A 50111-nucleotide genomic window follows, 5' to 3' on the forward strand; every position below is an offset into this window, starting at 1 on the left:
CCCAGTCCAGCCCCTGTCGCCATCCCGGCCTCCCCGCGTTTCAGACCAGCCCGAGGTCCCGCCCCACGACATAGGCAGCCGCAGCGATGCCGACAAGGACCATCACGGTGAAGGGACCGCGAAGCGCGGGCCGGTCGGCGGTCATCCGGGACAGGCGGACCAGCGAGAAGAGAAGCAGCAGCAGGATCACCCCGTGCAGCCCGATCTGGAAGGTGACATACCAGTCGGGCTCGGCCTCGACGAACTCTCCCGGTGCGGGGCGGTCCAGAAACTCCATCGCCGCGATGAAGATCGACCCCAGCGACATCACCACGGCTGCCATACGTTCCTGCTTTGCCTGCACTTCCGACATTGCCTCAGTCCTTGTGGTCTAGGGGGACAAAGGCCTTTGCATAGGCCTGCGGATCGGTGGTCATGTGATAGGCGTGGTTGACATTGTTGTCGAAACCGTCAGCGCCAAGATCGGCTATGATCAGTTTGGCCTGCTCATGCGGCTGGACTCCCCGTCTTTGCGTGGGCTGACGGTGCCGGGATCGCTCATGGCGAATGATCACGACCAGTCCCGCCGCCACGACGACAACAAAGATCACCCAGAAGCTGAGTGATCCGAAGACGTTCACTCCGGCGCCTTGGTCGTCAGGGCCAGCGCGTGCAGCTCGCCCTGCGCGCCGTCCATCTTGCCCTTCAGCGCCGCATAGACCGCCCGCTGCTGCTGCACCCGGTTCAGGCCCCGGAACGATTCGTCGATCACTTCCGCCGCGAAATGCGCGCCGTCGTCGCCCTGCACGCTGATCTTCGCCTTGGGGAAAGCCTCCCGGAGCAGGGTTTCGATGTCGCGGGCTTCGATGGGCATTGGGGTCTCCTCCTACCGGATCAACCTAGGCCCGGGACCCAAGCGGTTCAAGGGCTTCCCATTCGGCGCGGAGCATCCCGAACAGCATCAGGTCCACCACCCGCCCCAGCGCCGGGCGATACCAGTGCTGCCGGAGCCGCCCCTCCAGCGTGAAGCCCGCGCGCTCATAGACCTTCACCGCCCGCGGGTTCTCGCCCGAGGCATCCAGCCAGACCCGCGCCGCGTCCAGCGCGCCGAACCCATAATCTACCAGCGCCCGGATGAAGACCTGCCCCTGACCGCCGCCCGTCGCCGCCAACGCCAGCCGCCGCAACTCCACCGCGCCCGAGGGCTCGCCCAGCCCGCACCAGAGCACGAAGCCCGCAGGCGCGCCCGCCGGTTCCCAGATCAACAGCCGCGCAGAAGGATCGGAAAGATAGCCCGCCAGCGCCGCCTCGTCCTCGTCGGTGATGAAGGGCGCATTCTCCGGCTGGCTGGCAAGGCCGCGGATGAAGCCGAAATCCGCCGCCGTCGCGGGCCGCAGCATCAGACCCCGACCACCGCCGCGAAGGCCGAACGGTACAGCCCCGACAGCTCTGCCATCGGCGCGCTTTCCATCCCGAACGCCACCTTGTCACCGCCGAATTTGCCGACCTGCGTCACCTTGACCCCGCCCGCCGCCGCCATGAAAGCGGCAAGATCCTCGGCCCGGATCGCCACCAGATAGCGCGCCTGGTCCTCGCCGAAGAGCTGCCCGATGTCCCCGGTCTTCAGCACCAGCCCGACCCCCGCGCCCTCCGCCATGCGGAACGCCGCCAGCGCCAACCCGCCGTCGCCCAGGTCCCGCGCCGCATGCACCCGCTTGCGGTTGGCGAGCAGAGCCTTGGCCGCATTGGCCTCCAGCGTCAGGTCCACCGGCGGCGGCTCGCCCGCCTCGATCCCGAAGGCTTCGGCCAGCAGCGCCGATTGTCCCAGATGCCCCCGAGTCTCGCCGATCACCACCGCGATGTCGCCGTCCTGCGGCTGGCCCGCGATCAGGTCACCCGCCTGCATGATCCCCACTGCGCCGATGGTCGGCGTCGGCAGGATGCCGGAGCCATCCGTCTCGTTGTAAAGGCTGACGTTCCCGGACACGATCGGCATGTCCAGCGCCTTCACCGCCGCCCCGATCCCCTCCAGCGCGCCCACGAACTGCCCCATGATCTCGGGCTTTTCGGGGTTGCCGAAGTTCAGGTTGTCGGTCGTCGCGAGGGGCCGCGCGCCCACCGCCACGAGGTTGCGATAGGCCTCGGCCACCGCCTGCTTGCCGCCCTCGAACGGGTTCGCCTTCACATAGCGCGGCGTCACGTTCGAGGTGAAGGCCAGAAGCTTCCCCGTCCCGTGCACCCGCACTACGCCCGCGCCCGCGCCGGGAGCCACCACGGTATCCGCGCCGACCTGCGCATCGTATTGCTCATAGACCCAGGCCTTGTGGGCATGGGAGGGCGACCCGATCAGCACCTTCAAGGCCGCAATCGGCGTGATCGCCGGCACCTGCGGCAAGGGTGCCGGGGCAGGGGATGCAACCCAGGGCCGGTCATATTCCGGCGCAGAGGACGACAGTTTCGACAGCGGAATGTCCGCCTTCACCTCGTTGCCATGCAGGATCAGGAAGCGGTCCTCCGGGATCGTCTCGCCCACGATGGCGAAGTCGAGGTCCCATTTCACGAAGATCGCCCGCGCCTCCGCCTCCATCTCGGGCTTCAGCACCATCAGCATCCGCTCTTGCGACTCGGACAGCATCATCTCGTAGGCGGTCATCCCGGTCTCGCGCTGCGGCACGTCGTCAAGCTGCAGCCGGATGCCAAGCCCGCCCTTGTCGCCCATCTCGACCGCCGAACAGGTCAGCCCCGCCGCGCCCATGTCCTGAATGGAAATCACCGCGCCCGAGGCCATCAGCTCCAGACAAGCCTCCAGAAGCCGCTTCTCGGTGAAGGGGTCGCCGACCTGCACGGTGGGGCGCTTCTCCTCGATGGTGTCGTCGAACTCGGCCGAAGCCATCGTCGCCCCGCCCACCCCGTCGCGCCCGGTCTTGGCGCCAAGGTAGACCACCGGCATCCCCACGCCCGAGGCCGCCGAATAGAAGATCTTGTCGGTATCCGCCAAGCCCGCCGCGAAGGCGTTCACCAGGCAGTTGCCGTTGTAACTGCGGTGGAAGCGCACCTCGCCGCCCACCGTCGGCACCCCGAAGGCATTGCCGTAGGACCCCACGCCCTCGACCACGCCCTTCACCAGATGCGCGGTCTTCGGATGCGAGGGCAGGCCGAAGGACAGCGCATTCATCGCTGCGATCGGCCGCGCGCCCATCGTGAAGACATCGCGCAGGATGCCGCCCACGCCGGTCGCCGCGCCCTGATGCGGCTCGATATAGGAGGGGTGGTTGTGGCTCTCCATCTTGAAGATCACCGCCTGCCCGTCGCCGATGTCGACCACGCCCGCATTCTCGCCCGGCCCGCAGATCACCTGCGGCCCGGTCGTCGGCAGCTTCTTCAGGTGGATCTTCGACGACTTGTAGGAACAATGCTCGTTCCACATCGCCGAGAAGATGCCGAGTTCGGTGAATGACGGCTGCCGCCCCAGAATGCCCAGCAGACGCTCCCACTCATCGGGCTTGATCCCGTGGCTGGCGACGAGGTCAGGCGTGATGGCGGGCTCTTGCATGGCATCCCCTCTGGCGGTGTTGCGCGCCTCATAAGGGAAAGGCGGCAGAAGGGCAAACCACCGCAACCGGAAGCGCTCTAAAATTTTTCGTCGAAAAATTTTAGAGCCGCGGGTGTCGCGATGTCGAAATCACCCCCGCCCGCGCGTCCTTGGCATACTCTTAATCGGAAACCGGCCTGCAAAGGAGACCGCGATGCAATACATGGCCCTGATCTATACCGACCCCGCCCTGACCCCGCCGATGGGCAAGGCGATGAACGACGACTATTTCGCCTATACCCGCCGGGTGAAGGAAGCCGGGGTGATGAAGGCGGGTGATGCGCTGCAGCCCGTCACGACCGCCACGTCGGTCCGCGTCCGGGACGGCAAGGTGGAAACCATCGACGGCCCCTTCGCCGACACCAAGGAGCATCTGGGCGGCTATTACCTGCTCGACTGCGCCGATCTTGACGAGGCGCTGAAATGGGCGGCGCAAATTCCGGGGGCGAAATACGGCACCATCGAAGTCCGTCCCATCGTGGTCTTCGGGTGAGCCAAGCCGTCCTTGCCAGCACCGCGCTTGACAGGGTGATGCGCGACGACCGGGGGCGGTGTCTTGCCGCCCTCATCGCCCGCTTTCGTGACTTCCAGCTGGCGGAGGACGCCTTGCAGGACGCTCTCGCGGCTGCGGTACAGCACTGGGGTCGCGGCGGAGTACCGGACAGGCCGCAGGGGTGGCTTCTGGCTGTGGCCCGGCGCAAGGTGATCGACCGTTTGCGACGCGGGAAGCGTGATGGGGCAGGGGTGGCGGCCCTTGCCGTCCTGGCCGCCGACCCTGTCGAGGAGGAGGCAGAGATGATCCCCGACCATCGGCTTCGCCTGATCTTCACCTGCTGCCATCCTGCGCTGGAGCCGAAGACCCGCGTGGCGCTGACTCTGCGCACATTGGGGGGGCTGACAACGGCCCAGATCGCCCGCGCCTTCCTCGATACAGAACCCGCGATGGGCCAGCGCCTGTCCCGCGCCAAGGCCAAGATCGCTGCGGCGGGCATTCCGTTCAAGCTGCCCGAATCCGGGGACTTGCCCGAAAGGTTGAACTCCGTCCTGACGGTGGTCTACCTGATCTTCAATGCGGACTACACCGCTGGCCCCGGCCTCGACCGCGATCTTTGCGACGAGGCGATCTTCCTTGCGCGACTGCTGGACCAGTTGCAGCCTGCCACGGCGGAAGTCGAAGGTGCGCTGGCGCTTCTTTTGCTCACCCACGCCCGCCGCGCGGCGCGGGTGGTGGACGGGGTCAGCGTGGCGCTGGCCGAGCAGGATCGTTCGCTCTGGGATCAGCCGATGCGGAGCGAAGGGCAGGAGATTCTGGATCGTGCGGTTGCGCGCCGAAGCCCGGGCCCTTTCCAGATCAAGGCCGCCATCGCCGCACTGCACAGCCAGAATGCGCCGGACTGGCCGCAGATCACCGCTCTTTACGCCGGACTCCTCTGCCACGAACCGACCGCCGTTGTCCGCCTGAACCATGCCGTCGCACTGGCCGAAACCGGCGGGCTTCGCGAGGCCATTGATCGGCTGGAGGCGCTGTCCGAGGCCCTGTCCGGCTATCAGCCGTTCCACGCCGCTCGGGCCGAGCTTCTGGCCCGCAGCGGCCAGACAGGCCCGGCGCTGGAGGCCTACGGCAAGGCCATCGCGCTGGCCTCTTCTCCCGCCGACGCTGCCTTCCTGGCCCGCCGCCGCAACCGGCAACTGTCGTGACGCCAAAAAAAGGCCGAGCTTCCGCTCGGCCAAGTCCAACAGGGAGGTACGAAGGGGCAAGAGCCAGGCTCATCACCGCTTCGAGGGTTCAAATAGTGCCGCCTGCTTGCGCAAACAAGTCTGGAATGCCCGACGTTTGGGCATTGCCGTTATGCAAATGCTGCATAGCAGCATTTCAGGCCGCCGCGTCCTCGGCCTGACGGCGGCGGAAGGCCATGATCTCCTCGGTCACGAAGTCCCGGAAGGCCGCCACCCGCTTGGAGTGCCGCAACTCCTCGGGGTAGGCGAGGAACACCGGCACCTCGCCGCTCTGCACCTCGGGCAACACGCGGACCAGGTTGGGGAAGTCGTCGGTCAGGTAGTCCGGCAGCACCCCGATCCCCAGGTGGTTCAACACCGCCTGCAACACACCGAAGTAGTTGTTCACGGTCAGCGTCGAAGGAATGTCATGCGTCATCAGCTCCGCCACCAGCGAAGCCCCCGCCGCCACCTGCGGCGTGCCCGCGTGCTGGGCGATCAGCCGGTGGCTACTGAAATCATCCATCGTCTGCGGCGTGCCATGCGCCGCCAGGTATTCCGGCGTCGCGAAAAGCTGCATCCGGATGTTCATCAGCCGCTTGCGGATCAGGTCGGCCTGGCTTGGCTCCTTCATCCTTATCGCCACATCCGCCTCGCGCATCGGCAGGTCGAGGACGCGTTCCTCCAGCATCAGGTCGATCTTCAGGGCCGGGTATTTCTCATACAAACGCGCCAGCCGAGGGGCCAGCCACAGCGTCCCGAAGCCCATGGTCGTCGTCACCCGCAACTCGCCGAAGACCTCGTCCTCGCTGTCCCGGATCCGCGCCGCCGTCGCGTCCAGCCGCCGCACCATCTGCTGCGTCGCGTCGAAGAGAAGCTCGCCCTGTTCGGTCAGGATCAGCCCCCGTGCGTGGCGGTGGAAGAGCGTGACCGCGAGGCTCTCCTCCAGCGCCCTGATCTGCCGACTGACCGCCGATTGCGACAGGTGCAGCACATCGCCCGCATGGGTCAGGCTGCCCTTCTCCGCCACCGCGTGAAAGATCCTCAGCTTGTCCCAGTCCATCTGTCACCCTCTTTCAAACCCGAAACACAGTAGCACGAGCCATGCTTCTGGGGAAAACCTGTTCTGATGTAAATGCCGTGGCAGCGCGAAAAAGCCCGCCCCGATGTCGCAGCCCTTCCGAAACCGGGCCGCCCTGCCTATGATGCGACCGGAAAGCGGGCAGGATGACCCGCAGGCAGGCGAAAGGGCAGGACATGGCGGTCGGAATCTTCGATTCGGGTCTGGGCGGTCTGACGGTTCTGGACGCCGTCGCGCGGCGCCTGCCGGACATCCCCTTCGTCTACTACGGCGACAATGCCCATGCCCCCTATGGCGTCCGTGACAGCGACGACATCTTCGCGCTGACCTGCGCGGCCACCGAACGTCTCTGGGCCGAGGGCTGCGATCTGGTGATTCTCGCCTGCAACACCGCCTCTGCCGCCGCCTTGAAGCGGATGCAGGAAACCTGGGTCCCGCCGGAGAAGCGCGTCCTCGGCGTTTTCGTCCCCCTGATCGAGGCCCTCACCGAACGCCAGTGGGGCGACAACTCCCCTCCGCGCGAGGTGGCCGTGAAGCATGTGGCGCTTTTCGCCACGCCCGCCACTGTCGCCTCACGCGCCTTCCAGCGCGAGCTTGCCTTCCGCGCCATCGGCGTCGACGTGGAGGCGCAACCCTGCGGCGGCGTGGTCGACGCCATCGAACAGGGCGATGAAATCCTCGCCGAGGCGCTGGTCCGCTCCCATGTCGAGGCGCTGAAGCGCAGGATGCCGAAGCCCGAGGCGGCGATCCTCGGCTGCACGCATTATCCCCTGATGGAGAAGGTCTTTGCCGAGGCGCTGGGGCCGGGCGTCAAGGTCTATTCGCAAGCCGACCTGGTGGCCGAAAGCCTGGCGGACTACCTGACACGCCGCCCGCAATTCCTCGGGTCCGGCACCCGGTCCCGGTTCCTGACCACCGGCGACCCGGCCTATGTCTCGAACAAGGCGACGCAATTCCTGCGCCGGAAGATCTCGTTCGAGGCGGCATAGTCGTAGGATGCGCTACAGCGCACCGCCCTGTGTGCGGCCTTGACAATTTTCTGTAGTAACATTAAATGGACATAGAATTCGACCCCGCCAAACGACGCGCTACTCTTGCCGACCGTGGGCTGGACATGGCCGATGCGGCGGAAGTCTTTGCAGATGCGATTCTCACCCTTGCCGATACACGGCTGGACTACGGCGAGGATCGCTTCATGACAGTGGGTTATCTGAGGGATCGAATGGTTATTGTAATCTGGACGATGCGGGGCACCAGCCGCAGGATCATCAGTCTGAGGAAGGCCAATGAACGTGAACAAGACGCCTATCGTTCATCCCTATGATCCGGACACCTACGGTGATGCCGCCTTCGATCCGGTGGATGACGCTCCCGACCTCTCCACCCCCTATTGGATCGAGCAGTTCTCCAAGGTGAAGGTTCAACGCGGCCGCCCCCTCGCTGCGGCGACGAAAATCTCCACCACCATCCGCCTCGATCCCGAGGTGATCGCCCATTTCAAGGCCGAAGGCCCCGGCTGGCAGTCGCGGATCAACGAAGCCCTGCGCAAGGCGGCTGGTCTCTGAATGCTGCCGCTTGCCGACTATCGTGCTGCGCGCCTTGCCGCCCTCACCGCCCCTAACGGCTGGCTGAATCTCGTCGCCCGCATCGACCTTGCGCCGGGGCGCCACCTGGTCGGCGCAGCGCAGGAGGTGCAGCTGCCCTCCGGCCCCGATCTCCTCGGCACGCTCGACCTCACGGCAAACGGCGCCACCTTCACGCGGCCCGGTGAGGCTCCGCAACCCTTCCAGCCGGTCCCCGATGCCTTCCCGCAACTGCGCGTCGACTCGTTTCTCTTGGAAATCCACACCGTCGACGGCATTCCGGCGCTCCGCGTCCGCGACCTGACGCAGCAGCCGACCGTGAAGCTGCGCTATTTCCCCGACGATCCGGACTGGACCATCCGCGCGAAGTGGGAGAGCCTCGCCCCGGAAGCCGCTGAGATCACAATGAAAGACGGCTCCACCGCGGCCGTCACCGTGACCCACCGCGCGACGTTCTGGCATGAGGGCAAAACCATCACCCTGACGCCCACGCATGTGAAATCCGGCAAGCCGATGTTCGTCTTCCGCGACAGGACGGCAGGGGAAACCTACCCGGCCTGCCGCTTCCTCTTCGGCGAGGATCCGTCAGGGACCGAAATCACCCTCGACTTCAACCGCGCCATCTCCCCGCCCTGCGCTTTCACCGACTTCGCCATCTGCCCGCTGCCACCGCCCGGCAACATCCTGCCCTTCCGCATCGAGGCGGGCGAACTGGCACCATGAACGCCCCCGTAGGTCGGGGTTCACCCCGACTCTCTTCCCCCCACCCCCGCAGCGCCCAGTAGGCAAAGCGATAGACCTGCGCGACGCCGCAGGAAACACGTTGGAGCGTCACTCTCGGCAGGTGGTCAAACACTTCGGCAATCAGAGCATCCGCGCTGATCGCAGTGAAACACTCCCTTAGCGAGTGTCTTCCGCAATTTGCGCATTGAAATACGGCTGCAGCGCCAACATGGCATCTGTCACAGGGAGAAGCGCCTCATTGTGCAGGCGAGAGGCCCTTTGCAGCTCGCGGTCCAGATCTGCCGTATTGCGGGTCGGCCAGGTGGGCATGCTGTCAAGGAACCCATTCAGGACAAGCGCTTGGCCAAGTTCGGCAAAGTCCGGCAAGACGAAGCTGCTCGACCATCCTTTCACCGTCGCAAGTTGCACCCTAGAGGCCATCGGGCCCGCGAAATTGTAGACGGCTTTCCGCGCATCGATCACTGAGACCTGGCACGCAGCGGCCAATCGCAGTTGGTCGGCAATGGCCCAAGCGAAAAACTCGCGCCGCGCCAGGATGGCGACGCGGGCGTCTTGCGACAATGCCGTAGCCGCAAGATGGAGCGCAGAGCCATCGATCGATACGAGGCGGCGTGCACGGCGGTAAGTGGCGATTTGATCGGACACGGAATGGTGCTGCGGGTGGAAAATGCGGTAGCCCGCAGCCGCCAAGACGGCCTCTAGGTCCGCTTCGAACAGGAACCCGCCTCGGGCGCCGTCCTGGGACCGTGAAACATAGATGTCAACCGGATCTGGGTGCGATCCTACCCGAGCTGCACGGTCGCGGAAAAAGGCCCAATGCTCGCGCGTGCCCACGAACCGCTCGGGTGTAACCGAGATACTGATTTCTGGAACGTAGAGCGTCTCGATCGTCTCTGTGCTGTCGGCGACTGCCACCGGAATGTCGGGTGAGAAGATTGACAGAAAAGCCGCCGACGTGAATGGCAACTTCCCATCGCCAGAAGCCTCGGCCGCCTTTTTGCGTTGAAAGAGGATGCCATCCAGCGGCAGACCTCGGGAGAGAAGCTCGGGGACAGCCCAGAGCCGTGCCCCGGTTTCGATCATGACATGACCAAAATGGTTCAGGAGGATGCCGCCGTAGACCCAGGCGCCCCGACGGAACCCGTCCGTCGGGGGATGCGGGGCGCGGAAGACCGCAGTCGGGTCGGGAGGCGGAAGGGCGGGATCGATGGTCGAGCCGTCAGGCCGGAACAAGCCTGACGGAAGCCGACGCCCGGCACTGTCCCGAAGGCCACGCGGACGCAGCAAGGCGTGCGGCTCGCGCAGAATCTGAAGGGGGCGGAACGAGGTGGGAACGAGTGTCCGCCACGCCTGCATCAATACCCTCCATCAGTCTTCATGCTGCCAGTCGACAGTGGGCCGCCAGTAGCTGCGGATCAGTCCTTCGCGCGCTCGACGTAGCTGTCGTCGTCGGTGTTGATCACGATCCGCGTGCCCGGCCCGATATGGGGGGGAACCATGATCCGCAGCCCGTTCGAGGTCATCGCCGGCTTGTACGAGGACGAGGCCGTCTGCCCCTTCACCACCGGCTCGGTCTCGGTGATCTCGACGGTGATCTTCTGCGGGACTTCGAGGGCGATCGGAACCCCGTCGAAGGTCTTCACATAGCAGCGCATGCCTTCCTGCAGGTAGGGCTTGTTCGCCCCCATGATATCCTCGGTGACGACGACCTGCTCGTAGGTGGTCGGCTCCATGAAGTGGAACCCCTCGCCGTCTTCGTAAAGGTAGTCATATTCCCGCTCGTCGACAGTGGCCTTTTCCACCATCTCGGTCGTCCGCCAGCGTTCGGAGACCTTCACCCCGTCCGAGATCCGCCGCATGTCGACCGAGGTCGTGGGGGTGCCCTTGCCGGGGTGGAAGTTCGAGGCGGTGAGCACGACGTAGAGCCTGCCGTCCATCTCGACGACGTTGCCCTTGCGCAAGCTGGAGGCGATGACTTTCAAAGGTCTGGTCCTTGTTATATCGGGGGCCGGTCCCCTTGGACCGTCCTTTGCCCGCGCGCCCTAACCTATCCAGACCGGAATTTCCAGATGAATCCCTCTTCCACCTGGTGGAGCCCCTCCCGCCACGCCGACCGCCGTCCGCTGCTTTTCACCCGCAACCGCATCCAGGCGGCGATCCGGGGCTGGCTGGCGGGGGAGGGCTTTACCGAGGTTGACCCGGCGGCGCTGGCGATCAGCCCGGGGAACGAGGCACACCTGCACGGGTTCCGGACCGAGGCCATCGGCAACGACGGGGCGGGGCGGCAGATGTATCTCCACACCTCGCCCGAGTTCGCGATGAAGAAGCTGCTGGCGGCGGGGGAAAGCCGGATCCATGCCTTCTCGCATGTCTGGCGGAACCGGGAGCGGGGGGTGCTGCATTCCCCGGAGTTCACGATGCTGGAATGGTATCGGGTGGGTGAGGGCTATGAGGTGCTGATGGCCGACACGATGGCCTTCTTGCGGCTGGCCGCGCGGGGGGCGGGGGCTTCGGTGTTGCGGTTCCGGGAGCGGGTCTGCGATCCTTTCCTGGAGCCCGAGAGGCTGTCGGTGGCGGAGGCTTTCGCGACCCATGCCGGGGTGGATCTGTTGGCGTCGATCCGGGGGGACGGGTCGACGGATGCGGCTCGCCTGGGGGCGGAGCTGGACCGGATCGGGGTCCGGCGGGCTTCGGACGATACCTGGTCGGACATGCTGAGCCGGGTCTTGTCGGAGAAGGTGGAGCCGAAGCTGGGGCAAGGCTGCGTGACGATCCTGGATCATTATCCTGCGGCGGAGGCGGCGCTGGCGCGGCGGGTGCCGGGGGACGCGAGGGTGGCGGAGCGGTTCGAGGTCTATGCGTGCGGGGTGGAACTGGCGAACGGGTTCGGGGAGTTGACCGACGCAGGCGAGCAGCGGCGGCGGTTCGAGGCGGAGATGGCGGAGAAGGCGCGGGTCTATGGCGAGAGCTATCCCCTGGACGAGGATTTCCTGGCGGCGCTGGAGATCATGCCTCCGGCGGCGGGGATCGCGATGGGGTTCGACCGGGTGGTCATGCTGGCCTCCGGCGCGCCCCGGATCGAGGATGTGATGTGGACCCCGGTGCCGTGACCTGTCCACGGTGGACAGAAAATCGGGGCGTTTGAAATCAAGGGCTTGGTCGCGGACGTTAGGGATTTCTTAGGAATTCGAGCGTCGCCCCCCCCACCCCCGGCCCCCCCCACGGAGGGGGAGGGGAGGTGCTTGGCTTCGGCGGTATCGTGTCGACGACAAGGAAGGCTCACGGCCGGGCGGTCGGATGCCTCCGGCGGGGATATTTGCGCCAGTATGAAAGCGCGGGCCCCGGGTCGCGCCGAAGAGCCTCCGGCGGGGATATTTGGGCAAAGATGAACGGGCTTTCGCGGGAATTGTGCCGGTGACATTCGCCGGTCTTGCATTGGGGGCGTGAGGGGCGCAAAGAGGGCGCGTTTCGTTTGCAGGGAAGCCGCGCCATGTCGCATCGCATCGCCATCCTCGGGGCCTCGGGCTATACGGGGGCGGAGCTTGTCCGCCTGATCGCGACGCATCCGTCGATGCAGATCGTCGCGCTGTCCGCCGACCGCAAGGCGGGCATGGCGATGGCGGAGGTCTTCCCCTTCCTGCGGCATCTGGACCTGCCGAGGCTTCAGAAGATCGACGAGATCGATTTTTCCAATGTCGACCTGTGCTTCTGCGCGCTTCCTCATGCGACGACGCAGGAGGTGGTGGCGAAGCTGCCGAAGAGCTTGCGGATCGTCGATCTGTCCGCCGACTTCCGGCTGCGCGACCCGGCGGAATACGAGAAATGGTACGGCCAGCCGCATACGGCGGTGGAGATCCAGAAGGAGGCGGTCTACGGGCTGACCGAGTTCTACCGCGACGAGATCAGGTCCGCGCGGCTGGTGGCGGGGACTGGCTGCAATGCGGCGACCGGGCAGTTCGCGCTGCGGCCCTTGATCGCGGCGGGCGTGATCGACCTGGATGACATCCTGATCGACCTGAAGGCCGGGGTCTCGGGTGCGGGGCGGTCGTTGAAGGAAAACCTGCTTCACGCGGAATTGTCCGGCGGCACGCATACCTATTCGGCGGGCGGCAAGCACCGGCATCTGGGCGAATTCGATCAGGAGTTCTCGAAGATCGCCGGGCGGCCCGTGCGGGTGCAGTTCACGCCCCACCTGCTGCCGATGAACCGGGGCATCCTGGCGACGGTCTATGTGAAGGGCGACGCGAAGACCGTCCATCAGGTGCTTGAAAAGGCTTATGAAAGCGAGCCGTTCCTGCAGGTCCTTCCCTTCGGGGCGCTGCCCTCGACCCGCGACATTGCCGGGAGCAATTTCTGCCATCTGGGGGTGATCGGCGACCGGGTGCCGGGGCGCGCGATGGTGGTGGCGGTCTTGGACAACCTGACCAAGGGAAGCTCGGGCCAGGCGATCCAGAATGCGAACCTGATGCTGGGGCTGCCGGAGACGGAAGGGCTGATGCTGGCGCCGGTCTTTCCGTGAGGGGCGCCGGGCTGAAGCCCGGCCTACGGGTCCTGCACCTTGATTCTGGTCAAGGCGCGCCCACCTTGGACGTGGCATAGGCCGGGCGTCGGCAAGGGATGCAAGCGATGAGTGGCAAGCAGGAATTCCGCGGTCTGAAGGGCCTGAAGAAGCAGCGGCGCATTCAGGTGATCGCGCTGGCGGCGGTTGCGCTTCTGGGGGCAACCGGCCTTGTCGGCTATGCGATGCGCGACGGGATCAACTACTTCCGCTCGCCCAGCCAGGTGATGACCGAGCCGCCGCGCGCGGGCGAGACCTTCCGCATCGGCGGGCTGGTGGTCGAGGGCTCGATCAAGCGGGGTGAGGGCACCGAGGTGGCCTTCGCGGTGACGGATACCAATGCCACGGTGCCGGTGCGCTATACCGGCGTGCTGCCGGACCTCTTCGGCGAGGGGCAGGGGATGATCGCGCTTGGCAAGATGGAGGGTGATACCTTCGTCGCGACCGAAGTTCTGGCCAAGCATGACGAGAAATACATGCCGAAGGAAGTGGTCGACGCGTTGAAGGAGCAGGGCGTCTACGTCGACCCCGGCGCCAAGCCCGCCAGCTGAGCGCACGCTGCGGCAGGGCGGCGTTAAGGCCCTGTCGGCAGGCTTGCCCCCGAGCCGAAGGGGGTGCCGATGCCGAATGTCCGGGAGATTGCCGAAGAGATCGTGGCCCGAGAGGGGGGCTTCGTGAACGACCCGGACGATCCGGGCGGGGCCACGAACCACGGGGTGACGATCGGGACGCTGCGGCGGCTGGGGATCGACGTGAACCGCGACACGCGGATCGACGTGGCCGATGTGAAGGCTTTGTCGCAGAAGCAGGCGGTGGAGATCTACCTCAAGCACTATTTCGAGGCGCCGGGGATCGGGGCCCTGCCGGAGCCGCTGCAGGCGTCGGTCTTCGACATGTATGTCAATGCCGGCGGCAATGCGGTGAAGATCCTGCAGCGGCTCTTGACCGACATGGGGTTCCCTTGCGAGCCGGATGGCGAGATCGGGCCGCAGACTATTCGCGCGGCGCAGGCGGCCTTCGAGGCGGCGCCGTCGCACCTGGTCGATGCCTACGGGATCGCGCGGCGGAACTACTATTACGCTCTGGCGGACAAGCGCCCGGCCAGCCGGAAATATGCGCGCGCCAGGGATGGCGGCAAGGGCGGCTGGATCAAGCGGGCCGAGGCTTTCATCGCGCCGAAGTATCATCTGACGGCGGCGCAGCATCAGGCGCGGGTGGCAGCATGGGGATGATCGGCAAGCTGATCGGCTCGCCCGCAGCGGTGAGCGCGCTGGGGGAGGCGGCGCAGGGGGTGGCGGAGGTGTTCCTGCCCTCGGCGACGAAGAAGATGGAGCTGTCGGCCGAGGCGCAGATGGCGGCGCTGCGGCAGCTGGGGGAGGAGTACCAGCACCCGGCGCTGAGTTGGTTCGACCGGCTGGTGAACGGGCTGAACCGGCTGCCGCGGCCGTTCCTGGCTTTCGGGACGCTGGGGCTGTTCACCTATGCGATGGTGGACCCGGAGGCCTTTGCCAAGCGGATGGTGGGGCTGAACGCGGTGCCGGAGCCGCTCTGGTGGCTGCTGGGGGCGATCGTCGCCTTCTACTTCGGGGCGCGGGAGACGCATTATTTCCGCTCGCGCGGGGTGGTGTCGCCCTTCGCGGCGGGTGGCGCGGCGGAGGAGAATGCGGCGCTGGAGGATTGGCGGCAGGGGTGATCCCCCTGCCTCTTCTTGACCTCTGACCGGGCCTCTGGCATGGCCTTGGGCATCAGAGGATGTGATCAAATGAACCTGTTCGCCGATATCCGTGAGCTTGTGGTGGCCGAGCTTGAGGCGCTGATGTCCTCGGGCGTGCTGCCCGGCGGTCTGGACCTGAGCGCGGTCGCGGTGGAGCCGCCGCGCGATGCGGGGCATGGCGAGATGGCCACGAACGCGGCGATGGTGCTGGCGAAACCGGCGGGGATGCAGCCCCGCGCGATTGCCGATGCGCTGGCGGCGCGGCTGATGGCGGACCCTCGGGTCGCGGGTGCGGATGTGGCGGGGCCGGGGTTCCTGAACCTGCGGCTGGAGCCTGCGGCCTGGCAGGGGCTGGTGCGGGAGGTGCTGGAGAAGGGCACGGGCTATGGCCGGTCCTCGCTGGGGCAGGGGCGCCGCGTGAACGTGGAGTTCGTCAGCGCCAACCCGACGGGGCCGATGCATGTGGCCCATGCGCGGGGCGCGGTGGTGGGGGATGCGCTGGCCTCGCTTCTGGACTTCGCCGGGTATGCGGTCACGCGGGAGTATTACATCAACGACGGGGGCGGGCAGGTCGATGTGCTGGCGCGGTCGGCCTATGAGCGGTATCGCGAGGCGAACGGGTTGTCGCCGGAGATCGCCGAGGGGCTGTATCCGGGCGACTACCTGATCCCGGTGGGCGAGGCCCTGAAGGCGATGCACGGCGACCGGATGCTGGACATGCCCGAAAGCGAGTGGCTGGCGGAAGTGCGGGTCTTTGCCACCGACATGATGATGGCGATGATCCGGCATGACCTTGCGGCATTGGGCGTGACGATGGATGTCTATTCGTCGGAGAAGGCGCTGTACGGGACCGGCCAGATCGAGGCGGCGCTGGAGCGGCTGAAGGGTCTGGGGCTGATCTATACCGGCGTGCTGGAGCCGCCGAAGGGCAAGGCGCCGGAGGACTGGGAGGCGCGGGAGCAGACGCTGTTCCGCTCGACCGCGTTCGGGGACGATCAGGACCGGCCGGTGCAGAAATCGGATGGCAGCTGGACCTATTTCGCGCCGGATATCGCCTATCACTGGAACAAGGTGGAGCGCGGGTTCGACGAGCTGATCAACATCTTCGGGGCGGACCATTCCGGCTATGTGAAACGGCTGAAGGCGGTGGTGGCGGCGCTGTCGGAGAACAGGGTCAGCCTGGATATCAAGCTGATCCAGCTGGTGAAGCTGTTGAAGGGCGGGCAGATCGTCAAGATGTCGAAGCGGGCGGGGACTTTCGTCACGCTGCGCGACCTGATCGACGAGGTGGGGCCGGATGTCGTCCGCTTCGTCATGCTGACGCGGAAGAACGACGTGGCGCTGGACTTCGACTTCGACAAGGTGACCGAGCAGTCGAAGGACAACCCGGTCTTCTATGTGCAATACGCCAATGCCCGCGTGAACAGCATCCTGCGGAAAGCGCGCAGCGAAGCCGGGCTGGACGTGAGCGATGCCTCGCTTTCGGCGGCCCACCTGGCGCATCTGGGGCACGAGGCGGAACTGGACGTGATCCGCAAGCTGGGCGAATGGCCGCGGCTGGTCGAGATCGCCGCCAAGGGGCACGAGCCGCACCGGGTGGCCTTCTACCTCTACGAACTCGCGTCCGACTTCCACGGGTTGTGGAACCGGGGCAACGATGACGACAGCTTGCGGTTCATCCAGGGGGATACCGCAAAATCTCTGGCAAAAATCGCCCTCGCGCGGGCCGTGGGCGTTGTTATTTGCGCAGGCCTTGGTATCCTTGGCGTCACTCCGGTCGAGGAAATGCGCTGACGATACGGCGCCCCTCCGGGCATGAGGCGTGAATGCGAGGGGCGGATCAACCACCCCGCAGGCAGGGGCAGCAGATGGCGGACGCGGATCATGATTTCGGCGGCGGCTACCCGCAAGGGGGCCAGATGCAGCGTCGTGGTGTCCGTGAGGGTCTTGACCCGGCCAAGGTGCAACGCTCTGTCAACCTTGCCGGGGCCGTGACCTCGCTGGCGCTGGTGCTGGGTCTGGGATTCTGGGGCTACAAGCTGGCGGTGCGCGACGTGAATGGCGTGCCGGTCATCCAGGCGCTGGACGGGCCGATGCGGATCGCTCCTGCCGACCCGGGGGGCGAGGTCGCCGACAACCAGGGCCTTGCGGTGAACACCGTGGCCGCCGAGGGTATCGCCGCCCCGCCGCCGGAGAAGCTGGTGCTGGCGCCGCGCCCGGTGGAACTTGCGGCCGAAGATACCGCTGGACTGGGTGGTGAGCCGATGCCGGGCCTGTCCGAAGCCTCGGCTCCTTCGACCGCGTTGACGGCGGATGCCGACCTGGCGCTGGCGGCGGAGCCTGCGACCGAGAGCGCCAACCCGACCGAGGTCGCGGTCGATGCGGCCCTGGCCGAAGCGCTGGGGGAGATTCCCGGCGATGCGGCGGTGGTCGATGACGTTCCCCTGACCGAAGATGCGGAGCCTGCGCCAGAGGGGGCGATCACCGTTTCGCCTCGTCCGAAGGTGCGACCCGCCGCGCGGGAGGCTGTGGCGGCGGCTCCGGCGGAAGCAGTGGCGATGGCAGCGGCGAACGAGATCGACCCCGCGGCCATTCCGCCCGGCACCAGGCTGGTGCAGTTCGGCACCTTCGACACCGCCGAGGAAGCGCGGGCGGAATGGGTGCGGCTGCAGGGCCGGTTCGGCGAGCTGATGGCGGAGAAGGCGATGGTGGTGCAGCCGGCGGAAAGCGGTGGGCGGACCTTCTATCGCCTGCGCGCACATGGGTTCGAGGGCGAGGATGACGCGCGCCGCTTCTGTTCCGCCTTCGTCAGCGAGAACGCGGTCTGCATTCCGGTGCCGCAGAAATGACGGTCGGTCGCGGGGCGGTGATCTTCGGCTGCGCCGGTCCGAAGCTTCTGCCGGAAGAGCGTGCCTTCTACCGCGATGCCGACCCGTTCGGCTTCATCGTCTTTGCCCGCAACATCGAGGACCCGGCGCAGCTGCGGCGGCTGACTTCTGACCTGCGCGAGGCGGTGGGGCGGGATGCGCCGGTGCTGGTCGATCAGGAGGGCGGTCGGGTGCAGCGGCTGCGCGCGCCGCACTGGCGGGAATGGACGCCGCCCCTGGACACGGTCGACGGGGCCGAGTCGCTGGCGGCGGCGGAGCGGGTGATGCGGCTGCGCTCAGCGGTGATGGGGGCGGAACTGGCGGCGGTGGGGATCGACGCCGATTGCATCCCGACGCTGGACGTGGTGCGGCCCGAGACGCATCCCTTCCTGATGAACCGCTGTTATGGTCGCGACCCGGAGACCGTGGCGCGGATCGGGCGGGCGGTGGCGGAGGGGCTGATGGCCGGGGGCGTGCTGCCGGTGATGAAGCACATGCCGGGGCATGGGCTTTCCCATGTGGATACGCACCACGATCTGCCCACCGTGGACGCCTCGCATGAGGAGCTGACGGCGGTGGATTTCGCCCCGTTCCGGGCGCTGAATGACCTGCCGATGGCGATGACCGCGCATCTGGTCTTTGCCGCGCTGGATGGCGCGCGGCCTGCCACCCAGTCCCCGGAGATGATCCGGGTGATCCGGGAGGAGATCGGGTTCGGCGGGCTTCTCATGTCGGATGACCTGAACATGCAGGCCCTGTCAGGGACTTTGGCCGAACGCACGGCGCGGACGATTGCGGCGGGGGTGGATATCGCCCTGCACTGCAAGGGCGACATGGCCGAGATGGTTTCGGTCGCCGGGGCGGCGGGGGTAATGGGGCCGGAGGCGCTCAAGCGGGCCGAGGCGGCTGTCGCGGCGCGGCGGCCCGCGACGGTGGACGTTCAGGCGGCGCTGGCAGAGCTGGCGCATGGCTGAGGAAGACTGGGAGCAGCCCGAGCGCATCCTGACCGAGGACCGGCTGGCCGCCGAGGCCTTGATCGTCGACGTGGACGGGTTCGAGGGGCCGCTGGACCTGCTGTTGACGCTGTCGCGGACGCAGAAGGTGGACCTGCGGAAGATTTCCGTCCTGAAGCTGGCCGAGCAGTATCTGGGCTTTGTGGAAAAGGCGCGGACCCTGCGGATCGAGCTGGCGGCGGATTACCTGGTGATGGCGGCCTGGCTCGCCTTCCTGAAGTCGCGTTTGCTGCTGCCGCCGGAGCCGGGGGACGAGGGACCGTCGGCGGAGGACCTTGCGGCGCATCTGGCCTTCCAGCTGGAACGCTTGCAGGCGATGCGCGATGCGGCGGCGCGGCTGATGGGGCGCGACCAGCTGGGGCGGGATTTCTTCGCACGCGGCGTGCCCGAGGACCTGACGCATCACCGGAAGGTGCAATATACAGCTACGCTTCTGGACCTGATGCGCGCCTATGCGCAGATCAGGACGAAGGATGAGTTCCGGCCCTTTGTGCTGGACCGCGAACATGTCTACACGATGGAGCAGGCGCTGGAGCGGATGCGCGGGCTGATCGGCTATGTCGGCGACTGGGCGGCGCTGGTGAGCTTCCTGCCCGAGGGCTGGGATGCGACGCCGATGGCGCGGCGGTCGTCGCTGGCGGCGCATTTCGCAGCGGTGCTGGAGATGGCCAAGCGGGGCCAGGTGGTGTTGCGGCAGGGCGAGACCTTCGCGCCCATCGAGTTGCGCCGGAAGGAGGGGTGATGGTCGCGGACGAGGACAGCCTGTTCGACGCCCCGCCGATGGGCGAGCAGGAGCGGATGGTGGAGGCGATCCTCTTCGCCAGCGCCGAGCCGGTGACTTTGGCGGAACTGGAAGCCCGGATGCCGCATGGCGCGGACCCGGCCGAGGCGCTGGTGCATCTGAAGAAGCGCTATGAGGGGCGGGGGGTGAACCTGGTCAAGGTGGGCGACGCCTATGTCTTCCGCACCGCTGCCGACCTGGGCTTCCTGATGCGGCGCGAGACGGTGGAGGTGCGGAAGCTGTCGCGCGCCGCCATCGAGACGCTGGCGATCGTGGCCTATCATCAGCCGGTGACGCGGGCGGAGATCGAGGAAATCCGGGGGGTTGCGGTCAGCCGGGGCACGGTGGATCAGCTGATGGAGCTGGAATGGATCCGGCTCGGGCGGCGGCGGATGACTCCGGGGCGGCCGGTGACCTTCGTGGTGACGGAGACGTTCCTGGACCATTTCGGCCTGGAATCGGCGCGCGATCTGCCGGGGCTGAAGGAGCTGCGGGCGGCGGGGCTGCTGGACTCGCGGCCTCTGCCGGGGCAGGCTGCGACGGGGGATGAGGACGAGGAAACCCAGGTCGGGCAGAGCGAGTTGTTCGAGGATTGAGGAGGCAGGGATGAACCTGAATGGCCTTTTCAACATGCTGGCGAAGATGTTGGTTCGCAGCGCAATGGATGCGGGCGTCGACTATGCCGCACGGCGGGGCAAGCCCGAGGCTGAGATGACTCCGGAGGAACGCGAGCAGGCGAAGAAGGCTCGGGACCTCGCGGCGCGGGCGAAGGAGGTGCAGAAGGTTACTCGGCGGCTCTGGCGCTGAGACCACAAGCGCGGCTGAGGCCCAAAGAGGCCAGCGCCCGCGACAAGGGGCCAGGCAGCGCAAGCCCAGGCTGGATGTAGAGCCCGGTCGCCAGGCGGTCATCGAGCCGCGTCATCCAGGTCACCGACAGGAAGGGCGCTGGCGGCTGGCGCGAGAGGTAGGGGTCGACCGAACCCAACGCGCCACCGACAAGGGCTTGCAGGCCGTCGGCGACAGCTTCCACCTCGTCATGCGTGGCGCGCCAGCGCATCGGATCGGGGCGCGGCAGCCCGACACCTGTAACCCGGACCAGACTGATCCAGCCGTCGCTCAGCCCGACCGAGCAGGCGACGACGTGATCGGGCAAGGCGTCGGGCCAGACCTCGAAAGTCAGGCGGTTGGCACGGGCGGGCAGGGCCGCTGCCAGTGCGGCGAGGCACAGCGCCAGCCCTTGCGCCCATGAAGCCCGCATCGACACCCTCCCTCGGGGTCTTCGCGCGGGTCAGCATAGCACGAAACGGGTGTCAGGCCGAGCGGAACTGTTTGGCGAGCTTCAACCCCTGGCCCTGATAGTTCGAGGCGATCCCCGCACCGTAGAGGGTTTCGGGGCGTTCGGACATGTGTTCATAGACAAGGCGACCGACCACCTGGCCATGTTCCAGCACGAAGGGGGCCTCGTGGCAGCGGACTTCCAGAACCCCGCGTGAGCCTGCGCCCCCGGCGGCGGCGTGGCCGAAGCCGGGGTCGAAGAAGCCAGCGTAATGGACGCGGAATTCGCCGACCATGGCGAGATACGGCGCCATCTCGGCGGCGTATTCGGGGGGGATCGTCACCGCCTCGCGGCTGACGAGGATGTAGAAGGCGCCGGGGTCGAGGATGATGCGACCGTCCTTCGTGTGGAGTTCTTCCCAGAAGTCGGCGGCGGGGTAGTGGCCGATCTTGTCCAAGTCGACGACGCCGGTATGCGGCTTCGCGCGGTAGCCGACGAGGGTGCCGGTGGCGGGCTTCAGGTCGACGGAAAAGCCAAGGCCTTCGGAGATCACCGCCTCGCCCGAGACGAGCGAGTCGGTGGCATGCAGGGCAGTCAGTTCGGCATCGGACAGGACCGCCTGGCCCTGACGGAAGCGAATCTGGTTCAGGCGCTGGCCCTCGCGGACGAGGACGGAGAAGCTGCGCGGGCAGACCTCGGCGTAGAGTTGGCCGGTGTAACCTTCGGGGATGCGGTCGAATTCCACGCCGCCGTCGGTGATGGTGCGGGTCAGGAGGTCGAGCCGACCCGAAGAGCTTTTGGCGTTCGCGACGGCCGTCACGCCCAGCGGCAGGGCCAGCCGCTCGGCCAGCGGGATGACGTAGACGCAGTTCTTTTCCAGCACCGCGCCCTCGGCCAGGTTGACCTTGTGCATGGTGAATTCGTCCAGCCGTTCCTGCACCGTCCGGCCATGCCCCGCAAGGAACGAGGCGCGGACGCGGTAGGCGACCGGGCCGAGCCGCAGGTCGAGGCTGGCGGGCTGGATCTGGTCGTCGCGGATCGCGGGACTGGCGGCAAGCGCGCCGGTGGTGATCAACTGGCGCAGGGCCTGGGCGGGCAGAACTCCGGCAGTCATCAAAGCCCCCCGAGGGTTGGATATGAAACCGCCCGCACTGCCGGGTGGCAGGCGGGCGGGTTTTCGATGGTCGGGCCGGAGAGATTCGAACTCTCGACCTCCCGCCCCCCAGACGGACGCGCTAACCAGGCTGCGCTACGGCCCGACACGGGGCGATACATAGCGGTATTCCGGGCCGGTGCAAGCGGGAAAGCGCATGGAAGCGTCAGCGGTTGCCGCCTTCGGCACGTTCGGCCATCCGCGCGCGCAGGGCGGCCAGTCTGCGGGCGATCTCGGCAAGGTCGTGCCGGTTCGCTTTGGCAGGATCGCTCGGCAAAGCCCTGATCTGGCTGGCGAATGTGACATCGTTGCGCAGCGTGGGCTTCTTCGGCGCAGGCGCGCGCGCCAGGGCCGGGGGCGCATCGAAGGCCCGATCGAAAAGCGGCAGTGTGCCCGGTTCCGACGGAGCGCGCGCAGGACGCGGGGGCGGCGGGGCCGGGGCGTCTTCGGGCTCGGTGTCGTCGATGGCGATGAAGGCGGCTTCGGGAACCTCGGCCGCTTCCGGCTCGGCCACCGGGGCCGCTGCGGCGACCAGTTCGCCGACGCTGACCGAATCGTCCGTCAGCCCGGCGACATGCCGCACGCCCTGATCGCGCAGGATCTTCTGCACGCCGCGGATCGTCAGGCCTTCGTCATGCAGCAGCCGCTTGATCCCGGTCAGCAGCGCCACATCGGCGGGGCGATAGTAGCGCCGCCCGCCTGCGCGCTTGACCGGCTTGATTTGCGGAAAGCGGCTTTCCCAGAAGCGCAGCACATGCGCCGGGGTGTCAAGCGACTCGGCCACCTCGCTGATGGTGCGGAAGGCGTCGGGTGACTTGTCCATCCGCCGTCCTTAGCGCTTCTTCCCGGCGGCCACGCGGTCCTTCATCAGGTGCGAGGGGCGGAAGGTCAAAACGCGGCGGGGCGAGATCGGAACCTCTTCGCCCGTCTTCGGGTTGCGGCCGACACGGGCGGTCTTGGCCCGGACCGAGAAGGTGCCGAAGGAGGAAATCTTCACCGTCTCGCCCGAGGCGAGCGCGTCGGACATGTGTTGCAGGACGGCTTCGACCAGATTGGCAGATTCGTTGCGGCTGAGGCCCACTTCGCGAAACACGGCTTCGCTGAGGTCCATCCGGGTCAAGGTCTTCTCGCTCATCGCATCCCCCCACGAGATTTTGTGGCGCGAGGATGGGCCGGATGGATTTACGAGTCAATATCAACCACTTGGAACGCGTGGTTAAAGGCGATTACCAGCGCAGGACGACCGAGCCCCAGGCCAGGCCGCCGCCGATGGCCTCGGTCACCAGCAGATCGCCCGGCTTGATCTGGCCGCGCGCCTTGCCGACCGACAGCGCCAGCGGGATCGAGGCGGCTGAGGTATTGCCGTGGTCCTGCACCGTCACCACCACGCGGTCCATCGGGACCTGCATCCGTTTCGCGGTGCCCTCGATGATGCGGATATTGGCCTGATGCGGCACGATCCAGTCGACGTCTTCCGCCGTCAACCCGGCCTTGTCGAGCGCGGTGTGGGCGGTTTCCGCAAGTTTTTCAATGGCATGACGGAAGACTTCCTTGCCTTCCATCACCAGATGCCCGGTGGTGCCGGTCGAGGTGCCGCCATCGACATAGAGGATGTCCTTGTAGCGCCCGTCCGAGTTGAGGTCGGTGGCGAGGATGCCCCGGTCGGCCTTGCTGCCCTGGCCCTCGACCGCCTCCAGCACCACGGCCCCGGCGCCGTCGCCGAACAGGACGCAGGTGGTACGGTCCTTCCAGTTCATCAGGCGGGAGAAGGTCTCGGCCCCGATCACCAGCACGCGGCTGGCCTGGCCGGAGAGGATCAGCGCGTTGGCGTTGGTGAGCGCGAAGACGAATCCGGCGCAAACGGCCTGAACGTCGAAGGCGAAGCCCTTGGACATCCCCAGCGCGTTCTGCACCATCGTGGCGACCGAGGGGAAGGTCAGGTCGGGGGTGGAGGTGGCGACGATGATCGCGTCGATCTGTCCGGCGTCCAGCCCGGCATCGGCCAGCGCGGCCTGGGCGGCACGGGTGGCGAGGTCGCTGGTCGACTGGCCTTCGGCGGCGAAATGGCGGCGCTCGATGCCGGAGCGGGAGCGAATCCATTCGTCCGAAGTATCGACGATGGCTACGAATTCGGAGTTGGGGACGACGCGGTCGGGCAGGTAATGCCCGACGCCCCTGACTGCGGCGCGTATCATTCGGAAGGATAGCCTCCGGTCCCTGGCCCCGTCTCAGGACGGTCGGCCCCCACCCGCGCATCCTGCCCCGCGGCTTCGGCGGATGCAACCCGCGCCGCGAGCCGTTCCAGGAAACGCACCTGTGCCAGCTGGTAGGCCAGCCCGATGGCGGCGGCGATCCCGGTGGCGTCGGCCGAGCCGTGCGACTTGACCACGGTCCCGTTCAGGCCGAGGAAGACGCCGCCGTTCACCCGGCGCGGGTCGATCCGCATCTGCAGCCGCTTCAGCGCGCCCCGGGCCAGAAGCGCGCCCAGTTTCGCCAGCAGCGTCGAGGTCAGCGTCTGGCGCAGAAGATCGCCGACCAGCCGCGCGGTGCCCTCGATGGCCTTCAGCGCGACATTGCCGGTGAAGCCGTCGGTCACGATCACGTCGACCCGGTCGGAGAGGATATCAGTGCCCTCGATGAAGCCCACATAGTCGAAGCTGCCGGCCTCGGTGCTGCGGCCGAGGAGGGCGTGGGCCTCTTGCAGCTCGGCCCGGCCCTTGTGCTCTTCGGTGCCGACATTGAGGAGGCCGACGCGCGGGCGCGTGATGGCCAGGCCGTTCCTGGCATAGGAAGCGCCCATGAAGGCGTATTGCAAAAGGTCGGTCGGGTCGGCCTTCACGTCGGCGCCCATGTCCAGCATGACGTTCAGCTTGCCGGGGGTGGGGGTCGGGAACAGGCTGGCGATGGCCGGGCGGTTCAGGCCGGGAAGCTTGCGCAACCGCAGCATCGACACCGCCATCAGCGCGCCGGTATTGCCACAGGAGACCGCCGCGGCTGCCTGGCCGTCCTTGACCGCGTCGATGGTCGACCACATCGAGGTGCCCTGGCCGTGGCGCATGACCTGGGCGGGCTTGTCCTCCATCGTCACCACGCGGTCGGCATGGCGGAGCGTCACGCGCGAGGCAAGCTCGGGGTGGCGGGCGAGGAGGGGGCGCAGCGTGGCCTCGTCCCCGTGCAGGATCACGTCCAGGCGGGGATGCTGGGCAATGGAATCAGCCAGGCCGGCAACGACGGCTGCCGGCCCGCGATCGCCACCCATGGCGTCAACTGAAATGACGACGCGCTCAGAGGCCGTGGCAGACGCAGACTCGGGTCCGGTGGCCATCTGTCAGCGCGCGAGGCGTGGCTTACGCCGCGTCCTCGTCAACGTCGACTTCGCGCGCCATCGAGACGACTTCGCGCGAATCGTAGTGGCCGCAGGCGCTGCACACATGGTGCGGACGCTTCAGCTCGCCACAGTTCGGGCAGTCGTTCGGGTTGGCGGCAACCAGCGCGTCATGCGCACGGCGCATGTTGCGGCGGGATTTCGTGGTGCGGTTCTGCGGGACAGCCATGTCTCAACCTCGGGCAGTGGGGACATGCGCCCCGGATTTCCTTTGCGATTCAGCATCGTTACCGCCCTGTTGGGCAATGCATTGCCGATGCTGCTTCACAGCTTGAATGAGGCGCGGAACATACTCGGATTCCCGGTCGGCGCAAGCCCCTTTTCGCAGGCGCATCACGGGCATGCGCGGGAGGTCACTCATCCTCCCCTGACTCCGCCTTGCCCTGCGCCGCAAGCTTCGCCGCAAGGCCCTGCAGGCCCGCGAAGGGTTTCAGATCGGCGTCGGTCAGGGGTGTCACCCCCTCGGCTGCATGCAGGCCCTCCGCGAACTCCGCCCCCGGCGCGCGGGGGTAAAGCGGCAGGGCCAGGGCCAGGGCCTCGGCCGCGATCTCGGCCAGGTCGATCACCTCGGGCATCGGTTCGACGCTGTCGTCCTCGGGCATTTCCACTTCCTCGCCATCGGGGCTTTCCAGCCCGGCGACATAGCGACGGCGGACGGGCTCCGAGACCTGGGCCGGGACCGGGGCAAGCGTGACGCTGCAGGCCTGATCGACTACTGCAGTCAGGGTCGCCTCCAGCACCAGCTCGTCGCGGCCCGCAGGGCGGATTTCGCCGGTCAGCTCCAGCCGGTGCAGGGCGATGAGGCCGAGATCGTCGGCCAGAGCAGCCTTGTCACCGGCATCGGGTCGGTAGTTGAACCGGGTCGGCTTGCGCGGGCTGAGGCCGCCGGTGCGGAAGCGGGTCGGGCGAGGAGCGGCAGGATCGGTCATCACGGTCTTTCCGGGGAACCGCCGCCCCCGGCGCGGGTGCGGCGTTCCATTCTTGTGCAAGGGGCTGAGAGTCTGATATCCCGATTGCCAAGGGTTTTGAAGAACCCGCTTCGGCAGATGATGTTTCAGCGGGACAAGAGGGCAGGCATGGCAGATTTCCGGTTGTCGCGGTCGTTCCTTGCGGCCTGCCAGGTATCGCGCAAGCAATGCCTGATGCTGGCGCTGGTCGCCTCTGTTGCCGCCTGCGCGCCGGTCTACCGCAATCACGGCTATGTGCCTACGGAAGACGAACTGGCGCTGGTCGAGGTGGGCAAGGACACCCGCGAGACCGTGGGCCAGAAGATCGGGCGGCCTTCGACCTCGGGCCTGCTGAACGATGTCGGCTGGTTCTATGTGCAAAGCCGCTACAGGCATTTCGGCCCGCGCGAGCCGAAGGAAGTTGACCGTCAGGTGCTTGCGGTGACCTTCAACGAGGCTGGCACGGTCGAGAATGTCGCCCGCTACGGGTTGGAGGACGGTCAGGTCGTCGAAATCTCGCGCCGGGTGACGCAGAGCAACGTGAAGGGCCTGTCCTTCATCCAGCAGATCCTGGGCAACTTCGGCCGGGTCGATGCGGCCAGCATGTTGCCCAAGGGCTGACGGTCATTCCTTCGGATCAAAGGTCAGAGCGACCCCGTTGATGCAGTAGCGCAACCCGCCGCGGTCGCGCGGACCGTCCGGGAAGACATGACCCAGATGCGCGGCGCAGCGCGGGCAGTGCACTTCGGTGCGGGTCATGAAGTGGCTGCGGTCGACCTCTTCCTCGACCGCCTCGGGCGCGATGGGCGTGGTGAAGCTGGGCCAGCCGCAGCCCGACTCGAACTTGTCGTCCTGATCGAAGAGCGGCGCTCCGCAGCAGACGCAGAGGAAGGTGCCCGCCTCTTTCGGGAAGCCGGGATGCGAGAAGGCGCGCTCGGTGCCGTGCTGGCGCGTCACCCGGTAGGCGCTGTCCGACAGTTCGGCCCGCCATTCGGCATCGGTCTTCTTGATCTTGTCCATGCTGCGTCCCCTGTTCGGATATGCGATAGATAGGACGTGACGGCGCGGGGGAAAAGGGCGTGGAGCCACTGAGGAAGGGCGGGATGGTGGCGCGGCTGGCGCAGGGGGCGGCGGAGATGAACCGCGTGATGGCCTTCCGCCGGGCGGCCTTCCCGAGAGTGTCGGGCGAGGAGGAGGACGCGCAGGACCAGCTGTCGGCGCATGTGATCGTCGAAGCGGGGCCGGAGATGCTGGCCTATTTCCGGGTCATGCTCTTCGGCTGGGGGGCGGGGCTGGCGCAGGGCTACGCCGCGCGGTTCTATGATGTGGGTCCCTTGTCGGGCTATGCGCGGCCCATCGCCGAGATGGGGCGGTTCTGCGTCGCGCCCGGTGGGGTGCACCCGGATGTGCTGCGGCTGGCCTGGGGGGCGATGACGAAAGTGGTCGACGAGGGGCAGGCGGGGCTGATCGTGGGGTGCTCCAGCTTCCGGGGCGCGGGTTGGGAGGCACACCGGGCGGCGCTGGCCTTGCTGGCGGTGGGGTTCGTCGGGCCTGCGGAACACCTGCCGGGGCGGAAGGCTGTCGAGGTGGTGGAACTGGCGGCGGCGGGTCCGGTGGGGGACCGGAAGGCGGCCTTGGCCGGGCTGCCGCCGCTGTTGCGGACCTATCTGGGGATGGAGGGCTGGGTCTCGGATCACGCGGTGGCGGACCGGGAGTTGGACACGCTGCACGTCTTCACCTGCGTGGAGGTGGACCGGGTGCCCGCAGCCCGGGCGGCGTCCTTGCGGGCGGTGGCGGGGTAGGTGTCCACGGTGGACATTTCCAGATAATGAAGTAATTACAATTCGTTGACAGACTCTGTTAGGGTGGTGTTAGGAATTGGATTTGGGAAGATGGTGCGTGGACTCACGCATCCTACCCGCCGCCATATACCGCCTTGATCTCGGCCCCGATGGCATAGGCCTCGCGCTCTACCGCTTCATGGTCGCGGACGTAGCGACGGGCGAAGTCCATCAGGCCCCAGTTGCGGAACTGTTCGACGTGCTTCACCTCGTGGCCCCAGAGCGCGATGTTGGTCTGCGCGTCCCGGGAGTCGTGGAAGATGATCGTGTCGATGGCGGTAAGGGCGGTGGCGTCGCTGTAGCGCATCGAGAGGGACTGGAGGCTGGCGTCCTCGGCCACGCCGACGCGGTATTCGACGCTGTCGAGGAGGTCGGGCGGATACCAGCGCAGCAGGGCCTCGCGGATCTGCGGTGGCATCGGCCGGGTGCCCTGTTCCCAGGCGGCATCGCGCGAGGCGACCAGCGCGTTGGCAAGGGCGGTGGCGGCGATTTCGACGCCCGTTTCCATCACGGCGCGGGGGTCGAGGAGGGACTGGGCGCGGGAGACCGTCGCGGGAAGGGTCGCGAGGCAGAGGGCAAGGAGGAGGGCAGGGCCGGGGCGCATGGGCGAAGGGTGCCAAGCTTGCGGTGGCCGCGCAACCGGGGGCGGGGGCCGGTGACGGAAAGGTGACGGCCGCGCGGGTGCGGGACGGTTTTCGAATTGAGCGCTGGCGCGCGAAGTCCTTTTGTCTCGCGGTCTTGCGTGAAGAACGCAAGACCGCTCGGAGTATGCCTCCGGCGGGGATACTTGGGCAAATGTGAAAGGCAAAGTCGGGACTGCCCCCTCGGTCGGCGCGAGGGCAGTCCCGGATGGCTTACGCCCGGCCGCGGCGGCCGCCGCGACGGCCTCCGGCGGCTTGCACGGCGGCGGCGGAGGCATCGGCGAAGCTGAGCCCGCCTTCCACCGCTTCCAGCACCTTGGCAAAGCGGATCCATTCGCCGCCGTTGGAGTCGTGGTTCATCAGGAAGTTGGCGGCGCGGATCGCCTCCATCTCCTGCTGGCGGACGGGGTTCATGATCGCGCTGGTCATCCCCGCGCCGAGGGCCATCGGCAGGAAGGCACCGTTGATGCCGTGACGATGCGGCAGGCCGAATGAGATGTTCGAGGCGCCGCAGGTGGTGTTGACGCCGAGTTCCTCGCGTAGGCGGCGGACGAGGGCGAAGACCTGCTGACCGGCAGAGCCCATCGCGCCGACCGGCATCACCAGCGGGTCGACGACGATGTCATGTGCGGGGATACCGTGGTCGGCGGCGCGCTGGACGATCTTCTTCGCCACGGCGAAGCGGACGTCGGGGTCCTGGGAGATGCCGGTGTCGTCGTTCGAGATGGCGACGACCGGCACGTTGTATTTCTTCACCAGCGGCAGGACCAGTTCCAGGCGCTCTTCCTCTCCGGTGACCGAGTTCAGGAGCGGGCGGCCTTCGCAGGCCATCAGCCCGGCTTCCAGCGCGCCGGGGACCGAGGAGTCGATGCAGAGCGGCACGTCCACTGTTTGCTGCACGATCTCGATCAGCTGCTTCATCAGCGGCGGTTCGACGAAGTTGTTGTCGGCGTAGCGCGGGTCAATCGCCATCTTGTTGGTGAAGACAGCGCCCGAGTTCACGTCGAGGATCGTCGCTCCGCAGGCAACCTGCTCCAGCGCGTCCTTGATCACGGTCTCGAAGTTGCCCGCTTCCATCTCGGCGGCAAGCTTCTTGCGGCCGGTGGGGTTGATGCGCTCGCCAATCACGGCAAAGGGCTCGTCAAAGCCGATGATGACGGTTTTCGTTTTGGATTCAACGACAGTACGGGTCATTCTTGAAGCTTTCTCTCAGGCGTTTGCGCTGGCGGGAACGCCCGAGGCGCCGCCGTTTTCAGTCACCCACTGGGCGTTGGTCTTGATACCGCCGAGCGGGAAGAAGTGGACCTGCTCGATGCCGAAGCCGGGGTTCGCGGCCTTGTGGGCGGCGAGGCCTTCCAGCACTTCGGTGGGCTCGTAGGGCAGGAGGAGCTTGGTCACGTCCATCGCGCGCTTTTGCAGGACGCGGAGCGACGGCCCCACACCGCAGGCGATGGCGAACTTGATCAGGGTTTGCAGCTTGGCGGGGCCGGCGATGCCGATGTGGACCGGAAGCTTGATCCCCTCGGCCTGCAGGCGGTTCACCCAGTCGATCACCGGCTGCGCCTCGAAGCAGAACTGGGTGGCCATCGCCATCTTCGCATCGGTGCGATCCATGAAGGCGGATTTCCAGCGGGCGGCTTCCATGACCATGCGGTCGGAGCCGTCGGGGTCGATGTCCTTGTTGCCCTCCGGGTGGCCCGCGACGTGCAGGCGCTGGAAGCCGTCGAACGCGCCGGATTCGAGAAGTTGCATGGAGGTCGCGTAGTCGCCGACCGGCTGGGCGACGCCCCCGGCGAGGAGGAGGCCTTGGCTGACGCCCACGTCCTTGTAGGCTGCGACCCAGGCTTGCAGCGTCGCCTTGTCCTTGATGATCCGCGCCGGGAAGTGCGGCATCACGTCGAAGCCTTCGGCACCGATGCGTTTCGCGGTGGCGACCATGTCCTCGATGGGCGTGCCCTCGATGTGGGCGATGTAGACGCGGGTGCCGGTGGGCAGGAGGTCGCGGAAGCTTTCCACCTTCTCGGCGGTGCGGGGCATGACCTCGATCGAGTAGCCCTTGAGGAAAGGTTCCAGCGCGCCGGTGCTGGGGGCGGCTTCTTCCTTGCGGCGGAAATTGAACAGGGCCATGACGGTCTCCTTGATGGTCATGATGGCGTCAGGCCTTGGCCCAGCCTTCGGCGTCGATGAGCCGCTTCAGCGCGGCGGTGTCGAATTCGGCTTCCAGGCGGGCGGCCTCGGTCGCGGCGATGGCCTCGGGCTCGCCCTCGACCTCGCCCAGGGGTGCTTTCCGCCATTCGGCGAGGTAGCTGTCGGTATCGCGCGCGCCGATCTTCATGGCGCAGCGGTCGATGGCCTGTTCGAAGCGTTCGGAAAGCTGGATCTTGGCCGCGCGGCGGCCCTTGCCGACGATGACCTGGGCCGGGATGTCGCGCCAGTAGACGACGGTGAGTTCGGCCATGATATGTGCGATTCCCTTGCCGGTGTTGACCCTGTTGATACTGGCCGATACCCGACAGCCGGTGTCGGTTTTCGACATGGCGAGAGATGGATGCGACCCCCGCCTGCGCGGTGGGAACTTAGCCGGGCAACCGCGACCCTGCCAGTCCCACGGCGCTGAGAAGTTTTCATGAAGAAGATGAAGGGTGTCCGAAACAGAAAGACCCGGCCCCCTATGGAGGCCGGGTCTTTGCCATGCTCGAATGATCGGTTTACCAGCGGTAGTTCACGCCCAGTTGCATGAGGCCAAAGCTGACATCGGTATAGCACTGCGTCGAGCAGCTGTCCGGCAGTTCCATGCGGCCGAGGTCGGTCTGCAGGTATTCGGCCGAGATCGTGATCTTGCTGCCGACATAGCGTTCGACCCCGAGCCCTGCGGCCCAGCCGGTCAGGTTGTCCTCGCCGTGAATGGTTGTGCCGCCGGCAGTCGTGCCCTGCCCGTGGGCGCGGGCCAGACCGGCCGTGCCGTAGACCAGGGTCTTGCCCAGCGACCAGCCAAGGCGACCGCGCAGGGTGGCGAACTTGTCGACGGTGAATTCGCATCCGCCGCAGCCAAAGCCGCCCCCTGAAACCGGGTTGGCCGAGATGTCGCCGCCGGAAATCGACAGAGTCACACCATAAACCAGGTTGCCACGCTGCCAGTCATAGCCGGCCGAGAGGGTGGGAAGCGTGCCGGAAAAGTCACCAGGGTCAGATTGCACGCCAACGCCGCGCTCGGCCCAAGCGTTGTCTCCGTTCGGGCGGGCTGCAGCAAGGCCGAGATGCAGGCCGCTCCAGTCGGGCGTCACTGCGTCGGCAGCGACAGACGGCTCATCGGCGGCGGCAACAGGTCCGCCAGCCAGCACCGGCTGGACGGCAAGGGTGGCGGCCAGCGAAGCTGCAAGGAGCGTTGTTTTCATCGTCATGTCCAATCGAAGAAAATTTTTCCGAATATTTCCTTGCCGTGACGGCAACGTCAATTTTTCCAAACATCCTTGCCAGAACTTGCCCGACATGTCCGACAATTATGCAACATCGCGAATACGAATTGCGGACCGGCAAAGCTTGTATCGCTGGCAAAAGCCCTTTACCCTGACCTCAACCACAGATGGAGGGCGGTCATGACGCCCGTGCGTCCCCGTAGGGCGGACGCGACAGACGCGCAGGTCGAGACGCCGTCCGGTGTTTCCCGCGTGGATGACCCGTCGGCCCTGCAAGGCCCGGAGACGGCGCCGCTTTATGCGGCGCTGGATCTTGGAACGAACAGTTGCCGGATGCTGATTGCCCAGCCGACGGGCAGTCAGTTCACGATCATCGACAGCTTCTCGAAGACCGTGCAGCTGGGGGCCGGGCTGGAAGCCACCGGCCGGTTGTCGCGCGCGTCGATGGGGCGCACGATCCAGGCGCTGCGCATCTGCGAACGCAAGCTCGACAAGCACGGCGTGCGCCGGATGCGCTTGGTGGCGACCGAGGCCTGCCGCCGGGCGCGCAATGCCAGGGACTTCATCCGCCAGGTGCGGCGTGAGACGGGCCTCGCGCTGGAGATCATCGCGCCGGAGGAAGAGGCGCGGCTGGCGGTGATTTCCTGCGCGCCGCTGGTCAACCCTTCGACCGAGCAGCTCCTGATCGTGGATATCGGCGGGGGCTCGACCGAGCTGGTGTGGATCGACCTCAGCGCCGTCGCCCCGGCGGACCGGCCGCGGGCGATCATGCGGCTGCACATGGGGTTCGACGCGCAGGGCGAGGGGGCGGTGGCGCGGGTGGTGGACTGGATTTCGGTCCCGCTGGGCGTGGCGACGCTGAAGGACCAGTTCATCGACGTGGACGATGACGCCGCGCGCTTTGCCCTGATGAGCTGGTTCTTCGAGGAGAACCTGGCGAGCTTCAGCCCTTACAATTCAGAGAATCCGCGGGCCGGGTTCCAGATCATCGGCACCTCGGGCACGGTGACGACGGTGGCGGCGTCGTTCCTGAACCTCAAGCGCTATGACCGGACCAAGGTGGACGGGTTGCAGATGACCTCCGACCAGATCGACCTGGTGATCCGGGAATACCTGGCGCTGGGGCCGGAGGGGCGGCGGACCGACCCGCGGATCGGGCGCGACCGGCATGCGCTGATCATGTCGGGGGCGGCGATCCTGCAGGCCTTGATGCGGATCTGGCCGACGGACCGCTTGTCGGTGGCGGACCGGGGGCTTAGGGAGGGGCTTCTCTACGCGCAGATGAGCGCGGATGGCGTTTTGGCGGACGGGCCCTACACATGACGGAAAAGCCAACTTCGGGGCGCGGGCAGCGCGAGCTCAGGGTGCGGGTGAAGACCGCCAAGGGGCGGAAGCTCAGCTCGACCCTGTGGCTGGAGCGGCAATTGAACGACCCTTACGTCCAGCGGGCCAAGCGCGAGGGCTATCGCGGGCGGGCGGCCTACAAGATCATCGAGCTGGACGACAAGTATGGCTTCCTGAAGCCGGGGGCGCGGGTGGTCGATCTGGGCTGCGCGCCGGGGGGCTGGTGCCAGGTGGCGGTGGTGCGGGTGAATGCGCTGAGCCAGAACCCGAAGAAGCCGCAGGGCACGGTGCTGGGGATCGACCTGCAAGAGGTGGAGCCGATTGCAGGGGCTGAGTTGCACCAGCTGGATTTCCTGGCCGACGATGCCGACGACAAGGTGAAGGGCTGGCTGGGAGGCCGGGCCGATGTGGTGATGTCGGACATGGCGGCGGCGGCGAGCGGTCACAAGGGAACCGATCACCTGCGGATCGTGGCGCTGGTCGAGGCGGCGCTGGCCTTTGCCTTCGACGTGCTGGAGGACGGCGGGGCCTTCGTGGCCAAAGTGCTGGCGGGCGGGGCCGAGCACGAGATGCAGACCATGCTGAAGAAGAACTTCCGCAAGGTGGCGAATGTGAAGCCTCCCGCCAGCCGGGCCGACAGTTCGGAAAAGTTCGTGGTGGCGATGGGCTATCGTGGGCGGGAAATCGCGGGACCGGTGGAGGAGTAGCGGCTCCTCGTTCGCCTTCGGCTTCTCGTCGCGAGCGAGGAGTGGTCGAAGACCATCGACGAGCGGATTCGGTCAAATGCAAATGAAAAAGGCGCCCGAAGGCGCCCTGTTTCATCGGGAGAGAGGCCTCAGCCGCCCCAGCTGCGGACCGGGCCGCAATCCATGTGCACGAAGTTCGAGCGGGAATATTTGCCGACGCCGCCCGAGGCGCAGGCGGTGGCCGCCTTGGCCATCTGTCCGACCGAGCGCGATTGCAGCCTGAGGTCGGCCGCCTGGCCCTTCATGTGCAGCGAGTTCTTGGCAACGCCCTTGGAGTGCGAGCGCAGCATGGCGTTCGTCTTGGGCGAGCGATAGCCCGAGAGCAGCATGTAGGGTTCGTTCACGTCCATCAGCCGGTGCGCAGCGGCCATGATGTCGAAGTTGCGCGGGTCCATCTTGACGACGTCATCTGTCCGCCAGTCGCGCATGAAGTTGTTGATTTCCTTGACGACTTCCGGGATGTATTCGCCTTCGATCCAGTAGATCGTGTCGATGCTTTCGCCGGTGCGGCCCGAATACATGCGGATCCTGCGGATGTCGCCTGCGCCCTTGAGAAGCCCGAACGCGTTGGTGTAGGTCGGTGCCGCCACCAGAGCCGTCGCCGCGAACACACCAAGAAGTCCGCGCCGCGAGACGCTGTTAAGCTGAAGGTCCGTCATTCTAACGTCTGTCCCCGTGCTGTCTTCGACTGCCGTTTCGCAGCGTTTGTGCAACTTATCCCCAAGTGCAGCCACCTTATTGCACAAGTCGAATCGAAGCCCAAGCGCCGATTGTCCATCCGGCGGACAGCACAACCTGAATCGGCAAATTTTTGCTGAACGCCCCGGAAATGCCGTCGGTGTTGTGCATCTGCATCGGTTTTGGCGACAACTGTTGCCGTCAGGGACACAGTTCATCCCCCGAATCCGCAGATTCCGCTTTGTGAATGGACAGGACTTGCAGACATGCGAAAACATGGCAGGAGAGGTTCAAGGTATTGAGATAGAGGGCCGAATGCTTTTCCCCGTCCTGCACAAGTTGCCCTGCCGCCCGGTGCTTGTGTCCCCATTGCTTGTGTCCCTGTCGCTTGTCCTGGCCCAGCTGGCCCCGGCCGCCCATGCGGAAAGCACGTCCTTCACCCAGTCGCTTGCGGCCAGCGCGTCGTCCGATGCGGCGATTGCCGAATGGTATCGCACGACGGGCTATGACACGCTCTGGACCGGGGCGGAGGATGCGGCGCGGCGCGGGGCGCTGCTGGCGGCGCTGTCGACGGCGCCGGACCACGGGCTGCCGGTGGCGCGCTACGACGTGGCGGCCCTCGAACGCGAGTTGCGTGCCGCCGAGACCGAGGGCGACCGGGGCAGGGCCGAAGTGGCGATGACGCGGGCCTATCTCGCCTGGGCGCATGACCTGACCTCGGGCGCGCTGACCCCGAAAGAAGTGGATGCGGGTATCGTGCGCGAGATCAACGTGATCGACCCGCAGGTCCTGCTGAGCCGGATCGCCAAGGGCGAGCCCGAGGCGGTGCTGGCCTGGCTGGAGCCGAAATCGGTGCAGTATCTGCAACTGATGAAGGCGAAGCTGGGGCTGGAGGCGCAGATCGCGGCGGGCGGCTGGGGCGAGACGGTGCCTGCGGGGTCGGTGCTGCCGGGCGACGTGGGACCGGCGGTCATCGCGCTGCGCGACCGGCTGGTGCGGATGGGGTATCTGGCGCCGACGGCAGTGGCCTCTTACGACCGGAGTTTGCAGGCAGCGGTGACGGCGTTCCAGCTGAACCACGGGCTGACCCCGGACGGCGCGGCGGGCGAGGGCACGGTGGCCGAGATCAACATCGGCCCGGAGGAACGGCTGAAATCGGTGATCGTGGCGATGGAGCGGGAACGCTGGATGCACATCGACCGCGAGGCGAAGCATGTCTGGGTCAACCTGCCGGACTTCCGCGCCAAGATCATCGAGGGCGGCAAGACCATCTTCGAGACGCGGGTGGTGATCGGGAAGAACGTGCCCGACCAGCGCAGCCCCGAATTCTCGGACGAGATGGAGCATATGGTGATCAACCCCTCCTGGGGGGTGCCGCGGTCGATCATCGTGAAGGAATACCTGCCGCTTCTGCAGCAGAACCCCAATGCCGTGGGACATCTGCAGGTGGTCGACGGGCGGGGCCGGGTGGTGTCGCGCGGGTCGGTCAACTTTGCCGCCTACAATGCGCGCAACTTCCCCTTTGCCCTGCGCCAGCCGCCCTCGGACGGGAACGCCTTGGGGAAGGTGAAGTTCATGTTCCCGAACCCCTACAACATCTATCTGCATGATACGCCGTCGAAATCCTTGTTCGACAAGGAAGTGCGGGCCTATAGCCACGGTTGCATCCGGGTGGCCGACCCGTTCGACCTGGCGCATGAGCTTCTGTCCTGGCAGACCGACAATGCGGAAGCCGAATTCGAGGCGGCGCTGAAATCCGGGCGCGAGACGACGGTGAAGCTGAAGCAGTCCTTGCCAGTGCATCTGGTCTATTTCACCGCCTACCCGGATGCGAAGGGGCGGATGACCTATCGCCGCGACGTCTATGGGCGGGATGCGGCGCTCTGGGATGCCTTGCAGTCGGCCGGGGTGGAACTGGCGGGCGTTCAGGGCTAAGTCTTTGGCAGGTACTGCCGGGGGAGCCATGAGCCACAGGATCGGGGATATCGCCAAGGCCCTGGGCGCCGAGGCCGAGGGCGAGCTTGACCTTGTGGTAACGGGCGCGTCGGAGCCGCAGGCGGCGGGGCCGGACCAGTTGGCGCTGGCGATGGACCCGCGTTACGCCGACGGGATCGGCAAGGGCCGGGCGCGGGCGGCGGTGGTCTGGCCAGGGGCGGACTGGCGGGCGATGGGGCTGAAAGCGGCGATCTTCGCGCCGCGCGGGCGACTGGCGATGGCGGGGCTGACGCGGCTGATGGACCCCGGTCCGGCAATCGCACCCGGCGTGCATCCGATGGCGGTGGTGGACGCTTCGGCCAGAATAGGCGAGGGCGCGGCGGTCGGTCCCTTCGTGGTGATCGGGGCCGGGGCGGTGGTCGGGCCGGGCGCGCGGATCGCGTCGCATGCGTCGATTGCCGAGGGCGCGCGGATCGGGGCCGACGCGCTGATCCTGCAGGGCGCGCGGATCGGGGCGCGGGTGACCATCGGCGACCGCTTCATCTGCCAGCCGGGCGCGGTGATCGGGGCGGACGGGTTCAGCTTCGTGACACCCGAGAAATCGGGCGTCGAGGAGATCCGCGAGACGCTGGGGTCACGGGCCGAGATCAGGGATCAGAGCTGGACGCGGATACATTCACTTGGGGCCGTAACCATCGGGGATGACGTGGAAATCGGCGCGAATGTCTGCATTGACCGCGGTACGATCCGCGACACGGTGATCGGGTCGGGCACCAAGCTCGATAACCTCGTCCATATCGGCCACAACGTGCAGGTCGGGCGCGACTGCCTGTTGTGCGGGCAGGTTGGCGTCGCCGGCTCGGCCCGGATCGGCGACCGGGTGGTGCTGGCCGGGCAATGCGGGGTCAACGACAACATCTTCGTCGGGGATGACGTGATCGCGGGCGGGGCCACGAAGATCTTCACCAACGCGCCCGCCGGGCGGGTGCTGCTGGGCTATCCGGCGGTGAAGATGGAAACCCATGTCGAGATGCAGAAGGCGCTGCGCCGCTTGCCGCGTCTGGCGGTGCGGGTCGCGGTGCTGGAGAAGGGCGACGCCGAGGCCGGAGGCGAATAGGTGGAGCGGGCGGAGATCGAGGCGACGGTGATCGCGATCCTGGCGAAACAGCTGTTGCTGCCGCCGGACGAGATCGCTCCGGATGCGCGGATCGACGATCTGGGGCTCGACTCGCTGGGCAAGGTCGAGGCGATCTTCGCCATCGAGGAGCGCTTCGGCATCCATGTCCCGTTCAACGCCAATGCGCCGGATCAGCCGGAGTTCGACTTCACGACCGTGGGCAGCGTCGTCCGGGATGTCGAGGCGCTGATCGCCCGGGGCACATGAGGCGGGTCGTCATCACCGGCATCGGCACGGTGAACGCGCTGGCGCAGGATGTGCCGGGCACGTTCGCAGCCTTCCGCGAGGGGCGCTCGGGCATCAGGCCTTTGACGTTTCGCGATGCGGACCGGCTGAGCATCAGGATCGGCGCGGAAGTGCGGGACTGGCACCCGGAAAAGCGGTTTGCCGCGCAGGAGCTGCCGCTTCTTGACCGGGTCACGCAATATGCGCTGGTCGCCGGGGCCGAGGCGGTGGCGATGGCCGGGCTGCCTTCAGGCCTGGGTCTGCGGGGCGGCGTGATCCTGGGGACAGCGGCGGGCGGTATCCAGACCTGGGAGGAGAGCTACCGCGCGGTCTTTGCCGAGGGCAGGAACCGCGTCTCGCCGCTGGTGGTGCCGCGGCTGATGCACAATGCCCCGGCCTCGCATCTTTCGATCCGGCACGGGCTGACCGGGCCGGTGCTGGCGGTGTCCTCGGCCTGCGCAAGCGCCAATCATGCGATGGGTCTGGCCTTGCAGCAGATCAGGTCGGGCGCAGTGGATGTGATGCTGACCGGCGGGGCCGAGGCGATGCTGTGCTTTGGCGGGGTGAAGGCCTGGGAGGGGCTGCGGGTGCTGGCGCCGGATGCCTGTCGGCCGTTCTCGCTGGGCCGCAAGGGCATGGTGATCGGCGACGGGGCCGGTGTGCTGGTCTTCGAGGCGGAAGATCATGCGAGGGCGCGGGGGGCCGTGGTGCTGGCCGAGGTTGCGGGATTCGGGATGACGGCGGATGCCGGGGACATCGTCGCGCCGAACGTGGCGGGGGCGGTGCAGGCGATGCGGGCGGCGCTGCGCGATGCCGGGATGGAGCCGCGCGATCTGGGCCACATCAACGCGCATGGCACCGGGACGCTGGCGAACGACCGGGCGGAAAGTGCCGCGATTCTGCAGGTTTGCGGGGTGTCGCCGCCGGTGTCCTCGACCAAGGCGATGCATGGTCATGCCATCGGGGCGACCGGGGCGCTGGAGGCGATTGCCTGCGTGCAGGCCCTGCGCGAAGGACTGCTGCCGCCGACTTTGGGCTTCGAGGCCGCCGATCCCGACTGCCCGCTGGACCTTGTGACGGGCGTTGCGCGCGAACAGCGGGTGGATGCGGTGCTGTCGAACGCCTTCGCCTTCGGGGGCCTCAACGCGGTGCTGGCGTTCCGGCGGGCGTGAAAAAGGGCCGACCCCTGACGGATCGGCCCCAAGTTCGGCGGATTGCGCCGGACGCCGTCCTGATCAGGGAGCTGCCGGAGCAGTACCTTCCGCTGCGGCGGGCTTTTCGCCCTTGGCGATCGCCGCGGCATCGGCCTTGTCGTTCGCGGCAACCACGGCATCATAGCCCGCAGTGAAACCCTTGAGCGACAAGGACAGTTCGACCTTTTCGTTCGGTGCGACGAAGGGAACGATGGTGATGACGGCATTGCCGCCGGACTTGAGGGCCGTGACTTCCTCGGCGGTGAAGCCGATCCGGGCGACGCAGCCGATCTTGGTGCAGAAGGTGAAGGGATAGGCCTTCGGCTTGCTGGTATCGATCTGCAGGGTCATGCCGGCTGGCAGCAGGGTCTCAAGCGGGGCGACGAAGGTGGCGCCGGCGACGGCAGGGCCTTCGGAGCCTTTCGGCAGGTTGAACATGGTGAATTCGGCCACCGCGTTGTCGGTCTTGTCCTTCAGGAGAAGATAGAGCTGGCAAGGATCGATGCCGCCTTCGGTGCGGACGCATTTCTGCTCCCAGGCCTCGAAGGTCCCCGCGGTGTAGGTGCTGCCCGGGCCGTCGGCAGGGGCGCTGACTTCCTGGCCCGTGGGATATTCGGCGCCGGTCGCCGCATCGGCGGGTGCCGCCTCTTCGGTCTTCGGGGCTTCCTCGGTCGTCGTCTGCGCCATCAGCGGCGCGGCGGTCAGCGCGAGGATCAGGGCAAGCGCGGTGCTCGTGGTCTTTGCCATCTTCGACATGTCCTTTGGTCGGTCGATTGTGGCTGGGTCTCTAGCATGGGGTTCGCCCCAAGTCAGGTCAGAAAAACGTGTCTGGCAGGCTTCTGCCCGTTGGCTGGCTGCAAATGAAAAAGGGCCGGAAAGACCGGCCCTTTTCGCATCTTGTTTTTGCTCCCTGTCGGACTGGCCGACTTCATGGGTTGGGACGCTACGGTGGAAACTACGGTCCGTCAACGGGTTCTTTTGCGGAACAGGGCAGAAAAAAACCGCGCCTTTTCAATGGCGCGGCCAGTCGACAGGGAGGAAGTCACCGTCGGGCCCGAGAGAGTGGCGGGTCCGACCTCTAAAGTCTGGCACAACGAAGTTAACGATGTATGGTTGGGGCGACGGGTAGCAGGGGACGGGCCGCACGGGCGGCTCAACCCAGGGTTATGAGGGGCGAACGTGACCGAACAGGCGATAGCGGCGGACAGCATTTTCGTGGGCGGCGGCGGCGAGGGCTACGGCGTCCCGCAGCGGCTTCTGCTCAAATACGGCAACCGGCACGGACTGATCGCGGGGGCGACCGGCACCGGCAAGACGGTGACCTTGCAGGTGCTGGCCGAAGGGTTTTCCGCGTCGGGCGTGCCGGTGTTCATGGCGGATGTGAAGGGCGACCTGGCGGGGATCGCGGCCCCGGGCTCGGCGGAGAGCAAGCTGCACGACGCCTTCGTGAAGCGGTCGGCGCAGATCGGATTCGACCTGCAATACCGCGCCTTCCCGGTGATCTTCTGGGACCTCTTCGGCGAGAAGGGCCATCCGGTGCGGGCGACGGTGGCCGAGATGGGGCCGCTTCTCCTGTCGCGGCTGCTGGAACTGTCGGAGCCGCAGGAGGGCGTGCTGAACGTGGCTTTCCGGCTGTCGGACGAAGAGGCACTGCCGCTTCTGGACCTGAAGGACCTGCAGGCGCTGCTGAACTTCGTGGCCGAGAATGCCGAGGCGATTTCGGGCCGCTATGGGTTGGTGTCGAAGGAATCGGTCGGCGCGATCCAGCGGCGGCTTCTGGTGCTGGAGAACGAGGGCGGCGGCGGCCTCTTCGGCGAACCGGCGCTGGACCTGATGGACCTGATGACGGTCGATGCCTCGGGTGCCGGGCGGATCAGCATCCTTGCCGCGGACAAGCTGATGAACTCGCCCCGGCTCTATGCGACCTTCCTGCTGTGGCTGCTGTCGGAACTGTTCGAACTCTTGCCCGAGGTGGGCGATCCGGACAAGCCGAAGCTGGTCTTCTTCTTCGACGAAGCGCATCTCTTGTTCACCGATGCCCCGAAGGCGCTGGTGTCCAAGGTGGAGCAGGTGGCGCGGTTGATCCGGTCGAAGGGGGTGGGGGTCTACTTCATCACCCAGAATCCGGCGGATGTGCCGGATACGATCCTGGGGCAGCTTGGCAACCGGGTGCAGCACGCGCTGCGGGCGTTCACGGCAAAGGACCAGAAGGACCTGGCCAAGGCGGCCGAGACCTACCGACCGAACCCGCGCTTCAAGATCGACGAGGCGATCCGCGATGTGGGGACGGGCGAGGCGGTGACCTCGCTGCTTGAGGCCAAGGGCATTCCCGGCATTGCCGAGCGCACGCTGGTCCGACCGCCTGCCAGCCAGCTGGGGCCGCTCGACCCGGCGGAGCGGGCGGCGGTGATGGCGGGCTCTCCGGTCAAGGGCAAGTACGACCAGCCGCTCGACCGGGAAAGCGCGTTCGAAAAGCTGCGGGCGAAAGCCGATGCGGCGGCGAAGGACGCGGCAGAGCTGGAGGAACGCCAGGCCGAGGAGAAGCGCGAGTTCGAGCGTGCCCGGCGCTATGACGCCGACGGCTACCGCGACGCGGCGCCGAAGCGGTCGAGCGCGGGGCGGTCGGATTCGATCACCACCTCATTCGCGAAGAGCTTTGCGCGGCAGCTGGGAACGAAGTCCGGGCAGGCGCTGGTGCGCGGCATCCTGGGCTCGATCTTCGGCAAGCGGTAACGGGTTCTTAACCAGGGATGCGGCAGCATGGGCTTATGTCCATGCTGCCGCCCCTGAGTCCCGAGCAATTCCTGACCGAGCTTTTCAGCTCGCGCGCGGCGGCGACCGGCGCGGTGATCCGGCGGAATGCGCGCGACATCGAGCGGTTCTACGGATGCGCCGCGTTCATCGAGGAAATGCGGCGACGGGGCTTTGCCGTGGTGGAGAATGCCGGGCAGCTGGTGATCTTCTGCAACCGCGAACCGATCCGCCGTTTGGCCTGACGGTCGGCCTTGCGGCGATTTCCATCCGGAAATCGGTTCGGAAACCTGCGGGTTTCCGGTTCCGGCAAGTGACAGGGCGCGCAAAATACGGTCATCTGTCGCGCGTGAGTCAGGAGGGTTTCATGAAACGGTCACGCATCAACGAGATCATGCGCGCGGCGGACGATCTGATCCGGCACCACGGGTTCGTCCTGCCGCCCTTTGCCAACTGGTCGCCGGACCAGTTCAAGGCGCGGAAGGATGTCCGTTCCATCATCGACGCGCGCTGCGGCTGGGACATCACCGACTATGGCCAAGGCAAGTTCGATGAGTTGGGCCTGTTCCTGTTCACCCTGCGCAACGGGCGGCTGGCCGACCTGCAGCGGGGCGGGGGCATGTGCTATGCCGAGAAGCTGCTGATTTCCCGGCAGGACCAGCTGTCGCCGATGCACACCCATGTGATCAAGGCCGAGGACATCATCAACCGCGGAGGTGCCACGCTGGTGGTGGAGCTGTATGGCAGCGACGACAAGGGCAACTTCGCCTGGGACCGGGGCGGGATGGTGCGCTGCGACGGAATCGACACGCCCTATGGACCGGGAACGAAGCTGAAGCTTCAGCCCGGCGAAAGCGTGACGCTGATGCCGGGCGACTGGCATGCCTTCTGGGGCGAGGGGGGCGATGTGCTGATCGGCGAGGTCTCGACGGTGAACGACGACCTGACCGACAACATCTTCCGCGAGCCGATCGGTCGATTTGCCGAGATCGAGGAGGACGAGGCGCCCTGGCACCTTCTGGTCAGCGACTATGACCGCTGGCTGAAGTGACAGAGCTGAAATGACGAGGGGGGCGCCAACCGGCGCCCCCTTTCGCAGTCCTTGCGCCGGATCAGTTCCCCGGCGGGCAGGCGCCGTTCACCAGCGCGACCGTGCAGGCCGGGGCGGTGGCCGCCGGAGCCGGGGTCGTGGTGGTCGCCGGAGCCGGGGTCGCCGGGGCGACGGCAGGGGCCACGACCGGAGTTCCGGTGGTGATCGAGGGCGGCGGCAGGACCTTCAGCGCGGGCACGGCCCCGACGGGAACCACGACCTCGGCCTTGGGTGTCGCCTTGGCGACAGCCTTCGGCTTGGGCGGGGCCGGGATATGCAACCCCTGCGGCATTTCGCCGGCGGCGGTCAGCACGATGACCTTCTCGCCCCCGGTCACCCGGCTGTAGAGGTCAAGCACGTCCTGGTTGATCATGCGGATGCAACCCGACGAGGCATTGTGCCCGATGGATTGCCATTCCGGCGTGCCGTGGATGCGGTAGCCATAGTCGCGCCCGCCGGATGTCAGGTAGATCGCGCGGGCGCCGAGCGGGTTCGTCGGGCCGCCGGGCTGGCCGACTTCGTCGAACTTGGCCAGTTCGGGGCGGCGGGCGATCATTTCCTTCGGCGGGATCCAGCGGGGCCAGGTCTTCTTCTCGGCCACGATGGCCTCGCCGGACCATTCGAACCCGGCCTTGCCGACCGCGATGCCATAGCGGATCGCCTTGTTCTTGCCGAGGACGTAGTAAAGGAGCTTGGTGCCGGGGTTGATGATGATGGTCCCGGGCGGCTGGTCGGTCTCGTAGGCGACGACCTGGCGGCGGTGGCTTTCGGGGATCTTGTCGACCGGAAGGGCGGGGATCGCGATCCCGGCATCCATCGTCGCGACATAGACGTTCTCGCCGGGCTTCGGCAGGGCCTGGGTCGAGGCGGTGGACGTGGGCCCGGCAGCCGGATCGACGCAGGCGGCCAGGAGGGCGGCGGCGAGGATTGCGGGGCTCAGGCGGAGGAAGCGACGGGAAGTCTGCAGCATAAAATCATCCACACTTTTTCCGACCCGTCGGCAGAATGTCGCAGGTCCGTTGCAGCGCAGGCTAGACGAGCGCAACCGGCAGGTCAAACCACGCGGGGTTTTGAATGCGATCACGGGCCTGTGAAAACGGCTGATTTCCAAGGCATAGTTGCCCGCGCGCCGCAGTTCCGGCGCGCGGGCCCGCCGGTCAGAGCGTCGTGCGCACGGCCCAAAGCTCGGGGAACAGCTCGACGTCCAGCATCCGGCGCAGGTAGGAGATGCCGGAGGTGCCGCCGGTGCCGCGCTTGATGCCGATGATGCGGGCGACCGTCGTCAGGTGGTTGAAGCGCCAGCGGCGGAAGTAGTCCTCGAAATCCACCAGCTTCTCGGCCAGTTCATAGGCCTGCCAATATGCGGTCGGGTCGCGGTAGACGACCTCCCACATCGCCTGGACGCCATCATGCTGGGTCCAGGCCTGGCCCAGGTCGCGGGTGAGCACGTCCTTCGGCACGGGCAGACCGGCGCGGGCGAGGTGGCGCAGCGCTTCGTCATAAAGGCTGGGCCGCGCGAGTTCGGCCTCGAGTTTCGCCATCAGGTCGGGGCGATGCGCATGCGGCTTCAGCATGGCAAGGTTGCGGTTGCCGACGGCGTATTCGATCAGCCGGTACTGCCAGGACTGGAAGCCCGAGGATTGGCCCAGCGTCTCGCGGAAGGTGGTGTATTCCGAGGGCGTCATGGTGCGCAGGACATCCCAGGCGTTGTTCAGCTGCTCGAAGATGCGGGCAACCCGGGCGAGCATCTTGAACGCCTCCTGCGCGCGGTCGGCGGCGATCATCTTCCGCGCGGCGTCGATCTCGTGCAGGGCAAGGCGCATCCAAAGCTCGGAGGTCTGGTGCTGGATGATGAACAGCATCTCGTCATGCGCAGCGCTGAGGGGCGTCTGCGCGCTGAGGATGCGGTCGATGTGCAGGTAGTCGCCATAGGACATCCGGCCATCGAAGGCCATCTGCGCGCCATCTTCGGCGGGATTGTAGGGTTGGGTGGTCATGTCTCTCTCCATCTTGAAAAAGGGTTTCAGGACGAGGGAGCGGCCCGCCTGTTCAGGATCGAGAGATTGCCCATCCGCCGCCAGAGCGCGACCCAGCCGGCGGGGCGGCAGAGGGGCGGGAGCGTCAGTTGCCGCATGGCAGGCCCAGGGCGCGGCAGGTGTCCGGCGAGAGGCGGCGGTCGGGGTCGCCGGGCATCGCAACACCCATGCCGCCATCCCAGCTGAGCACCGCCCAGCCGATGCCGGCCGCCTCGGCCGCCTTGACCTTGTCCGAGAGAAAGGCGTGATACCATTCCATCGGCTGGTTGACGCCGTCGATGGCATGCAGCGCGCCGAACTCGCCCAGCAGCAGATGGCTGCGCGGGATGCCATGCGCATCGGCCCAGGCTGCGGCGGTGGCGATCTCCTCGGTCGTGGCGCTGTCGGGCGTGTCGGCGTAGTCCTGCACCCAGCGTGCGATGAGATCGGCGTCTGCCGTGCCCTCGGCTGCGGCCATGCGGGCGACGGAGGCGGCAGTGGCCTTTGCGATGACTTCGGGTGTCATCAGCGAGGGTGGATAGGGCAGATCGCCAAGATAGCGGAGCGGCGGATCGACCCAGATAGCACCCTGATGGGTGTAGGCGAAGGGCGTGTAGCTGTGGAACGTCCACAGCACATTGTCGTCGGGGATGCGCGCGGGATCGAGCGAGACCAGGGCCTCAGGCTGGCCCCAGCAGGCGCCGGTCAGGATCAGGGTCAGGTCGGGTGCCGCCTTGCGGGCGGCGGCATGCAGCCGGGCCTGCATGTCGGGCCATTTGGGCGGGGCCCCGGCAAAGACGCCCTCGCAGTCGAAGACGGGTTCGTTCAGCAGTTCCAGCGCGACGCGGTCGGCCGGGAGGTCGGACATCCGCGCGGCGATGTGTCCGACCAGGGTGACGTAGGCGGGAAACTGGTCGCCGACGATGCTTTCGGCGCCGCCGATGTCCTCACCGCGCGAGATGGGATGCAGGTCGATGATCACCTTCAACCCGGCGGCAAGCCCCAAGTTGGCGGCGGCCCGCATTCCGTCGATCAGCCGGTCCTGGTCAGGTCCGGGGCCGTAGGCCAGCGCGGGGCCGGGGTCGAGGGGCAGGCGGATGAAGTCGAAGCCTTCCTCGGCAAGGGCCGCGAACATCTGCGGCGTCACGGTGCGACGCCAGTCGGGGAAGACGGCCAGCGCCTCGGGGTCGGCCTGCAGCTCGGCAATCGAGCCCCAGTTGTTCCAGAGGTCGCCATTGACGCCGCGCTGCAGGTGCAGAGGCTCCGCCTCCGCACCGCCGGTCGTACCCGCAAGAGCGGTGGCGAGGGCAAGGATGCGATGGCTGACCATGCGGCTGTCCTTTCGCTCAGGTCACGCGGGCGCGGGCCTTGAACTCGGGCTTGTCCCAGGTGCCGTAGTCCATGATCTTCGCCAGCACGGACACCGCGCGGGCGACGTCGTCTTCGTCGATGTAAAGCGGCGTGAAGCCGAAGCGCAGGATGTCCGGAGCGCGGAAGTCGCCGATCACGCCCTCGGCGATCAGCGCCTGCATGATGGCATAGCCTTCCGGGTGGCGGAAGCTGACCTGGCTGCCCCGCATCAGGTGCGAGCGCGGGGTGGCGAGCTGCAGCATCGGCGCGCGGGACTCGATGCCCTTGATGAACTGGTCCTGCAGCCGCAGCGACTGGGCGTGGACTTCGCGCAGGTCGACCCCGTCCCAGACGTCCAGCGCCGCATCGAGCGCGGCCATCTGCAGGATCGGCGGGGTGCCGACGCGCATCCGCTCGATCCCCTGGCCGGGGCGGTAGCTCAGGTCGAAGGCGAAGGGCGCCTCGTGCCCCAGCCAGCCGGACAGCGCCGGGCGGGCGGTCTCGGCATGCTTCGGGGCGACATAGATGAAGGCCGGGCCGCCGGGGCCGGAGTTCAGGTATTTGTAGGTGCAGCCGACGGCAAAGTCGGCCTTGGTCTTCGTCAGATCCACCGGCAGGGCGCCCGCGCTGTGGGCCAGGTCCCAGACGGTCAGCGCCCCCATCTCATGCGCGCGTCTGGTGATGTCGGCCATGTCATGACGGCGGCCGGTGCGGTAGTCGACCTCGGTGATCATCGTCACGGCGACGGTGTCGTCGATGGCCGACATCACCTCTTCCGGCGCCACGGTCTTCAGCCGGTACTGCCCGCCCAGCGTGCGGCACAGGCCCTCGGCCATGTAGAGGTCGGAGGGGAAGTTGCCGGTGTCGGACAGGATGACCCGGCGCTTGGGGTTCAGCTCCAGCGCCGAGGCAAGCGCCTGGTAGACCTTGATCGAGAGCGTATCGCCAAGCACCACGGTGCCGGGGGCCGCCCCGATCAGCTTGCCGATCCGGTCGCCCATCGCGGCGGGTTGCGCCATCCATCCGGCCTTGTTCCAGCCGCGGATCAGCAGTTCCGCCCATTCGTCCCGCATCACCTTTTCCATGCGCGCGGGCGCGGATCTCACCATCGGGCCAAGCGAGTTGCCGTCGAGGTAGATCACGCCCTCGGGCAGATGGAAGCGGGCTTTGCTGGCGGCGAAATCAATGGGCATGGACAGGTCCTTAGAGGTTTCCCGAGTTATGCCGGGGGCGGCGATAAATTTCAAGCTTGAAATGGTTGTGCCGCGCTGATGTCGCTTCCGCTGGAAAGAGTGCCGCCTGGGGCCGCTCCATCAGCCGAACGGCTTGCAGCCGGGTGACGCAGCGTCTAGAGGGGCCATACAGGAGGCCCCCGGTTGCGTTCCTTGGCTCATGAGATCGACATCCCGCCCGTTTGGTTGGTGCTGCACGTCGGCGCGGCCTGGGTGTTGTCGCTCATCTCACCCCCGATTTTCGGCACTCTCGGGTGCATATTGGGGCCGGGGCTGGTGGTGCTGGGCGCGCTGGTCATGGGCGCAGCAGTGCTGCAGATGGCCCGGGCGCGGACCACGGTGATCCCGCGCCGCGACCCGACGGCGCTGGTGACAGGCGGGGTCTTCGGCCTGTCGCGCAATCCGATCTACCTTGCCGATGCGGTGATCCTGACCGGCGCGATCCTGTGGCTGGACGCGGTGCTTGCGCTGCCGCTGGTTTTCAGCTTCGTCTGGCTGATCCAGACCCGCTTCATCCGCGACGAGGAAGCCCGCCTGACCGAAGCCTTCGGGCCGGAGTTCGACCTCTGGGCGGCGCAGACACGGCGGTGGTTGGGGCGGAAATGACGCTGCGGTGGGCGAAAAAAGTAGGGTTTGAAATATTGTTGCGCAATGCTAGACGCAACGGGACAGATTGTGACTCTTGGGCAGAGGAGCGGGGACCAGGGTGAAGATAGGCGCTTTGACGGAAGTTTTTCCCGGTGAGAACCGGGTGGCGATGACGCCGGATTCGGCCACGCAACTGGCGAAGCTGGGGCATTCCAGCGTGATCCAGTCCGGGGCGGGGGCGAAGGCGGGGTTCTCGGACGCAGCCTATGCGGCGGCGGGGGTCGAGGTGTTGCCGGATGCGGCCTCGGTGATCGCGGCGGCGGATGTGATCGTCAAGGTGCGCGGCCCGGATGCGGCGGAACTGGCGACGCTTGGTGACGGGCAGACGCTGATCTCGTTCTTCTGGCCCGCGCAGAACCCGGAGCTTCTGGAAGCGGCGGCGAAGAAGAACCTGACCATCGTCGCGATGGATATGGTGCCCCGGATCAGCCGGGCGCAGAAGATGGACGCGCTGTCGTCGATGGCCAACATCGCAGGCTACCGCGCGGTGATCGAGGCCGGGTCGAACTTTGGCCGCTTCTTCACGGGCCAGGTGACGGCGGCGGGCAAGGTGCCGCCGGCCAAGGTGCTGGTGGTGGGGGCAGGCGTTGCCGGTCTTGCGGCGGTGGGCACGGCGACATCGCTGGGGGCCATCGTCCACGCCTTCGACGTGCGCCCCGAAGTTGCCGAGCAGATCGAATCGATGGGGGCGAATTTCGTCTTCCTGGATTTTGCCGAACAACAGACCGATGGGGCGGCGACCGGGGGCTATGCGGCCCCGTCCTCGCCCGAGTTCCGCGAGGCGCAACTGAAGAAGTTCCGCGAGCTGGCGCCGGATATGGACATCGTCATCACCACCGCGCTGATCCCCGGTCGTCCCGCGCCGAAGCTCTGGACCGAGGACATGGTCCGGATGATGAAGCCGGGGTCGGTCATCGTCGACCTTGCGGCGGAACGCGGCGGCAACTGCGACCTGACGGTGCCGGACCAGAAGATCGTCACCGACAACGGCGTGACGGTGGTCGGCTACACCGACTTCCCCAGCCGGATGGCGGCGCAGGCATCGACGCTCTATTCGACCAACATCCGCCACATGCTGACCGATCTCACGCCGAAGAAGGATGGCGTCATCGCGCATAACATGGAGGATGACGTGATCCGCGGCGCCACGGCGGCGCATATGGGGGCGGTGACTTTCCCGCCGCCACCGCCGAAGGTCGCCGCGATTGCGGTTCAGAAACCGAAGGAGAAGGCGCGCGAGCTGACGCCCGAGGAACGCCGGGCGCAGGAAGTCGCGGCCTTCAAGGCGCAGACCCGCAGCCAGGTCGGACTGCTGGCCATCGGGGGCGGGCTGATGCTGCTGGCGGGGCTTTATGCTCCGGCGGCCTTCATGAGCCACTTCATCGTCTTCGTGCTGGCGGTCTTCGTCGGCTTCCAGGTGATCTGGAACGTCTCGCATTC

General features: G+C 66.9%; 58 protein-coding genes and 1 tRNA gene. 30 read left to right on the forward strand and 29 right to left on the reverse strand.

From position 1 onward, the window contains the following. Window positions 1-40 precede the first annotated feature (40 nt). Genes ACE3P6_RS14060 through purL form a run of 5 tightly spaced genes read right to left on the reverse strand, consistent with a single transcriptional unit; the run spans window position 41 to window position 3532 of the window. On the reverse strand, window positions 41-352 hold the full coding sequence (locus ACE3P6_RS14060) for a hypothetical protein (RefSeq protein ID WP_374396121.1): 312 nt from the start codon (window positions 350-352) through the stop codon (window positions 41-43). Window positions 353-356: 4 nt separating this feature from the next. Continuing rightward, window positions 357-620 carry a hypothetical protein gene (locus ACE3P6_RS14065; protein ID WP_374396123.1) on the reverse strand — a complete coding sequence of 88 codons (264 nt, stop codon included), beginning with the start codon at window positions 618-620 and terminating at the stop codon, window positions 357-359. Further along, window positions 617-853 carry a BolA/IbaG family iron-sulfur metabolism protein gene (locus tag ACE3P6_RS14070; RefSeq protein WP_374374196.1) on the reverse strand — a complete coding sequence of 79 codons (237 nt, stop codon included), beginning with the start codon at window positions 851-853 and terminating at the stop codon, window positions 617-619. The genes ACE3P6_RS14065 and ACE3P6_RS14070 overlap by 4 nt, the downstream gene beginning before the upstream one ends. Window positions 854-878: 25 nt before the next feature. Continuing rightward, complete coding sequence (locus tag ACE3P6_RS14075) at window positions 879-1379, reverse strand: GNAT family N-acetyltransferase (protein ID WP_374396127.1); 501 nt, start codon at window positions 1377-1379, stop codon at window positions 879-881. Further along, window positions 1379-3532 carry a phosphoribosylformylglycinamidine synthase subunit PurL gene (gene purL / locus ACE3P6_RS14080; RefSeq protein ID WP_374396129.1) on the reverse strand — a complete coding sequence of 718 codons (2154 nt, stop codon included), beginning with the start codon at window positions 3530-3532 and terminating at the stop codon, window positions 1379-1381. Before purL ends, ACE3P6_RS14075 begins: the two co-directional genes overlap by 1 nt. A 193-nt stretch (window positions 3533-3725) precedes the next feature. Between purL and ACE3P6_RS14085 the strand changes: the two genes are divergently transcribed. Then, window positions 3726-4064 (forward strand): YciI family protein, encoded by a 339-nt coding sequence (locus ACE3P6_RS14085; protein ID WP_294970078.1) that lies wholly within the window; start codon window positions 3726-3728, stop codon window positions 4062-4064. Further along, window positions 4061-5269 carry an RNA polymerase sigma factor gene (locus ACE3P6_RS14090; protein WP_374396132.1) on the forward strand — a complete coding sequence of 403 codons (1209 nt, stop codon included), beginning with the start codon at window positions 4061-4063 and terminating at the stop codon, window positions 5267-5269. The genes ACE3P6_RS14085 and ACE3P6_RS14090 overlap by 4 nt, the downstream gene beginning before the upstream one ends. Window positions 5270-5444: 175 nt before the next feature. On the opposite strand, the gene ACE3P6_RS14095 is transcribed toward ACE3P6_RS14090, so the two are convergent. Then, complete coding sequence (locus tag ACE3P6_RS14095; protein ID WP_374374183.1) at window positions 5445-6350, reverse strand: LysR family transcriptional regulator; 906 nt, start codon at window positions 6348-6350, stop codon at window positions 5445-5447. 194 nt (window positions 6351-6544) lie between these two features. Here ACE3P6_RS14095 and murI point away from each other — a divergent pair, with 194 nt between their 5' ends. The 4 genes from murI to ACE3P6_RS14115 all read left to right on the forward strand — a co-directional run bounded on the left by murI (window position 6545) and on the right by ACE3P6_RS14115 (window position 8674). Further along, entirely contained in the window at window positions 6545-7357 is an 813-nt protein-coding gene (murI, locus tag ACE3P6_RS14100; protein ID WP_374396222.1) for a glutamate racemase, read from the forward strand. Window positions 7358-7422: 65 nt separating this feature from the next. Further along, window positions 7423-7692 (forward strand): BrnT family toxin, encoded by a 270-nt coding sequence (locus ACE3P6_RS14105; protein ID WP_374374179.1) that lies wholly within the window; start codon window positions 7423-7425, stop codon window positions 7690-7692. Next, window positions 7655-7933, forward strand: a complete 279-nt coding sequence (locus ACE3P6_RS14110; protein ID WP_374396134.1) for a BrnA antitoxin family protein — start codon at window positions 7655-7657, stop codon at window positions 7931-7933. Before ACE3P6_RS14105 ends, ACE3P6_RS14110 begins: the two co-directional genes overlap by 38 nt. After that, window positions 7934-8674, forward strand: a complete 741-nt coding sequence (locus tag ACE3P6_RS14115) for a DUF1684 domain-containing protein (protein ID WP_374396136.1) — start codon at window positions 7934-7936, stop codon at window positions 8672-8674. A gap of 177 nt (window positions 8675-8851) precedes the next feature. Here ACE3P6_RS14115 and ACE3P6_RS14120 read toward each other — a convergent pair whose 3' ends face one another. Both ACE3P6_RS14120 and efp read right to left on the reverse strand, forming a co-directional pair. Further along, complete coding sequence (locus ACE3P6_RS14120; RefSeq protein ID WP_374396138.1) at window positions 8852-9928, reverse strand: glycosyltransferase 61 family protein; 1077 nt, start codon at window positions 9926-9928, stop codon at window positions 8852-8854. A 182-nt stretch (window positions 9929-10110) separates the two neighbouring features. Continuing rightward, entirely contained in the window at window positions 10111-10677 is a 567-nt protein-coding gene (gene efp, locus ACE3P6_RS14125; RefSeq protein ID WP_374374169.1) for an elongation factor P, read from the reverse strand. Window positions 10678-10764: 87 nt separating this feature from the next. Between efp and epmA the strand changes: the two genes are divergently transcribed. The 11 genes from epmA to ACE3P6_RS14180 all read left to right on the forward strand — a co-directional run bounded on the left by epmA (window position 10765) and on the right by ACE3P6_RS14180 (window position 20435). Beyond that, window positions 10765-11805, forward strand: coding sequence for an EF-P lysine aminoacylase EpmA (gene epmA / locus ACE3P6_RS14130; protein WP_374396140.1), 1041 nt, complete (start codon window positions 10765-10767; stop codon window positions 11803-11805). A gap of 380 nt (window positions 11806-12185) precedes the next feature. Beyond that, on the forward strand, window positions 12186-13214 hold the full coding sequence (gene argC, locus ACE3P6_RS14135) for an N-acetyl-gamma-glutamyl-phosphate reductase (protein WP_374396143.1): 1029 nt from the start codon (window positions 12186-12188) through the stop codon (window positions 13212-13214). 134 nt (window positions 13215-13348) lie between these two features. Then, window positions 13349-13804, forward strand: coding sequence for a cytochrome c maturation protein CcmE (gene ccmE / locus ACE3P6_RS14140; RefSeq protein WP_374396225.1), 456 nt, complete (start codon window positions 13349-13351; stop codon window positions 13802-13804). A gap of 69 nt (window positions 13805-13873) precedes the next feature. Further along, window positions 13874-14485 carry a holin-associated N-acetylmuramidase gene (locus ACE3P6_RS14145; RefSeq protein WP_374396146.1) on the forward strand — a complete coding sequence of 204 codons (612 nt, stop codon included), beginning with the start codon at window positions 13874-13876 and terminating at the stop codon, window positions 14483-14485. Further along, complete coding sequence (locus ACE3P6_RS14150) at window positions 14476-14946, forward strand: holin family protein (protein WP_374396147.1); 471 nt, start codon at window positions 14476-14478, stop codon at window positions 14944-14946. The genes ACE3P6_RS14145 and ACE3P6_RS14150 overlap by 10 nt, the downstream gene beginning before the upstream one ends. A 69-nt stretch (window positions 14947-15015) precedes the next feature. After that, a complete protein-coding gene (gene argS / locus ACE3P6_RS14155) occupies window positions 15016-16761 on the forward strand; it encodes an arginine--tRNA ligase (protein ID WP_374396149.1) in 1746 nt (581 codons plus the stop codon). A gap of 74 nt (window positions 16762-16835) precedes the next feature. Next, complete coding sequence (locus ACE3P6_RS14160; protein WP_374396151.1) at window positions 16836-17816, forward strand: SPOR domain-containing protein; 981 nt, start codon at window positions 16836-16838, stop codon at window positions 17814-17816. Beyond that, window positions 17813-18808: a glycoside hydrolase family 3 N-terminal domain-containing protein gene (locus ACE3P6_RS14165; protein ID WP_374396153.1), complete on the forward strand. Its 996-nt coding sequence runs from the start codon at window positions 17813-17815 to the stop codon at window positions 18806-18808. The genes ACE3P6_RS14160 and ACE3P6_RS14165 overlap by 4 nt, the downstream gene beginning before the upstream one ends. After that, window positions 18801-19589 carry a ScpA family protein gene (locus tag ACE3P6_RS14170; protein WP_374396155.1) on the forward strand — a complete coding sequence of 263 codons (789 nt, stop codon included), beginning with the start codon at window positions 18801-18803 and terminating at the stop codon, window positions 19587-19589. Before ACE3P6_RS14165 ends, ACE3P6_RS14170 begins: the two co-directional genes overlap by 8 nt. After that, window positions 19589-20224 carry an SMC-Scp complex subunit ScpB gene (scpB, locus tag ACE3P6_RS14175; protein WP_374396157.1) on the forward strand — a complete coding sequence of 212 codons (636 nt, stop codon included), beginning with the start codon at window positions 19589-19591 and terminating at the stop codon, window positions 20222-20224. Before ACE3P6_RS14170 ends, scpB begins: the two co-directional genes overlap by 1 nt. A 10-nt stretch (window positions 20225-20234) precedes the next feature. Next, window positions 20235-20435 carry a hypothetical protein gene (locus tag ACE3P6_RS14180; protein WP_374396159.1) on the forward strand — a complete coding sequence of 67 codons (201 nt, stop codon included), beginning with the start codon at window positions 20235-20237 and terminating at the stop codon, window positions 20433-20435. On the opposite strand, the gene ACE3P6_RS14185 is transcribed toward ACE3P6_RS14180, so the two are convergent. From ACE3P6_RS14185 to ACE3P6_RS14225, 9 genes are all read right to left on the reverse strand, one after another. Next, window positions 20413-20886 (reverse strand): hypothetical protein, encoded by a 474-nt coding sequence (locus tag ACE3P6_RS14185; RefSeq protein WP_374396161.1) that lies wholly within the window; start codon window positions 20884-20886, stop codon window positions 20413-20415. The genes ACE3P6_RS14180 and ACE3P6_RS14185 overlap by 23 nt on opposite strands. Before the next feature lie 52 nt (window positions 20887-20938). Beyond that, a complete protein-coding gene (locus ACE3P6_RS14190) occupies window positions 20939-22018 on the reverse strand; it encodes a 2'-deoxycytidine 5'-triphosphate deaminase (protein ID WP_374396163.1) in 1080 nt (359 codons plus the stop codon). Window positions 22019-22085: 67 nt separating this feature from the next. Then, window positions 22086-22163 (reverse strand) — tRNA-Pro (locus ACE3P6_RS14195). Window positions 22164-22223: 60 nt separating this feature from the next. Then, window positions 22224-22880: a MerR family transcriptional regulator gene (locus ACE3P6_RS14200; protein WP_374396166.1), complete on the reverse strand. Its 657-nt coding sequence runs from the start codon at window positions 22878-22880 to the stop codon at window positions 22224-22226. Between the two features lie 9 nt (window positions 22881-22889). Further along, window positions 22890-23192: an integration host factor subunit alpha gene (ihfA, locus tag ACE3P6_RS14205; RefSeq protein WP_374375194.1), complete on the reverse strand. Its 303-nt coding sequence runs from the start codon at window positions 23190-23192 to the stop codon at window positions 22890-22892. 91 nt (window positions 23193-23283) lie between these two features. Next, the gene (locus ACE3P6_RS14210) at window positions 23284-24252 is read right to left on the reverse strand and encodes a beta-ketoacyl-ACP synthase III (RefSeq protein WP_374396168.1); all 969 of its coding nucleotides are present in this window, start codon (window positions 24250-24252) and stop codon (window positions 23284-23286) included. Further along, window positions 24249-25382 (reverse strand): phosphate acyltransferase PlsX, encoded by a 1134-nt coding sequence (gene plsX / locus ACE3P6_RS14215; RefSeq protein WP_374396170.1) that lies wholly within the window; start codon window positions 25380-25382, stop codon window positions 24249-24251. The genes ACE3P6_RS14210 and plsX overlap by 4 nt, the downstream gene beginning before the upstream one ends. A 22-nt stretch (window positions 25383-25404) precedes the next feature. After that, a complete protein-coding gene (gene rpmF / locus ACE3P6_RS14220; RefSeq protein WP_294970007.1) occupies window positions 25405-25611 on the reverse strand; it encodes a 50S ribosomal protein L32 in 207 nt (68 codons plus the stop codon). 184 nt (window positions 25612-25795) lie between these two features. Further along, a complete protein-coding gene (locus tag ACE3P6_RS14225; protein WP_374396172.1) occupies window positions 25796-26371 on the reverse strand; it encodes a YceD family protein in 576 nt (191 codons plus the stop codon). Window positions 26372-26518: 147 nt separating this feature from the next. On the opposite strand from ACE3P6_RS14225, the gene ACE3P6_RS14230 reads away from it, so the two are divergent. Then, complete coding sequence (locus ACE3P6_RS14230; protein WP_374396175.1) at window positions 26519-27010, forward strand: outer membrane protein assembly factor BamE; 492 nt, start codon at window positions 26519-26521, stop codon at window positions 27008-27010. 3 nt (window positions 27011-27013) lie between these two features. Here ACE3P6_RS14230 and msrB read toward each other — a convergent pair whose 3' ends face one another. Then, window positions 27014-27409: a peptide-methionine (R)-S-oxide reductase MsrB gene (gene msrB / locus ACE3P6_RS14235; protein ID WP_374375183.1), complete on the reverse strand. Its 396-nt coding sequence runs from the start codon at window positions 27407-27409 to the stop codon at window positions 27014-27016. A 59-nt stretch (window positions 27410-27468) separates the two neighbouring features. Between msrB and ACE3P6_RS14240 the strand changes: the two genes are divergently transcribed. Then, window positions 27469-28191 (forward strand): GNAT family N-acyltransferase, encoded by a 723-nt coding sequence (locus tag ACE3P6_RS14240; RefSeq protein WP_374396176.1) that lies wholly within the window; start codon window positions 27469-27471, stop codon window positions 28189-28191. Window positions 28192-28303: 112 nt separating this feature from the next. Here the strand turns inward: ACE3P6_RS14240 and ACE3P6_RS14245 are convergent, their stop codons facing one another. The 5 genes from ACE3P6_RS14245 to ACE3P6_RS14265 form a co-directional block, all read right to left on the reverse strand. Beyond that, window positions 28304-28834: a DUF4157 domain-containing protein gene (locus ACE3P6_RS14245; RefSeq protein ID WP_374396178.1), complete on the reverse strand. Its 531-nt coding sequence runs from the start codon at window positions 28832-28834 to the stop codon at window positions 28304-28306. Between the two features lie 250 nt (window positions 28835-29084). Next, window positions 29085-30065, reverse strand: a complete 981-nt coding sequence (locus ACE3P6_RS14250) for a methyltetrahydrofolate cobalamin methyltransferase (protein WP_374396180.1) — start codon at window positions 30063-30065, stop codon at window positions 29085-29087. Window positions 30066-30080: 15 nt separating this feature from the next. After that, the gene (locus tag ACE3P6_RS14255) at window positions 30081-30998 is read right to left on the reverse strand and encodes a methylenetetrahydrofolate reductase (protein ID WP_374396228.1); all 918 of its coding nucleotides are present in this window, start codon (window positions 30996-30998) and stop codon (window positions 30081-30083) included. A gap of 28 nt (window positions 30999-31026) precedes the next feature. Further along, the gene (locus tag ACE3P6_RS14260; RefSeq protein WP_374396182.1) at window positions 31027-31329 is read right to left on the reverse strand and encodes a virulence factor; all 303 of its coding nucleotides are present in this window, start codon (window positions 31327-31329) and stop codon (window positions 31027-31029) included. Window positions 31330-31579: 250 nt separating this feature from the next. Further along, window positions 31580-32362 (reverse strand): outer membrane protein, encoded by a 783-nt coding sequence (locus ACE3P6_RS14265; protein ID WP_374396184.1) that lies wholly within the window; start codon window positions 32360-32362, stop codon window positions 31580-31582. 105 nt (window positions 32363-32467) lie between these two features. On the opposite strand from ACE3P6_RS14265, the gene ACE3P6_RS14270 reads away from it, so the two are divergent. Together ACE3P6_RS14270 and ACE3P6_RS14275 are read left to right on the forward strand one after the other, a co-directional pair. Next, entirely contained in the window at window positions 32468-33610 is a 1143-nt protein-coding gene (locus tag ACE3P6_RS14270) for a Ppx/GppA phosphatase family protein (protein WP_374396186.1), read from the forward strand. Further along, window positions 33607-34338 (forward strand): RlmE family RNA methyltransferase, encoded by a 732-nt coding sequence (locus tag ACE3P6_RS14275; RefSeq protein ID WP_374396188.1) that lies wholly within the window; start codon window positions 33607-33609, stop codon window positions 34336-34338. Before ACE3P6_RS14270 ends, ACE3P6_RS14275 begins: the two co-directional genes overlap by 4 nt. 128 nt (window positions 34339-34466) lie before the next feature. Here the strand turns inward: ACE3P6_RS14275 and ACE3P6_RS14280 are convergent, their stop codons facing one another. Then, window positions 34467-35036: a YcbK family protein gene (locus ACE3P6_RS14280; RefSeq protein ID WP_374375441.1), complete on the reverse strand. Its 570-nt coding sequence runs from the start codon at window positions 35034-35036 to the stop codon at window positions 34467-34469. 334 nt (window positions 35037-35370) lie between these two features. Between ACE3P6_RS14280 and ACE3P6_RS14285 the strand changes: the two genes are divergently transcribed. The 4 genes from ACE3P6_RS14285 to ACE3P6_RS14300 are packed head-to-tail and all read left to right on the forward strand — an operon-like array spanning window position 35371 to window position 39564. Then, window positions 35371-36990: a murein L,D-transpeptidase gene (locus ACE3P6_RS14285; protein WP_374396191.1), complete on the forward strand. Its 1620-nt coding sequence runs from the start codon at window positions 35371-35373 to the stop codon at window positions 36988-36990. A 28-nt stretch (window positions 36991-37018) separates the two neighbouring features. Further along, window positions 37019-38107, forward strand: a complete 1089-nt coding sequence (locus ACE3P6_RS14290; RefSeq protein ID WP_374396193.1) for a UDP-3-O-(3-hydroxymyristoyl)glucosamine N-acyltransferase — start codon at window positions 37019-37021, stop codon at window positions 38105-38107. After that, on the forward strand, window positions 38108-38374 hold the full coding sequence (locus tag ACE3P6_RS14295) for an acyl carrier protein (RefSeq protein WP_374396194.1): 267 nt from the start codon (window positions 38108-38110) through the stop codon (window positions 38372-38374). After that, a complete protein-coding gene (locus ACE3P6_RS14300) occupies window positions 38371-39564 on the forward strand; it encodes a beta-ketoacyl synthase (RefSeq protein WP_374396196.1) in 1194 nt (397 codons plus the stop codon). Before ACE3P6_RS14295 ends, ACE3P6_RS14300 begins: the two co-directional genes overlap by 4 nt. Before the next feature lie 63 nt (window positions 39565-39627). Here the strand turns inward: ACE3P6_RS14300 and ACE3P6_RS14305 are convergent, their stop codons facing one another. Then, window positions 39628-40332: an invasion associated locus B family protein gene (locus tag ACE3P6_RS14305; RefSeq protein WP_374396200.1), complete on the reverse strand. Its 705-nt coding sequence runs from the start codon at window positions 40330-40332 to the stop codon at window positions 39628-39630. A 432-nt stretch (window positions 40333-40764) separates the two neighbouring features. Between ACE3P6_RS14305 and ACE3P6_RS14310 the strand changes: the two genes are divergently transcribed. The 3 genes from ACE3P6_RS14310 to ACE3P6_RS14320 all read left to right on the forward strand — a co-directional run bounded on the left by ACE3P6_RS14310 (window position 40765) and on the right by ACE3P6_RS14320 (window position 43387). Further along, window positions 40765-42318: a helicase HerA-like domain-containing protein gene (locus tag ACE3P6_RS14310; protein ID WP_374396202.1), complete on the forward strand. Its 1554-nt coding sequence runs from the start codon at window positions 40765-40767 to the stop codon at window positions 42316-42318. 41 nt (window positions 42319-42359) lie between these two features. Next, window positions 42360-42581, forward strand: coding sequence for an N-(5'-phosphoribosyl)anthranilate isomerase (locus ACE3P6_RS14315; RefSeq protein ID WP_374396205.1), 222 nt, complete (start codon window positions 42360-42362; stop codon window positions 42579-42581). Window positions 42582-42703: 122 nt separating this feature from the next. After that, entirely contained in the window at window positions 42704-43387 is a 684-nt protein-coding gene (locus tag ACE3P6_RS14320) for a D-lyxose/D-mannose family sugar isomerase (protein ID WP_374396207.1), read from the forward strand. A gap of 61 nt (window positions 43388-43448) precedes the next feature. Here ACE3P6_RS14320 and ACE3P6_RS14325 read toward each other — a convergent pair whose 3' ends face one another. The 4 genes from ACE3P6_RS14325 to kynU all read right to left on the reverse strand — a co-directional run bounded on the left by ACE3P6_RS14325 (window position 43449) and on the right by kynU (window position 47984). Then, complete coding sequence (locus tag ACE3P6_RS14325; RefSeq protein WP_374396210.1) at window positions 43449-44396, reverse strand: L,D-transpeptidase; 948 nt, start codon at window positions 44394-44396, stop codon at window positions 43449-43451. 187 nt (window positions 44397-44583) lie between these two features. Further along, on the reverse strand, window positions 44584-45423 hold the full coding sequence (kynA, locus tag ACE3P6_RS14330; protein WP_374372750.1) for a tryptophan 2,3-dioxygenase: 840 nt from the start codon (window positions 45421-45423) through the stop codon (window positions 44584-44586). A 124-nt stretch (window positions 45424-45547) separates the two neighbouring features. Continuing rightward, a complete protein-coding gene (locus ACE3P6_RS14335; protein WP_374396212.1) occupies window positions 45548-46771 on the reverse strand; it encodes a glycoside hydrolase family 5 protein in 1224 nt (407 codons plus the stop codon). 16 nt (window positions 46772-46787) lie between these two features. Further along, entirely contained in the window at window positions 46788-47984 is a 1197-nt protein-coding gene (gene kynU, locus ACE3P6_RS14340; protein ID WP_374396213.1) for a kynureninase, read from the reverse strand. Between the two features lie 183 nt (window positions 47985-48167). Here kynU and ACE3P6_RS14345 point away from each other — a divergent pair, with 183 nt between their 5' ends. Both ACE3P6_RS14345 and ACE3P6_RS14350 read left to right on the forward strand, forming a co-directional pair. Further along, window positions 48168-48629, forward strand: coding sequence for an isoprenylcysteine carboxylmethyltransferase family protein (locus ACE3P6_RS14345; RefSeq protein ID WP_374396216.1), 462 nt, complete (start codon window positions 48168-48170; stop codon window positions 48627-48629). A 100-nt stretch (window positions 48630-48729) separates the two neighbouring features. Continuing rightward, on the forward strand, window positions 48730-50111 hold a 1382-nt coding region (locus tag ACE3P6_RS14350; RefSeq protein WP_374396219.1), incomplete at its 3' end, for a Re/Si-specific NAD(P)(+) transhydrogenase subunit alpha.

The sequence above is a fragment of the Tabrizicola sp. genome (assembly GCF_041911175.1).
In the GTDB taxonomy this organism is placed as follows: Bacteria; Pseudomonadota; Alphaproteobacteria; order Rhodobacterales; family Rhodobacteraceae; genus Tabrizicola.

Bases quoted from the DNA above. Each gene is read 5' to 3' on its own strand.
- ACE3P6_RS14060 (WP_374396121.1), bottom strand. From the start codon at position 352: ATGTCGGAAGTGCAGGCAAAGCAGGAACGTATGGCAGCCGTGGTGATG.
- ACE3P6_RS14070 (WP_374374196.1), bottom strand. From the start codon at position 853: ATGCCCATCGAAGCCCGCGACATCGAAACCCTGCTCCGGGAGGCTTTC.
- ACE3P6_RS14075 (WP_374396127.1), bottom strand. From the start codon at position 1,379: ATGCTGCGGCCCGCGACGGCGGCGGATTTCGGCTTCATCCGCGGCCTT.
- purL (WP_374396129.1), bottom strand. From the start codon at position 3,532: ATGCAAGAGCCCGCCATCACGCCTGACCTCGTCGCCAGCCACGGGATC.
- ACE3P6_RS14085 (WP_294970078.1), top strand. From the start codon at position 3,726: ATGCAATACATGGCCCTGATCTATACCGACCCCGCCCTGACCCCGCCG.
- ACE3P6_RS14095 (WP_374374183.1), bottom strand. From the start codon at position 6,350: ATGGACTGGGACAAGCTGAGGATCTTTCACGCGGTGGCGGAGAAGGGC.
- murI (WP_374396222.1), top strand. From the start codon at position 6,545: ATGGCGGTCGGAATCTTCGATTCGGGTCTGGGCGGTCTGACGGTTCTG.
- ACE3P6_RS14105 (WP_374374179.1), top strand. From the start codon at position 7,423: ATGGACATAGAATTCGACCCCGCCAAACGACGCGCTACTCTTGCCGAC.
- ACE3P6_RS14110 (WP_374396134.1), top strand. From the start codon at position 7,655: ATGAACGTGAACAAGACGCCTATCGTTCATCCCTATGATCCGGACACC.
- ACE3P6_RS14115 (WP_374396136.1), top strand. From the start codon at position 7,934: ATGCTGCCGCTTGCCGACTATCGTGCTGCGCGCCTTGCCGCCCTCACC.
- epmA (WP_374396140.1), top strand. From the start codon at position 10,765: ATGAATCCCTCTTCCACCTGGTGGAGCCCCTCCCGCCACGCCGACCGC.
- argC (WP_374396143.1), top strand. From the start codon at position 12,186: ATGTCGCATCGCATCGCCATCCTCGGGGCCTCGGGCTATACGGGGGCG.
- ACE3P6_RS14145 (WP_374396146.1), top strand. From the start codon at position 13,874: ATGCCGAATGTCCGGGAGATTGCCGAAGAGATCGTGGCCCGAGAGGGG.
- ACE3P6_RS14150 (WP_374396147.1), top strand. From the start codon at position 14,476: ATGGGGATGATCGGCAAGCTGATCGGCTCGCCCGCAGCGGTGAGCGCG.
- argS (WP_374396149.1), top strand. From the start codon at position 15,016: ATGAACCTGTTCGCCGATATCCGTGAGCTTGTGGTGGCCGAGCTTGAG.
- ACE3P6_RS14160 (WP_374396151.1), top strand. From the start codon at position 16,836: ATGGCGGACGCGGATCATGATTTCGGCGGCGGCTACCCGCAAGGGGGC.
- ACE3P6_RS14165 (WP_374396153.1), top strand. From the start codon at position 17,813: ATGACGGTCGGTCGCGGGGCGGTGATCTTCGGCTGCGCCGGTCCGAAG.
- ACE3P6_RS14170 (WP_374396155.1), top strand. From the start codon at position 18,801: ATGGCTGAGGAAGACTGGGAGCAGCCCGAGCGCATCCTGACCGAGGAC.
- scpB (WP_374396157.1), top strand. From the start codon at position 19,589: ATGGTCGCGGACGAGGACAGCCTGTTCGACGCCCCGCCGATGGGCGAG.
- ACE3P6_RS14180 (WP_374396159.1), top strand. From the start codon at position 20,235: ATGAACCTGAATGGCCTTTTCAACATGCTGGCGAAGATGTTGGTTCGC.
- ACE3P6_RS14185 (WP_374396161.1), bottom strand. From the start codon at position 20,886: ATGCGGGCTTCATGGGCGCAAGGGCTGGCGCTGTGCCTCGCCGCACTG.
- ACE3P6_RS14190 (WP_374396163.1), bottom strand. From the start codon at position 22,018: ATGACTGCCGGAGTTCTGCCCGCCCAGGCCCTGCGCCAGTTGATCACC.
- ACE3P6_RS14200 (WP_374396166.1), bottom strand. From the start codon at position 22,880: ATGGACAAGTCACCCGACGCCTTCCGCACCATCAGCGAGGTGGCCGAG.
- ihfA (WP_374375194.1), bottom strand. From the start codon at position 23,192: ATGAGCGAGAAGACCTTGACCCGGATGGACCTCAGCGAAGCCGTGTTT.
- ACE3P6_RS14210 (WP_374396168.1), bottom strand. From the start codon at position 24,252: ATGATACGCGCCGCAGTCAGGGGCGTCGGGCATTACCTGCCCGACCGC.
- plsX (WP_374396170.1), bottom strand. From the start codon at position 25,382: ATGGCCACCGGACCCGAGTCTGCGTCTGCCACGGCCTCTGAGCGCGTC.
- rpmF (WP_294970007.1), bottom strand. From the start codon at position 25,611: ATGGCTGTCCCGCAGAACCGCACCACGAAATCCCGCCGCAACATGCGC.
- ACE3P6_RS14225 (WP_374396172.1), bottom strand. From the start codon at position 26,371: ATGACCGATCCTGCCGCTCCTCGCCCGACCCGCTTCCGCACCGGCGGC.
- ACE3P6_RS14230 (WP_374396175.1), top strand. From the start codon at position 26,519: ATGGCAGATTTCCGGTTGTCGCGGTCGTTCCTTGCGGCCTGCCAGGTA.
- msrB (WP_374375183.1), bottom strand. From the start codon at position 27,409: ATGGACAAGATCAAGAAGACCGATGCCGAATGGCGGGCCGAACTGTCG.
- ACE3P6_RS14245 (WP_374396178.1), bottom strand. From the start codon at position 28,834: ATGCGCCCCGGCCCTGCCCTCCTCCTTGCCCTCTGCCTCGCGACCCTT.
- ACE3P6_RS14250 (WP_374396180.1), bottom strand. From the start codon at position 30,065: ATGACCCGTACTGTCGTTGAATCCAAAACGAAAACCGTCATCATCGGC.
- ACE3P6_RS14255 (WP_374396228.1), bottom strand. From the start codon at position 30,998: ATGGCCCTGTTCAATTTCCGCCGCAAGGAAGAAGCCGCCCCCAGCACC.
- ACE3P6_RS14260 (WP_374396182.1), bottom strand. From the start codon at position 31,329: ATGGCCGAACTCACCGTCGTCTACTGGCGCGACATCCCGGCCCAGGTC.
- ACE3P6_RS14265 (WP_374396184.1), bottom strand. From the start codon at position 32,362: ATGTCGGGCAAGTTCTGGCAAGGATGTTTGGAAAAATTGACGTTGCCG.
- ACE3P6_RS14270 (WP_374396186.1), top strand. From the start codon at position 32,468: ATGACGCCCGTGCGTCCCCGTAGGGCGGACGCGACAGACGCGCAGGTC.
- ACE3P6_RS14275 (WP_374396188.1), top strand. From the start codon at position 33,607: ATGACGGAAAAGCCAACTTCGGGGCGCGGGCAGCGCGAGCTCAGGGTG.
- ACE3P6_RS14280 (WP_374375441.1), bottom strand. From the start codon at position 35,036: ATGACGGACCTTCAGCTTAACAGCGTCTCGCGGCGCGGACTTCTTGGT.
- ACE3P6_RS14285 (WP_374396191.1), top strand. From the start codon at position 35,371: ATGCTTTTCCCCGTCCTGCACAAGTTGCCCTGCCGCCCGGTGCTTGTG.
- ACE3P6_RS14290 (WP_374396193.1), top strand. From the start codon at position 37,019: ATGAGCCACAGGATCGGGGATATCGCCAAGGCCCTGGGCGCCGAGGCC.
- ACE3P6_RS14300 (WP_374396196.1), top strand. From the start codon at position 38,371: ATGAGGCGGGTCGTCATCACCGGCATCGGCACGGTGAACGCGCTGGCG.
- ACE3P6_RS14305 (WP_374396200.1), bottom strand. From the start codon at position 40,332: ATGGCAAAGACCACGAGCACCGCGCTTGCCCTGATCCTCGCGCTGACC.
- ACE3P6_RS14315 (WP_374396205.1), top strand. From the start codon at position 42,360: ATGCTGCCGCCCCTGAGTCCCGAGCAATTCCTGACCGAGCTTTTCAGC.
- ACE3P6_RS14320 (WP_374396207.1), top strand. From the start codon at position 42,704: ATGAAACGGTCACGCATCAACGAGATCATGCGCGCGGCGGACGATCTG.
- ACE3P6_RS14325 (WP_374396210.1), bottom strand. From the start codon at position 44,396: ATGCTGCAGACTTCCCGTCGCTTCCTCCGCCTGAGCCCCGCAATCCTC.
- kynA (WP_374372750.1), bottom strand. From the start codon at position 45,423: ATGACCACCCAACCCTACAATCCCGCCGAAGATGGCGCGCAGATGGCC.
- ACE3P6_RS14335 (WP_374396212.1), bottom strand. From the start codon at position 46,771: ATGGTCAGCCATCGCATCCTTGCCCTCGCCACCGCTCTTGCGGGTACG.
- kynU (WP_374396213.1), bottom strand. From the start codon at position 47,984: ATGCCCATTGATTTCGCCGCCAGCAAAGCCCGCTTCCATCTGCCCGAG.